This window comes from Lysinibacillus sp. fls2-241-R2A-57 (assembly GCF_030209535.1).
In the GTDB taxonomy this organism is placed as follows: domain Bacteria; phylum Bacillota; class Bacilli; order Bacillales_A; family Planococcaceae; genus Lysinibacillus.
In genome coordinates, this window is record NZ_JARVRU010000038.1 from 1 (window position 1) to 53,160 (window position 53,160).

Genomic DNA, 53,160 nt, shown 5'->3' on the forward strand with positions numbered 1-53,160 from the left:
AAAGTGATCGGGTCAGCCGAAGAACCGCTCGGGTCCAAGAGAAAAGTGATCGGGTAAGCCGAAGAACTGCTCGGGTTCAAGAGAAAAGTGATCGGGTCAGCGGAAGAACCGCTCGGGTCCAAGAGAAAAGTGATCGGGTAAGCCGAAGAACTGCTCCTGTCCCCAAAGAACTGCTCATAAGAACAAGCGATTTCCTAAAAAAGGAAAAACCACTCCGCTGAAATTGCCCCTTTATAACCAATGTAGTTATGGCTTAAAATTGCGTTATCCAAGTCTTTTTCAAGAGTTGGACACCGAGGATGATTTCCTCCATTGTTAACTTACTAAAGCCTAATTGTATAATTGGCACAGAGCTTGGCTGTTGTATAAAATATGGGCTTGTAGGGTAGACCTTGATTCCGTGTTGTTCTGCATTTTGAATAAGCTGCTCTTCTGAAAGTTGTGTATGCACCTTCACCAATATATATAACCCAGATTGCTCTCCTAATATCGTAATTTTTTCTCCGAATTGCTTGTTAAGCTCCTCTACAAGACCGTTTATTTTATGTTTATAGGTGATACGCATTTTTTTAATATGCCGTGTCCATTCACCTTGTTCCATAAATTTCGCCATTGTTAATTGATGTATAGCCGAAGCGTTATGTTCAAAATGAGCAAAGCGTTTTTTATATGAATGAACAAGTGTTTTCGGTAGCACCATATAGCTTAAACGAATGGCTGGTAAAAACGATTTTGAAAATGTTCCCATATAAATAACACGTGATTTATCAATAGAGGCGAGAGCAGGAAATGGTTGCTGTGTATATCGAAATTCACCATCATAATCATCCTCGAGTATATAACCATCAACTTTTTTTGCCCACTGAATTAAAGCTTGCCGCTGCTGAATACTCATGGAAACTCCATATGGGAAATGATGAGAAGGTGTGACATATAGTAAGCGCGAAGGTAAGTGGGCTAAATGCTCAAGCTGCGCACCATTTTCCAACACAGGTAATGTCTCTATTTGAAAGCCATGCATTTTGAATGCTTCCCTTGCACCGTCGTAGCCAGGATCTTCTAAAATAACACTTGGGAAATCCCGCTTTAATAGAAAGCCTAGATAAATTAACATTTGCTGTGTGCTACTACCGATTATAATGTCCTCTGGATTTACATGAACTCCACGAGCTTGGAGCAAATAATGCACAAGCTGTTCCTTTAAAAGTGGCTCACCGAAAGGATCTCCATATGCATAGCAATTTTTTAAAGCTAATACTTGATTAGCCATTTGACGCCATGTTTTTAAAGGAAAATGTTGTTGATCGACAGCACCTGCACGAAAGTCAATGATGATATCTCCAGATTTAGTAGTCGTTTTTTGTGGAAGGCTTGGTCGTTCCTCCTCCAGTAGAAAAACTTGCTCAAATTCATTAACGAAATAACCTTTTCGTCCCTCGCCACGTATGTATCCTTCCGCTACAAGCTGCTCATAGGCAGTTAAAGTTGTATTCCGACTGACATGTAAAGTATCGGCTAGCTTTCGAATAGAGGGAAGAGAATCATTCGTTTTCAATCGCCCTTTTTCAATTAACCATTTGATTTGCTGATAAATTTGTTTATATTTTGCCTCTCCTTCTGTGAATAAAAAAATAAAATCATCCATGTAAACCCTCCTTGACATGTTGAAATGTCTTGAACTGTTTCTTTTTAAATGTCAGTTTGTTTTTTATCATAATACTAGAATTACATATGAAAAGAAAAGGGGAGAAAGTTAATGGAGATTTGTACAGTCACTTTAGCAACAGTTGGAGAAGTGGTGCCATTATTTAATGCATATCGAGAATTTTATGGACAACAAGCAAGCTTAGAGCAAGCTGAGCAGTTTCTAACGGAACGTTTAAATAAGGGAGAGTCGGTTATTTTTCTAGCATATTTGGATGCACAGCCAGTTGGCTTTGTTCAGCTATATCCTGTTTTTTCATCTGTGGCGATGAAAAAAGCTTTTATTTTAAACGATTTATTTGTGGCAGAGCATGCCAGAAAACGAGGTGTCGCACAGGGCTTAATTGAACAGTGTTATTCATACTGTTTACAGAAGGATGCAAGGTATATAGCCTTAGAAACAGCGACAGATAACGTTCGTGCTCAAAAACTATATGAGAAGCTTGGAATGAAGATAGATGATGGAGTATTTCGTTTTATTAAATATTGGTAACGGAGAGGAGTCTTGGAAAAAATGACAGCAACAATCAAACAATTAACAACTCAGCAAGAATGGATTGAAGCGTATGCTGTTTTGGTGCAACTTCGTACGGAATTAACAATAGAAAAGTACCTACTATTATTAAAGGAAATGATGCAAGATGGCTATATGTTGTTTGCCTTATTTGAAAACAAACAAATGGTTGCAGTAGCCGGATTAAGTTGGAGAGTCAACTTCTACAGTGAACGTCATATTTTTGTCTATGATTTAGTAACGCATGAGGCCTATCGTTCAAGAGGCTATGGTGAGAAATTATTGCACTATATTCATCAATGGGGCAAAGAAAAGGGTGCACACTATATAGCTTTAGAATCTGGAGTACTAAGAAAAAATGCACATCGCTTTTATGAAGATCGATTAGGATATGAAAAATGGTGCTATTCTTTTCGAAAAGCATTGTGATCGATTATTTTTAATTGAACGAAATCAGCATTAAGAATGAAAGCAGCGACTAGTATATTGCTAGTCGTATTTTTTTTGGAGGAGATTACTGATTAACATTTATTATTTAATTATAAAAAATAAATATTTAATGATTATCATTAAATTAATCTTGATTTTATATCTGCTATTTAATATGCTTAACATGAAGAATGAAAGAAATATTGACTACCCGCGATTTTCGAACATAAATCGGCGGGAAAACATGAGTTAGCGGCGGAATCGGAATGTTTACCGGCGGAAAAGCGTGAATTAGCGGCGGAATTGGAATGTTTACCGGCGGAAAAGCGTGAATTAGCGGCGGAATCGGAGAGATTACCGGCGGAAAAGCGTGAATTAGCGGCGGAATTGGAAAGTTTACCGGCGGAAAGCGTGAGTTAGCGGCGGAACCGGAAAGTTTACCAGCGAAAAAGCGTAAGTTAGCGGCGCAACCGGAACGTCACCCGTCGAAAAGCCGGAGTCACCGTAGCAACTGTAACATCAACTGGCACAAAAGCATCTACTACTAGCTCTAGACATTCTTCATGGAAAACTTCATAAACAGGAGGCAAAATCATGGTTATGGAAAGTGCAATAAGTGCAATTATTCAGGTCATTTTATTTTCAGTTATACCGTTTATTTGGTGGTTTTTCTCAGGGAAAAAGGAACAATCATTTTTAGCATGGCTCGGCATCAAGAAGCCTGTCATTGAAAGTAAGGGTAATTATTTTGTATGGTTTTTAGTCATTATTGTTTTATTAGTCGTTCCACTTGCTACAATTACCTATTTCTACCTAGATAGTTCAATCTTAGCGTCAAATCGTTTTATAGGACTTGGCTTTTCAGCGCTCGTACCAGCACTGTTCTATGCAATTGTCCAAACAGGGTTATCTGAGGAGCTGTTTTTCCGAGGTTTTTTAATGAAGAGATTCATGCATAGGTTTGGTTTTCAAATCGGGAATATCATGCAAAGTTTACTATTTGGCACTATACATGGGTGGATGCTGTTTTCTTTTATTCCTTTTGGAGGTGTTGTGTTAGTTGTTATGGCAACTGGATTTGCAGGTTATTTAATGGGCTGGATCAATGAACGAAAATCCAATGGCTCTATTTTAACAAGCTGGAGCGTACATGGCATTGCTAATCTATTTGCCTCTGTTATGGCAATGTTTAATATGCTCTAAAGACTGACTAATTTGCATTAAATTGTTTTCGATTGCATAATAGCTTAGAGGTGTTTGAATGAAATTGATGGAGCACATTGTAAAAGGATGCTTATTTGTTGGTTTTATTTTGCTGGGAGGGCGTATTCTTACCGCAATATGCAGTTATTATAATATAGCATTTACAACTTTTTTCGTTGATTATCATGTCGCCTCACTAATTATACTATTAATAGGTATTATAGGAACAGAGATCCTAAATAGACGAAAAAAGAAGGGACGAGCATAAATGACGGAATGGCCAAAGGGTGTAGCGAAGCCTGCTATACGTGCATTAAATGCGGCGGGGTATACACAATTAGAGCAATTGGAAAAGGTTGATCTTTCAACATTAAAAAATTTACATGGTATGGGACCGAAAGCGCTGGCGGCCATTGAAACAGCACTGAATGAAAGTAGGAAGCACAGTGAATAAGCTGACATTATTTTTGCTGGTAATGGTCGTCTATTATATTTTTGTTGTGTTCCTTATTAGCAAGCTATTTATTATTCCTATCATGAAGTTTATGGCACTTGTATTCTTCCTAGGAGCAGGCTTTATTTTTTCTCGAAAGATGCGAAGGAAACTACAGTAGGAGGAATTATGAAAATTACAAAACTAACCCTATTTTATTTGGTCGTTATTTTGGTTGCAATGGCGCTATCACTAGCTGGGGTTCGTCTATTCATTTCGCTCGGCATTATTGCCTTTATTCTGATCGCAATGATTTATAGACATATACATATTTTATTTCGAACAAATGATATGAAGTTGGTAGATAAGCTAGTAAAAGATCGTAAAAATGATCCTTTTTTTGCCTATCTTTTCGCTGCTGCTTATGGTACAAGGGAAGATCAGCTGCACTCATTAGAAACAGCCATTGAAAAATATAAGCAGCCAGCCATGAAGTATAACTGTAAATTTTTAAAGGCGATCATGGAAGAGAATTTAGAGGAAGCAAAAGATGCAGCTGATAAAATAAATAAAGAGCCTTTAACAAGCTATGCAAAATGTTATATCGCTGCGCTTGAAGGACGAACAGCAGATATGCGAAGCGATCAGCTTACACAGCAATGGATGCAGCCAGCGATTGAAGCGGTTTATGCATACAAGGTGAAGAATGAAGCCGCGTTTGAGCAGAATCAGAAAGAAAGCATTGCCTTTGCACGCGGCGTACAAAAATATGTGTTAATACATACCTTTGAACAGATGAAAATGGATCTATAATAAATGTAGGCTACTTGATGCTAATTGGTGTCAAGTAGCTTATTTTTTAGCATAGAAAATTTACATTAATCATACAAATCTTGTTTACTCATTCGTCTAATAAAGTAAGAGAGGTGAGAAGATGGAGTTTGATGAGCTTTATGAACAATATTTTCAGCGCATTTATCAATTTATTTATTATATGGTCTCGGATCCAAGTTTAGCGGAGGATTTAACGCAGGAAACATTTATTCGGGTTTATAAAGGACATTTTAGAAACGAGGCTGCTATAGGCACTTACATAAGGAAAATTGCAAGAAACCTAGTCTATGACACCTATAGAAAAAAAGCACTTATTAAATGGTTGCCATTTCAAAAAGAACATGAAAAACGGGAGACGCAATATGTCCCACATGATTGGATTATGCAGTCTGAGGATCGACGACTCTTATATGAAGCAATTCAATTATTAAAGCCTGAATATCGAGAGGTTCTTATATATAGAAAAATTGAGGAGTTAAGTTTAGCCGAGACTAGTGAAATTTTAGGATGGTCTACAGTGAAAATAGCGAATACTCAGCGAAATGCTATGAAGGCATTGGAAAAAGTACTTGGAGGTGATGAATTTGGATTTAAACAATCGACTGAAGAAACTCAATAAATTACCGGAGGACCTAGATATAAAATCTCGTATTTATGAACGAATTCAGCACAAAGAAAAAAAAGGCTTAACGATTTGGAAGGAAGGCGTTTTACTTTTAACGATTGCCATGATTTCTTTATTTTTTATTATGATACCACAAAGTTCCTCACCACCTCAGACAGCTAGTCACCCCATCCAAGCGATTTATAAACATTTTGGAGGAAAAGAAGGTAAATTCTTTGCACGAAGTTCTAGTTTGTATATATCTGTTAAGAAGGTTGATGATAGAATCGTTTATAGCTTTTTTGAAGACTTAACACAGTATGTCGAAGAGGCAGATGGAAAGTTAGGTAACCATATAACTGATGTAGTTGTTGTTAGAGATGGTCAAGAGGAGCACTATCAAATTTCAGATAAGGGCATGTTAAACGTTGATTCTGGCCAGTTTTTTGTTGGGAATACTGAAATGTATGATGATGTATTTGAAACGCTATATTCTGCAGATACAATAGCTTGGATATTTTTCCTTCCACTTATCGTAGTAGTGGTAAATAATTTCTCTATGAACTATTATAAACGTCATAATCTAGAAGAATCTAATCCATTTAAGCATAATTGGTGGCTGTTTGTATTTGTACTTACAATGTTATCTGGCGTTTTTGCTTGGGCAACTTGGGTCGGTCCATTATATAAACCATTAATGATTATGTTGGCGCTTTTATATGGTGTAATTATTTGGCATTATATAAAACGAGATGTACAGACATATTCCATATATAAAGTAGAAACAATCAAAATAAGTATTATTAGTGCAACAATTGTTGTTATTATTATGCTTTATTAACAGATTTATCATCAAATCCAAGAAAAAACACCTTTACTTTTTTGCATAGACAATCGCAAATGTAAAGGTGTTTTTAATGATATATCATGGCAGCGCGTTAGGGAGGGGTGTACCTTTAGTTACTGATTAATTATTCCTTTTTGCTCAACAAAATTCCTCGAATGATGCCAGAGATAAAAATTAAAAATATCAATGCCAAAAATAAATAAGCATGCCACTGCTGTAAAATACGATCATTACCTAAAGCAACTGTTAAGTCATTGAAAAGTGAATATGTAAAGTACAGTAGAATACTATTTTTGATCAGACAAAAGGTAATGATCCCATTTTGTCGCTGTACATGTGATAGAGTGGGCTTATTTTTACGTAGAATAGGATAAGCGGCTTTAATTTCTAAGTAGTGTAAAAGTAAAAATAGCATTAAGGCAATAAACGGTAAGTAAAAAATAGCGATTTTCGGTCCGAATTGCGCATGTTCACTCGAAAAGCTTTGTAAAACTGGTATAGATTTTGGGAGCTTATTGTATTGAATAAGCGTTGCCGTAATGGCAGCTAAATAAATGGTTGCGACAATCAACGTCAGCTGCTTACAAAAACGCGGTGTAGTTGTTTTTTGTTGTTCTAGCATTCATTCACCTCATTTTTCATCTTTAAAATACTATTCTGTTATACTGTATCATATGAATTGCATCATGTGTGTTATAGAAAGAAGGGTTGTATGGAATACTTATTGTTTTTACTTATAGGAATCATGGGTAACGTTATTGGAACGTTAGTGGGTGGTGGCGGATTAATTACATTACCGACGATGATGTTAATGGGGGTACCAGTCCATTCAGCGATTGGTGCAAATAAGGTTTCTAATATGGTAAGTGCCTTTTCAAGTTTCTATACGATTTTTAAAAGAAAAGAATTGTTATGGTCAGAAATGCGTTCAGTATTACTTGTTTCCCTAATAGGTGGTACACTTGGTGGTCTGTTTGCATCGTTCATGAGCAGTCAAACATTGACACTCATCGCTATTGTGTTATTAGGCTTTGCTTTTATTATGTCCTTTATCGGTGGGGCTGATTTTGGAGAAAAGGAAAGCTTTACAATGAATCGCAAAAACGGTCCAATACTTCTTGCTGTAGGGTTTTATGATGGGTTGTTCGGTCCTGGTAGCAGTACGTTGGCACTTTATACATATGCACATGAAAAAGTCTCCTATATGAAAGCTGTAGGTCTGTCACGTGTTGGTGTTTTTGCGATGTGCTCAGGTGCCGCGATTACGTATATTGCAACAGGTAAAATTGAATGGTCAATGACAATCGTTTTAATGATTGGTTCAGTAATTGGTGCGCAAATAGGGATTATTCTAGCAAGGAAGGTTAAGGCAAATCAAGTAAAGCTATTGCTACGAATTGTTACGATTGTGTTGATACTACAGCTTGTATACGACTTTATCAAACAAATATAGGGAGGCGATATCCATGTTTGAAATCACACCGTATCCATCTTTTTCGTGGTCACTGTCACGTCATAAAACGTTAACAAGCTGTGCGCGAAAATATGGCTATGAATATTATTTTTCTCATAACGGCTGGCTTAGTTACAATGTGGAGCCATATCATCAACATGTCTATCGCTTAAAAAAGCTTCAATCTATGCCGATTTTGTTTGGGCAAATCGTCCACCATTTAATAGAGCAATCGATCAACGATTATTTACAAACCCGCAAAACGCCGACATTGGAAGAGCTAGTAAATCGTGCACGTGGCCAGCTTAATGCAGCTTTTATTGATTCTACACGACATGTAGATTTATGGAGGCATAAACCTAATAAATTTTATATGATGCAGGAAATTTATTACGAAGGGAAGCTAAATCCTGAACTTGTACAGGACTATAAGGAGCGAATGACGGCTGTGTTTGACAACTTTCTGAACAGTGAAACGTTCCAGCAAATTACTGCACAAAAAGGCTCCTTACGAATCGGCGAGCCTGAACAATTTCGCTCCATGAAAATTGAGGGTGTCCAGGTTTTCGTCGTGATGGATTTTCATTATTATGATGAGATGACAGACAAGTGGATTATTATCGACTGGAAAACAGGCGGGGAGTCCGATGATGATCGCCAACAATTAGCGCTCTATGCTTATTATGTTCAACAGAAATATCGTGTAACTCTTGACCAGATTGATGTCTATAATGAATATTTACTGACTGGTAAACGAAAAAAATACGCCTTTACAACATTTGATATGGATAATATTTTACATACGTTTCAGCGGAGTGTGCTGGAAATGAAAAAATACCAAGCAGATATTTTCGCCAATGAACCAGTAGACGTTGAGGAGTTTGAGCAAACCCATGAAAAATGGCACTGTAAAGGGTGTAATTTTAAAGAATTGTGTGCTCAAAATTAATTGAAAAATGAAGTAGGAGACCAAAAATAAATTGTCAAACTTGCTTCATTATTAATGATTATAAGTACTTATGTGATCTTTATATTATAGTGACCTAATTGCCCTTGGATTGGTTTGAAATTGGATCATTACCATAACATGTGGTTGATTTCCGTTCCGACTAGGCGCTTTGTCGGGGTGTCCAATGAGCCGCTTGGGCCAAAGATGTTCGTTACAAAGACGTTATCACAGGACCTGATGCCATTCCTTTATTTGCTTGCTTCTTGGTCTCATCTGTGACGCTGTGAAGCCAAGGAGCCGCCCAGCCCACACTATTGACTTGAAAAAACGTGATATCTATTCGGAATATGTAATATACCAAACGGAAAGTACAAATGAAAATCTAAATACATAATAATGAAATTCATCCTAAAGTTGTAAACATTTTTTCGGATCGCGTTGGTAAAATAAGGTGTGTAATGAATTGAAGTCATGGATTTTAAAGGGGGAGTAATTTTGAATTACTATATTTGTGAAACATGTGGGGCGCAGTATGAAATTTCAATGGAAGAGCCAAAGCAATGTACTATTTGTTCAGAAGAAAGACAATATGTTAGTGTAAATGGTCAAACTTGGACAACTTTGGACAAAATGATTTCTTCTGAGATTTATAAAAATACCGTTATTCTTGAAGAAAATGGGTTGTTTAGCATTACAACTAGTCCAACATTTGGAATTGGACAAACAGCTTATTTAATTCAAGAACAGGGTTTTAATTTGTTATGGGATTGTATTTCATATATTGATCAAGAAACGATTGATAAAATAGAGGAGTTAGGGGGAATTGATGCCATCGCATTATCTCATCCTCATTATTATTCAAGTCAAGTTGAGTGGGCAGAAACTTTTAACGCACCAATTTATATTCATGAGGATGATAAAGAATGGGTTACACGAACTAGTGACAAGATTATTTTTTGGTCTGGTGAATCTCTTACTTTACAGAATGGGTTAACTCTTTATCGTATGGGTGGTCATTTTAAAGGAGCCACTATACTAGAATGGAAAAATGGTTATCAACAAAAAGGTATATTACTAGTAGGAGATATCATTCGTGTAGTAGCTGACCAAAATTGGGTAACATTTATGTATAGTTTCCCTAATTTTATTCCTCTTCCTGTTCAAACAGTGGAAAGAATCTTAAGCCAAGTAGAGGATCTACATTTTGAACGAATATATGATGCTTTTCTCCGGATTGTGAAAAAAGATGCAAAACAAGCTGTTCATAACTCAGGTGTAAGGATATAAATGCTTTAGAGGGTAAGCTGTTCGCTACTTAAGTTAATTCTACAGGGCGGATTAGATAAATAAAAGGTAAAAAGATCACTCTGTATGAAATGCACTGGAATTAGAGGTGCATTTTTTTCTATCTAAATTGATAATTGGGAACTTTGGGGTTTAGTTCTCAGTTTCTACATTGGTACGTTTAGTTTGAGCAAATCCTTGATAAATAAAAATGGTAGAAGATGCAATTTTAAAAAATTGTGTGCGCAGTGATGACGAAGACACTCGAATGGTATTGCAACAGGGAATTTTGCCCAAATGAAAAATATAATGTATTATTACTTAAGATTACTATAAAAGAAATACTGACTATCTACGCAGCTCCTATTATTCTGCAAGTGAAGTAATTAAAGAATAACGATTGACAGAAGGAAGATAATAGTTAATGACAAATCTAATGTATGCATTTTGTTTAATAGTATGGGGTCTTAATTTTATTGCAGTGAAAATTCAAGGAACACCAGTAAGCTTAGAATTATCGTTGACCTATAGGCTAGTTATGACTGCAATTTTATTTACTGTACTAGTTTTATTTCTTAAACCAAAAGGGAAACCGAAAAGTAAAGATATACCATTTATCGTTGTGTTTGGTGTTTGTAACTTTGCTTTAAGCTATTTATGCTTATATTACGCAACAATTTTAAGCTCAGCTGCAATTGTAACATTAATCTTTTCATTGAAAGTGATATTGACTCCACTAGCTCTTCGAATTTTTTTGAAAGAGGAACTACATCCACGTGTTATATTTGGTGGAGTTCTAGGGGTATTTGGTGTATGTGTTTTAATTTATCCGACTTTAAGTAGTTTTTCTGGTTTAGAGGATTTAAAAGGCATTATGATTGCTCTTTTAGGTACGATACTTACAGCTATTGGAGATGCAAGTTCAGCAAGGAATGCCAAAGTAAAGATTGATCCAATCTATGCAAATGCAATTGGCTTTACTGTAGGAAGTATTTTAATGTTAATAATTGTATTGCTGCAAGGACAAAAGATTATGATTCCTACATCAATAACTTATATTTCTGCTTTATTGTACTTAACATTGATAGCATCTTTCCTAGCATGGCTATTTTATTTAAAGCTTGTTGAACGAATTGGCGGCGCAAAAAGTGGGTACATGGTGGCATTATTTCCGGTAATTGGAGGCATTGCTTCAGTTCTAATTGGTGAATCTCCGCTTTCAATATATTTGATAATAGGATGTCTATCTAGTTGTATAGGTGCTGCTATAGCTTTAGGATTTAGAATTCCAAGGAGAATTAATATGCCTGCTGATTAGGAGGTACATGATTAGGCTAGCAAAAATGTTCATTGTTATTTTGACATTTACACTCAGAATTGAGTTAGAAAATGAAGCGGAAGACCAAAAAGAGAAAACCTATATAAAATGTCATACCAAAACTAGGTGTGGCTTTTTATTTTTCTTCATATTTTTTGTAATTGTAATCCATGATAAAGGTAGATGGGAGGTGTTTACTTATGGAGTATGAATATAAAGTGAAGTTTTACTTTAACGAAGGTCATGAAGAAGAATATAAAATCAAGAATAATATTGAACAGGAAACATTTACAAAAGAAATTGCTAATGATTTCAATGAGAAGTCTTGGTACTCATTTACTGAAACGGAAAATTATAAATCGATTTTAATTAGTGTTGAAAATGTTTACAAAGTAGTAGTAGAACAAAATATTTTAGAATTTGATTAATCTAATGTATGAAGTCACATCTTTTTAACAAGGTGTGACTTTTTGCTTTGATAAAGACAGGATTAATTTTTGAAAACGACTATAAGATTGTGTATGAAGAAGTACAACGTCAAAGTTATTCAAAAGTATCGAGCTCAAAAAAACATTTGTGATGATTGATAAAGCGAAATTCAGGAAAATAGGGAGTGAGTTATAAGGCACCAATCTACGCAATGGAGAAGGAGACCAAAAAGAAACCTTAATATAAATCGTCAAATTGATCACTTGTAAATAACAAACTGGTTTTTAAGATAAATGGAAATATTTATCCAAATGAATCGAATTTGAGGTATTATTAAATTAACAGTGAAGATTAAAGATTTCTTTTTGAGGAACATAAATGCTGGTACAGGAGGGGTTTTATTGAATAATAAAATAGTTGGAATAGTATTCTCGTTAATATTCGGTAGTTTAGCCATTTTGCTAGTATTGATTCTTTTGTCTATTTCATTTTTTGGCCGAGAAATACTAGAAGCGTTTTTTGGGAATCCCTAGTCAATATTTATAATGTTCCATTCCATTTCGGTATCTATTATGAAAATTAAAAAAAGAAAGAGACTAAAATATGACAGAGAAAAAAATAGTTCAAAAAGTTAAAGAAACTATTGATGGAATTGAAATTGGATATTTTGACACAGCTAAAAGTTATAGTTTTGATGAATACTATATGTATTTTAATGATGAAGATAAAGAGACTAGAAAATACTCATTATTAATTTTTATTTCAATGTTGGGGAATTGGTATAGTAAGTCTACTTTCGTATTTAAACCAGAAAAAGAACGGTTAAAATATAAAGATAAAATAACTAATTATTATAATTTTGAGGATTATTTACGTTCATTTATAGACCACTTTCAAAATATTGAAAAGGAATTTCCCTATATGTTTGAATATATAGTAAGTTTTTTAATTTTAATTGAAGAAGATAGAGGATTAAGCTATGAAGAATGGTTTCCTGAAATCAATTTAGAAATATTTAAAGAACTAAGAGAAAAAATTTTAATTCCTAACAGTAATGTGGTTCAGGACCGCCATCCAATAAAGTACTTATTTAGAGAAGTTGGAATTGAACCATTCTTTTTAACGGATTTTTTTGAAGAATAAATTAAAGTGACAAGTTAAAATTAGAGTTCAAATACTATGAAAACAGGAACTGAAACGGACATGCTGTAAAGGATAGTATTATTCGAGCTTCATATTTGTAGTTGGGGTGTATATTACGATCCAACAATATAGAACAAACTAAAGCTCTGATATACTCAATTATTTTATAGTGGAAAGGAGATTTATTTATGGCTATATTAAAAGATTGTTCTAGTAAACCTGATTGTGAAGTTGAACTAAATATCAAATTAGTTAATGATCAGAGTGTAAAATTTCACGTTGATTTTCGCTATGGTCCTGCTTTTCCTGAGGTGAATACGGAAATCCTTTGTTTAAAAAGAGACTTCCTAAAGATGTTAGATGATTTACAGCATATTGATAATATCCATCTAAGTATGCTAGATTTTCATGACCCAGGATTGTGTATTTATAATATTCCTGAATATGGTACCTATCATGTTCCTGGATATGGGCTTTTTCAAATTCCTGAGCAGGAAAGACAAGAAAATGAGCCTCGTTATAGATTAATTTTTGTATTAGATGCTGGCGAGAAAAATCATTTTAGTGCAACGGAATGTGGACCTGCACTATGTATAATAGTGAAAATGGAACAAATTAAGGAATTTGTAGAAAGTTTGAAAATGGAGGTTTCTCATATTCGCGGAAAAAATTAAAAGGTGCTGCTCTATAGTCAAAAAAGCTACAGCAACAGCACCTAGTTGTTTGTTAGTGGAAATATTTGTCGACACGTTGGAGTACTTCGTCAGCAGAAAGACCATTCGCATCAATAACAGGCCCTGCCAGAACAGGATCGCTAATACCCATAATATCTCTGTCCTGCCCGGTAATTACACAGGCATCACATTTTTTTGCATCTTCTTCAGTACGAAGCTGAATAACTTCATAACCTTGTGCTTTTAAAGCATCTTCAACGTTTGTTAATGATTGTTCCACACCAATTATTCTAGACATTATTCTTCCACCTCCTATATGTAATGTGTCATATAGGATTGCTATTTATTCACTTAAATCGCTTTTTTGTTGGGATTAATAAATATCCAAAGCAGTGACATATAATATTAATAACATGAATTTGAATTTTAAATATGCTCATCGTCAAAAGTAGGGGAGATGACATTTGTAAAGCGTATGCCTTTGGAAAGGAAATCAACTACACGTAATGTTGATGATCCAAAATATAGTGTAATGTAAAATGCTTTTCCATGACAGCGAAATTGTATTAGCAATATTATGAATGCTTGGTTAGGGGGGATTCAATTTGGGAAGTCTAGGATGAAAATAATAAGTATTTTATTTATTATCGCATTTATATGGATTATTATGCTACTTAATGCGGGGCCACCAAAGCCTAAGGTATTGTCAGAAGGTAAAGCGATACCAACAGTACAAGGTTCATATTGTTGGAAAAAATTTGTAGGTACTGAATGTGTTGATAAAATCTCACCACCAGAAATTATTGCTCATAATAAAATTGCTCCGTTTTCTGTTTCACCTCAAAGTGAAATCAAAATCAATTTTAAGAAAAAAAAGGGGATAATCCCAAAAATCATTTAATGACTTTTGAGACACCCCTGAATTTTTTACTTATTGAGGAAGATATTCTTGGCCGTTTATTGTTAATTTAGAAGCAGAGATTAGAGTTTCTTTATTTGCTATAAAATATGGGTCTAAAATTTTGAAAAATTCGTCCCATTTTTCTTGAGCTTTTTCAGTTTCCTCTTTTTTATCAAGAGCTACGGCTTCTTCATAAAGCGGTTTTAATTGCTTTTTATCCTCTTCACTGATTTTAAACTCGTAGTCAGAAATGTATTCTTCAAACGTTACTGGCTTGATGAACTCGCTAATAATTTTATGGAATTCCTGCCATAGCTTATCAGACAACTCCACATCTTCCTCTTTATCTGCTTTTAGAGCATTTTCATAAATAGGCTTTAGTTTGGCTAAAGTTTCAGCAGGGATATCTAATTCCAATTCTTTTATTAACTCTTCAAAAGTTAGTGGTGGATATAGTTCATCTAAATATGGTTGAAGGGTTTTATAGAATTCTTCCAATTTATCGCTAGCTTTTTCTTCATCTCCACTTTTTTCAAGCTTCACCCATTCTGTATAAATAGCTTTAAGCTGTGTATTATCGTTTTCTTTAATAACGATATTTTTCTCTTTAAATCCGAAGTCTTGCATATATTCTTCATAAGTTTGAGGTTGCCAAATAGCTAAATAATATGGCTTCGTAATTTTATGCATTTCTTCGTAAACTTTATTCATTTCCTCATATTTTTTATCGATCACTTCATCTGTTGCGTTTTTATCTAACTCAGCTGACACTTCTTTTTCTAGCTTCTTGATTTCATTAAACATTTTTTCTAATTTTGTTAAATCTTCTTTTGTTACCTCTTTAGGCAAATCTCTTTTATAAACTTCGAATGTGTAGAAATCTGAATAACTTTCTACAACGCTACCTTCTACAGAAATTTCCTGTCCTTCTACTAAGTTCATTTTTTCGATTTGTTCTGGAGAAAATTTATAGAAATTAACATAGTAATTTTTTCCATCGATTCCTTTTAGGTTCATTCCATCGCCATTGAGGTATTGAATAGTTCCTGTAATTTTTTGTTCAAGTTTAACAGTAATACTACTATCTGTTGTTTTTACTTCTTCAGCTCCTGCTTGAAGTGGTGTCAAAACAGCCATTCCTATTGTTAATGCAGATGCAAGCATCCAAGTTTTTTTAATCGGTTTTCTCATATTTATTTCTCCTTTTGGTTTCAAAATTAGTTGTTACCAATAATTAGACGATTTACCATTTGAAAAAGTTCATTATTTTAGAAAAAAAGTTAAAAAGAAAAAAAGATGAGTTGATGAAAAGACATATTGCATGATTGGTGCTTTAATAGTTGTATAACAAAAAAGTTTAAGCATTCTAATTTAAGTACAGACTTCACCATAAAGTCTGGGGCATGATGAATGTCAGGCATGCATTGTAGAGACTTTATAATTGACAGGTGGTGTGAACATGGGAGTCGCTGAAGTATTAACAATTGTCTTGGTAGTGTTAAAGCTTACAGGTGTTATTGCATGGTCTTGGTGGTTAGTGCTATTACCAGCAATCATATCCTTTAGTATTTACCTATTAATTTTTGTGGTAAAGATAATAACGGTCATAATTACTGCAATAGCAGTGAAAAAACGTAAAGAAGTGTAGGGAAAGGAGATAAATAACTTTGATTAAAGCGGTAATATTTGATTTAGATGGAACATTATTAGATCGTGATCAATCTGTTCGTGTATTCATTAACCAGCAGTATGAGCGATTAATGCCACATCTGTCACATATTTTAAAAGAGAACTTTGTTCAACGCTTTATTGAGCTGGACGATCATGGGTATGTTTGGAAAGATAAAGTCTACCAGCAATTAATCGAAGAATTTACTATTGAGCTTTCTCAGGAAGCGTTGTTAGAGGATTATTTACAACAATTTAAACATCATTGTGTTCCATTTAAAAACTTGCATAGCATGTTACACAATTTGAAAAAGCAAGGCTTAAAACAGGGTATGATAACGAATGGATATGGACAATTTCAACTAGATAATATACGAGCTTTAGGCATTGAAGATGATTTTGACGTGATTCTTATTTCTGAATGGGAAGGCATCAAAAAGCCAAATGCTGAAATATTTCATCGAGCACTATCCAAATTAGAGGTATCAGCTAACGAAAGTATGTACATAGGGGATCATCCTTTCAATGATGTGGAAGCTGCTAAAAAAGTAGGGATGGTGGCTATTTGGAAAAGAAATGATGGATGGCAAAGTGTTGAAGCGGATTACATCATGGATAATTTAATTGAAATTCAAGATATTTTAGTAGTTTTGCAAAAGACCAGGCATGATGATTAGGAAAAAAACGGGTTTATTATTGAGCGATAGAAGGATTTTTCGTTGCTGTAATGCCAATGGATTTCCATTTTTACTGATTGTAGCGTAGGGCTACTCGACTCCTGCGGGAAAGCGAGTAGCCCGTAGCGGAAATCAGAGACTTCTAATTAGAGTGGATAAAAATGGTTAATCAAAAACCTAGCAAAAGACATGAAAAGACTAAAATTCATATTCCTTCTGATTTAGGAGATATTAAAAAGAAAACGAAATCAGGAGGCAATAAAATTTATTGAAGAAAATTAGCGTAAGTCTTTTATTAATTCTATGTATTCAAATCCATCATGTAGAGGCAATTACTACTGATTTAGGAAAGATCTATTTAGAGGGTGGAGAATATACAGAGGTTAATGAGGCGATTCAAGAATGTGAAGCGTTTCTTAAGCGTGACATAGCTTTACCAACACGACTTCCACCAATTGCTTTTACTCATGTTTTTGGGTCATTTGATCCTAAACATGTTCCACAATTATCAATCTATTATTTAGTGGAGAATGCTGGCCGTACACATTATACGCTAAATATAGTCGACAATGTGTATGAACGTTCATTTCCTAAAGACGCGAAGACAGTGAAATTACCAGATGGAAATGAAATGGTCTATTATAAACGCTCAGATTTTGTGCATTTTAATATCGTTAAAAATGATTTTCAGTACACTTTTACTGTAGATAAAGTCAGTGCTGACACTATTACTGTTGATGGCATGGTAAAAATAATTAATTCCATGAGATAATAGGGAAGGCCAGTTATTCCATATGTTGAATACTGGCCTTTTTGTAATACCTTATTTAGTTGTTTGATATGTTTTAACTGCAGGAGGAACATACGCTGCACATTTATCCAAAAGCGCTGCAACGTCTTTATCTACAAGTAGTGCTTCTCGATATTGGGCTTGTAAAAATTGTTCGTTTTGCATATGGTCAAATAATCCAATAAGTAAATCGTAATAATGATTGATATTTAAAATACCACAAGGTTTTTGCAGAAGGCCGATTTGATTCCATGTGAATACTTCGAAAAATTCTTCTAACGTACCAGGTCCACCCGGTAAAGCGATAAAGCCGTCAGCTAGTTCCATCATTTTGCTTTTACGTTCATGCATTGAATTAACGACAATTAGCTCTGTTAAATGCTTATGAGAAATTTCTCGTTCCTCTAACAAAGTAGGGATAACTCCAATCACTTTGCCACCTTCACGAAGAACTGTGTCTGCAACTGTTCCCATTACACCGACACTAGCTCCTCCATAAATTAAGGTAATATTACGTTTTGCTAATTCTTTTCCTAGAAGAATAGCTCCTTCTTTATATGCCTCAGAAGCACCGATGCTTGATCCGCAAAATACTGCAATACTATTCATAATCGTTCCTCCATATCTGATAAGTTTTTTCCTCAATTACGGTTAGTGAACAATAAGCGGGATTAAAAAAACTTACCGATTCACTTTTCACTTTTATAGTATAATTTAATTTTAAGAGGAAAGAAATGGAGGAAATAGAAATGGAATTAAATGAGTTTCAAAAATTCGTGAAAGATTACTACGATACACGTGGATGGTCTGATTTAAGTATATTTACGCGCATAGGCTTTCTTGCTGAAGAAACAGGGGAAGTAGCAAGAGCTATACGAGCATTGGAAATTGGTAGGGATCGACCAGATGAAAAGATTCAATCCTATGAAGAAAATAAGCAAGAATTAGTAGAGGAGCTTGGAGATGTTTTAGGGAATATTATTGTGATAGCTAATAAATATGATATTTCACTCGAAGAAATTTTCACAGCTCATCAGGAAAAGCTAATGGAGCGTTATAAAGCATAGAGATACATATGGAAAGGGGAAACATATGGATTATCAAGTAGAGATTTTGTTAGAAAATCACGATGACTTTACTACGTTTTTAAATACAAAGATTAGAGAGTACAACGATGAACATTCAGCGTATCATAAAGAAAGTAGACAAAAGGGTACTATTCTTCCGTTGAATTTAATCGTAACCGATCTTCAACAGCAATGGATTGGCGGTATTACTGCTGAGGTTTATTGGGGATGGGTGGAAATCAATAAGTTTTGGTTTTGTAAAGAATATCGTGGAAAAGGCATTGGTGGACAGCTACTAGCGAAGGCTGAAGAAACAGCTAAGCAAATGGGGGCAACAAAGGCACTATTAACTACATATGACTTTCAAGCACGCACGTTTTATGAAGCTCGAGGTTATCAGGTTGTTGGAGAAATAAAAGATTATCCTCCGGGAAGTAGCTATTTCACAATGGTAAAACATCTAGTTTAAGTTTTGAAAGGCTGTCCAATATTTTACCGCGACAGCCTTTTGCCACATATTAATTTATATCTCCTAAATAGATGGGAGTTACTTGACTGTTATTATACTGCTGAATATACTTTATTAATTCTTTCGGGTAAAGTTGATAGCTTGATAAGTCTTCAATCGATACCCATTCTAATCCGATTTGATGACTATCAGGATTTGTTGGCTGAAAGTTCGTTTCTTTCCCTTGTGCTAGCCGACAAACAAAATAAAATTCTACTTGATGAGCATTAAAATCGAAAGAAGCATGCTCATGGTTTTTTCCAATATATTCACGAATAAAAAGTAGCTCTCCGATATCAACCGAACAGCCAATCTCTTCGATACATTCTCTTATCAAAGCAGCGTGAAAAGTTTCTCCATGCTCTTGCCCACCTCCAGGACAAAGATAAAAGTAGTCTTCGGTGTATTCATTTTTTGTCAGTAAAATTTTATCTTCTTCTATTATTAAAGCCTTAATGGAATTTCTAATATGCATGTATATCGCTCCTAAATTAGATTGGGTAATGAAAATATATGGCTTAAAGATGACTAAAAAAACTCCCGAATGTCAAACTTATAGAAAAGGGGAGATTTAATGTGTACTCGATGTCAAATTTTAAATTACTCGTTGAAAAGCAGGCAGAAATTGATACTATTTATCAAAACTGCGATACATTAATACAAAATACGGTAACGCCAAAATTAGATGCTGAAGTCAATACATTTCTTGATAGCATAAATAAAAAATTAACAGAACAAGGTTTTACAATAACAGTGACATCTACAGGACTGATTGCCAATTATAATGAAGCTGTTATTAATGTTGATAAGTCTTCGAAAAATCTAGAGGAGTGCTTTTTCATTAATTTAAATAATTATGCGGAGGATCAAGTTTCCATTGTGTTAGACATTTCGGATTCGAATATGACAAAAATATCTAATAATCTTGATGGCTATTCTGAGATAATCGAGCAAATGACCGATACGCTGAAACAAGCAAAAAGTCTTGAAGAAGCCTGTACTTCACCAAAGTTTATTTATAAAACTAAAAATAATGTCGTTTTAACTTCGGCGGACGAGGCAGTCAATTACTATTTTCAGTAAGAAGAAGCCACCCGAATAGATATAAAGGGTGGCATGAAAAAGAAGAGTTATTGAATATGTTTATTCCCGCTACAATAAGTTAAACAATAAACTTTCTTCCGAATATCAACATAATAATCGTTAAGATGAAGAAATATAGTGGCATAGTTATCAACGAACCATTATGCAGGAAACTCATCCCAGACGTTATAAGGCTAACGAGTAAATAATAGCCTAAGCTGAAAATCGCGCCAGCTGTTCCTATAACATCTTGAAAATTGACAAGTGCAAGGCTTAAACAGTTTGGTAGTGCAATTCCTGATCCTAATAACGTAATAAACATAGTCACTAAAATGCCTATTATTGAGACGATATTAGGGAGTGGTAAAGTACTAACGATTAGTAGTAATAGAGCACCGACCGTCATGATAAAAATGCCGAGATGAATTACTTTTTCTGGCTGATAATTGTTTACTAATCTTTTGGAAATCATAGCACCGATAATAGATGCAAGTGCTACAATGATGCCGAGAAATCCATAAAGTCCTGGCGATAATTTGAAGTGGTCAATAAAGATAAAAGGTGCTTCAGCATAGTAACTGAATAATACACCATTTATCCCTCCAATGAGCAATCCAAAAACAAGAACTCTTGGAGATGAAATAATGCGTTTCACTACTGGGAAAATAGCGATTCTTCTTCTCGTTGATTTATCTGTTGTTTCAGGAAGTCTGAAATAAGTATAAATAAACAACAAAATACTCATCGCAACGAGCACAAAGAAAACAGCTCTAAAACCAAGTGCTTGATCGACCCAGCCACCAATAAGCGGTCCCACTGCAGGAGTAAAGGCAATGACTGCAGAAATTTGAGCAAACATCGCATTTCTTTTACTGCTAGATACACTTTCTCGCAAAATGGTTTGTGTGATAATAGAGCCTGTCGCAGCTCCAAAAGCTTGTATAAATCTACTAACTAATAGAAATGTTATCGTTTCCGCGTAAAAACACATGAAACTACCAATACCATAAAAAATTAAACCGGCCAACATTGCTGGTCTTCGTCCGCTTAAATCAGAAATCCATCCCCAACAAAAGACACCAATAGCAAACCCTATAAAATAAATACTTAAGGTTAACTGTACAGAGCTATTTGAAGCATTCAAGGCATCTGAAATATCAGGTAGAGATGGTGAATAGATTGTCTCGCTAATCTGTGGAAAAGCTACAAGAACAATCATTAAAAGTAAAGATGGTGCTGTATATTTTTTCAACTTATTGCCCTCCTACAAGCAAAATCTACTTCTTCAAAAAAGAGTAGACGTAGCTAGGGAAACGGCGGGACCATTATAAGTATTCGTTCATAAGATGTCATTTTCAATCACCTAAATATGCTTAAAGTAGGAGTGCATAGTCTAGCTACTAGTATATAGCATTTTTGCTTAGGATAGAAATAATTCCAATCATTAATAATATATTCCTTGGTTTCCAATTACGTTAGTTACTATCATAACGTGTGGTTGATTCACATTTCGATGAGCCGCTTCACTCGCAATGCTCGCTTCAGGATCCCATCTGTGACACTAATCCCCCAAGGAGTCGCCCAGTCTCCACTTCAATCAAATGACATATGTTATAACAAAATGCATCCTCAATTTTCGGTAATGAGTCAAAATTTTTGAAAAATTAGACTTGTGCATAATAGTGAATACATATAGAATGGAAACAAATGTTCTTAATTGTGGGGGGGAAGAATGACTACATATAAGCAATTAAAGTTAGTGTTATTCGATGCAAAAGATATTCCAGGGTTAATTGCTCTATCTGACTCTGTCGGGTGGGATTACGATGAACTAGAAATTAGAACGGTTATGTTGTCGGGTAAAATATTTGGTCACAGAAATGCTGAGGGGAAAATCGTTTCAAGTGCTGCTATTATTGCTTATGATAGTAATTTAGTTTCAATTGGTATGGTCATTGTGCATGAAAATTATAGAGGTTTCGGTCTAGGGAAATTAGCTACTCAAAAATGTATTGACAGTGTTTCAGAGCATACAGCAATTATGCTCGTTGCAACGAAAGAGGGCGAACCGTTGTATAAGAAAATGGGCTTTACCACTGTAGATTATGTTCATAAATATATTGCAGATAATTATAGCGGGGAAAAAAACTTTGTTTCTCACGAGTGGTCAGTAGAAGATTTTCAAGAGGTGGACTTTGCTGCCATTGTTCGTCTGGATGAAGTAGCCTTTGGTGAAAAAAGAAGCAATTTTCTAAGGAACAGGATAAAACAATCTAAGCGTTGTATTGTTGTGAAAGATCATCAGGCAAATATTATAGGCTTTGGCATGTCTATTGCAGGGCCTATCAATCTAATTTTAGGTCCAATTGTAGCGCCAGATTCAGAAACGGCTACCGATATATTTGATACTTTAACAAAAGTCCATCATGGAAAATTAAGAATTGATGTACCATCTGGTCATGCTGAATTTACAAAATTTTTAGAGCAAAGTGGCTTTACAGAGGCAAATACACCTCCAGTTATGATCCTTCGTGCTGAAAAAATGCCAGCAAGAAATAATACACTATTCGCCATTGCCGCTCAAATTTTTGGATAAAACTAATAAGGGCATCATTCAATTGGATGTGCTCTTTTCTTATTTTTTAAAGGATTTTAAAGGAAATAAAGAGAAATAGAAAGAAAGGGGGAGATCTGAATGTTTCCTAATTTAGAGACAGAAAGACTTATTTTAAGAGAGCTAACACAGGATGATGCAGAGAGCGTTTTTAAGTGTTTTTCTAATGAAGAAGTCACTCGCTATTATGGACAAGAGCCATTCGTAGAACTACAGCAAGCAGAAAAACTAGTGAAATACTTTTCAAAGAGCTTTGCTGAAAAAAGAGGAATAAGATGGGGAATTGAAAGAAAAGAAACGAAGGATATTATCGGGACAATTGGTTTTAACGTTTGGTCACCGATCCATAAACGAGCAGAAATCGGTTATGAAATACATCCTGATTATTGGAGAAAAGGATATACTTTTGAAGCGGTTACCGAAATAGTATCTTATGGCTTTGAACAAATGGGGCTGACTCGTATAGGGGCTGTTGTCTTTATAGAAAATGAAGCCTCAAATAAATTACTAACTAAAATTGGATTTCAACAGGAAGGGATTTTGAGAGATTATATGTATCAAAATGGCCAAGCGCACGATACTTTTGTCTATTCAATTTTACAAAGAGATCAGAAAGAGACTTTCCGCGATAAAAAGCCTATTAATCTATGAAAATATCATCTGTAAACACCGTTAATTGGAAAATAAACAGTAAATTAGATACAGTTTTGCCCTTACTTTTTTCGGTTAAAGTACTAGTAAGAATATAAAAATCTTATTAGTGATGAAAAAGTAATATGTAAGGGGTTTTGTAAGTATGGAAATACAATATAGCACAGCTTATTTTGAAAAGTTGGATTTACTAGAAATTCTATATGCAGGGCAGGCAGCGTTAAAAGAAGCAATGCCAACGCATAACGTCAGCAGGCGTCAATTGGAGCGTTTTGAACAAATAGAAGCTGCAATTGCTAAGTTAAATAAGGAAATTCGAATACTTGAGCTAAACATTATCCAGTCCGTAGATTCTGCTGTAAATATGAAAGAATAATAAAATAAATAAGATGAACTCATGCAAAAAACAATTAATTGCATGAGTTTTTTGTTGAGAATATTAGCTTTTTGTAAAGTAGCTAATATTGAATACCAGGTACTCGATTTTATTTGAGTATTTGGTATTTTTTTGTTTCTGTACTTATTCTAATTTTTATTCGAAATGATAAAAAACTCAGCATTATTTTCTCCTTTTGACGTCCGGTGATAAACATGTTACATAGTAAAATTAGTAAATTCATTAGTAATTTAAATAAAATATTCATTATTTGGCAAATATTTAACTTGACTGCGTTTTGAGAAGTATGTAATATGAAATAAACTTCACATGAAGTAAACTTCATATTTCGGAAGGGAGTATTGTATTGAAACGAAAGTTATTTCAAAGATTATTAACATCTTTCCTTGCGATAATGTTAGGTGTTATTAGTCTTTTGATGGATCCGGCAGACAAAATGACAGCAATCTATCTTTTCATTACGGGAATTATTATTTTGATTGTATCGATTACAATCTATTCAAGAAAATCAGAAAATGAGGACGATTTATCGAAAGAGTATGATGAAAGAGATGCTCTTATTGATGGTCATGCTTCAAATATAACTATGCAGTGTATAACGTCATTAATAATAGTGTTGCTATTTTTGAGTAATTTTATTGTATTATCTGTAAAAGCGGTTCTTTTACTATTAATAATCGCTCTTTTCATCTTCAATACTGTAACGAAATTTTTCTATGAACGAGTCCTTTAAAGGAGGGCGAACATGGAGAATAGAGTACGTGATTTAAGAAAACAGCATAATTTAACTCAACAAGAATTGGCTGATCGTGTAAGCGTATCTTCAAGGACGATTATTTCACTTGAGAATCAGAAGTATAATCCTTCTGTATTACTTGCCTATAAAATTGCATCGATTTTTAATCAATCGATAGAAGAAGTGTTTATTTTTGATGAAAATGACAAATAAGGAGATTATTTAATATGTTAGGTTTAGTAAGTATTTTTATTGTTTTTGGGATTGTTTTAACTGCTTGGGGATTTTATAGAATGAAAACAGATGATGCTTTGTTTGGAAAGTCTCAAAAAAGCAAAAATATTTTTAATCTGTTTTTAATGGGACAGGCATCCGGAATTGGACAATTTTTAAGTGGAATTGTTTGTGTAATTATAGGGGTAGCTATTTTATTGTTCGGGTAATCCAAAAAGCTACCAACCGTTCAATTTAATACATTAAAGCAAAAACCAGGACTCACTTTATTAATGAGTACCTGGTTATTTTGTGTTTTTTAAATCGCCTTTTCTTTTTGGTTGAATAGGGAAACAGCTGCTAAAAATACCATAGCTACGTTAATGACAAGTGCAACAATATTTAAAAAGTCATTTGTCGGCATAAATACAATAATCAATGATGTTACTGCGACAAATAATGGAATTACTTTATTGATGTTTGAGACTAATTGTAGCTTTTGATAATGACTTAGGATGAAATAAATACCTATTAACATTGGCGCTGTAAGGAATACTCCTAAATATCCCCATGCATCTTCAATAAACCAAGGGGAAAAGCGCATAGTTGATGTAAAGATAAAAAGATTTAATATGATAGTTCCAACTAATACGCTGTTTAATATAGTGACTTTCTTGTTTTTCTCCATTTTAAAAACTCCTTTTAAGTAACTTATAGTGTAATTTTACACCATAAGTTACTCTTGTGTAAAGGGTGATTTTAGTGGTAAATATTCACATTTAATACGGTTGTTTATGTCTCGGAAGGGGAAATGTTTTGGAAAACACCTAATTGCAGCTTTTTATGCATACGAAAACTAAAATTAATAGAGAAGATTTTATATCCATAAGAATAACTTATGGAAAACTATAATTAACATTAATTTTACTTATGTTCTGTGATAGATGTAAAATAAAGATAACAAAAATATCCATAAAGAAAAGAGTGATGAAGATGGGCATTGATTTTCATAACAAGGGTAATCAAACTTCTTACACAACTCGACATGCTGACCGCTCATGGGTGGAATTAATGAAAGAACTTGTCCCGGTCATGAATATTTCTAAGGCCGCTGATATTGGCTGTGGTGGGGGGATTTATTCAAAAGCATTAGCCGATATGGGGGTCCCTTCTGTGATCGGCGTGGATTTTTCGGAGGCTATGCTTGTAGGGGCAAAAGAAAATTGTAAAGACTATCATAACGTAACGTTTAAGCAAGGGAATGCATTGGATACAGGCTTGGACGATGACAGCTTTCAATTAGTACTGGAACGAGCTTTAATACACCATATCCAAGATTTAAAAACTTGTTTTCAAGAGGCATATAGAATATTGGAGGATAAAGGGGTTTACATTATACAAGACCGAACACCAGAAGACTGTCTTTTAAAAGGTGATGATTCCCACATTAGAGGCTTTTTCTTTGAACAATTTCCTAAATTAATGGAACAAGAAATTAATCGCAGATATAATAGTGAGTTAGTGGTTGCAATGCTAAAGGAAATTGGATTTAGCGAGATTAAAGAGGTAAAGTTATGGGAAATAAGAAATGTCTATGAACAGAAGGAGCAATTATTCCAAGATTTACGAGAAAGAACAGGAAGAAGCATTTTACATGAAATAAACGATGAAGAATTACATGCATTGGTGAATTATTTAGATAAATCAATTTCAAAAGAAAGCAATATTGTTGAAAAAGACAGATGGACAATTTGGAAAGCAGTGAAAATTAGATAGATTATTATTATGAGCAGTAATTAACGTTGAAGATGCGTATTCGGGAGAGAATACTATCGGAAACAACAAATTGTACTGGAAAACTAAACAGCTAATGAGGAAGACCTAGACATGTCAAAAGATGTGATGATTGCAGCATTGCAAAATAGAATGAGTAACGCTATCCTTTTTGTGTATTTCTGCAAAAAGAATAGCGTTTTTTTCGTTTTACGGATACAAATTTTTTTCTTTGCTTGATTGCAATGTGGCTGTACCCCTTTATTAAAAGGCAGTTAGTGGAATTACATAATCATAATAGTGTTTTTTACCAACTTGATAATTGGTCAATTTGACAGCATTGTGCGCAACGGTTTGATTAAGTAGATAGTAAATTTCTTGTGAGACGTAGGATAATTCCTCAATTTAGCCTTTAGAGATACTGGTGATCAAGTCGAGCTGTTTACTTTGTTAACATTTGTGTAATGTTTTGTCTAGTTATCCATAGAGCAGGCGTAAATACAGATAATAGACCGAGCAGTGGGCTAGCTACTATTAGACTTATAATTAACTTAATCGGAATACTAGTAACTGGAGATCCTAAAGCTAATATAAACATACAACCTATAAGCGTGGCGGTAAGGGTAGAAATAATGCCAACAAGACTAGTAATGAAAGAACCTTCTAATAATAAGATCCGCATCAATTGGCCTTTAGAGCTTCCTAGTGCGCGAAGCATTGCCAATTCTGATATTCTTTCTCGGATACTACTAGCAGTATTATTCATTAATCCTATACCTGCCATTATAATAATCAAGAAAACTGTAACAGATAAAATCAATAAGCGTTGTTTGGATTGTTTTTCGATTTTATCTAATTCTTGTTTTTGATCGTATAAGATAGTAGTAGAATAGGCAGAATCATTTAGAAGTTTATTTATGTTAGCTTTAATTTCTGAACTTTTCTCCGGATTATTTATATTAATTTGAATTTTATAGAGAGAGTTTATACCGAATTGTTGTGACATAATATCGGCAGTTGTCAGTAGTGTATAATCAAGTTTTTCATCTTTGATAATACCTTTTAAAATAAAAGTCTTTGCTTCATATTTTTTACCACTTATTACATCATCAAATTGACCTATCTCTATTTCATCGCCAATCTGATATCCTAATTGTTTACTAGTTTTTTCATTTAAAATAACTCCGTTTTGTCCTAAATCTTCTTCATTAATAGTTCCATCAACAACTTTTACTGTCCCTTGCTCATTTATTATTGGAAAACTAATTCCTTGAATGCCCAGCATAGCTTGTTTTTCTTCATTAACAAGTAATTCAGGATTACCTCCTGACGCATGGATAGGTAAATTCAGTGTGGATAATAGCACTAAATTAGTAAAGTATATATTCTCTAATTCTTTTATCTGCTGTAATTGTGAAAAAAGTTTTGGTGAAAAACCATTTTCTTCAGTTGGATTAAGAGAAATAATACTTAAATCAAATGGATATTGTTCTTTTAGAAAGGTTTCTTCTCCTTCCTTTAATGAATTAAGTATAATATTTCCAATGATTAATACGTGTATGCCCACTATTAAAATACTAGCAATTTGACTATTTCTTCTCATTTGACGCAGTGTATTACGAGAAGCAAGCATCCATTCTGGCGAATATAATTGTTTAGGTAAACAATTATAGAAAGAAGTTGAAATAATAAAGATGAGAGGAATGCTGATAAACAAACTACAGAATAATAATAGTGCGATCATTACATAGAGTATTTTTTCTTCAAAGTATAAGTAATTGGCCAAGAATAAACTAATAGTACTCAAGCTTAAGATGGATGAAATTATAGCTCGTTTCTTTGTTGGAGCTTGATGGACAGACGTTGATTGATGATAGGCAACTAATGGAGATAACTTAGTAGCTTGATATGCAGGTACGCAAGAAGAAATAATTAGAATAAGGAAAGCAGCTGTAATCCCTAAAATAATATTTATCCAAGGTAACGATAGTGTTACGTCTGTAGCAGCTAATCCCATTAGATGACCAACTAATTCAAGTAATAGCATGGAGGATATAATCCCCGCCATCAATCCTAATAGAAGTGAAAATACTCCAATTATACATCCTTCTATTAATATAAGTAGAAAGATTTGTTTACGATCAATAGCTACTAGACGTAGCGTTGCTAGCTCGTGTTGTTTTTCTTGAATAGACATTTGAAGAGTGCTAATGACAATTAGTCCACTTGCAATGAATACAGCGATACTAAGCCCTTGAATAATCGGTTTTAATCCTCCGATATTTTCACGTTCTTTATCAAGTTCTTTGCGTTTATCGATAAAAGTATCTGGAAATTTTTCTTTTATCGCCTTTACTACATCATCTTTGTTAGTAGGACTGTCTAATTTAATTAGTAAAGCGGTAGTATTATTATTGTTATTTGTAATACCTTGTAACCAATTATACTGAAAGACGGCGACATGGTTTAGACGCTGATCTGTATCTAGAATTCCTGAAATCTTAATTTTCTGAGTTCTGTTTGGTGGGAACGGCCATTCGATATATGACCCCACTTCTAACTGCTTACTTTTTGCGAAAGATGCTGGAATTAGCACTTCTTTTTCTTTCGGAAAGTTCCCTTCGGCTATTTTAATGAGGGGATATTCGTAAGCTAACTTTTCATCTTTAAATCCTACATAACTTGGATAATCAGATAGTTGCATCTCTACTTCTTTACTTAAGTAGGGATACAGAAATGGGGAGGTGTCCATAATATGGTTAATGTTCTTTATCTGTTCAATATCTTGAGTTGACAGGAACTGGTTAGAATTTTGATAACCTACAACTAAGTCATAATCACCGTACTGTTCACGTATAGAATCGCTATGAGATTCCTCAACGCTAGTAATTAAAATTTGAGAAGAGACTAACAGAACTATGCCCATAGAGATACCAATAATTGCAAAGATAGTCCGGTTTTTACGTACCGCTAAAGAGTTAAGAGCTATTTTAAATAGTACCTTCATTGTTTTAAGCCCTCTATTCGCGAAATAATATCAAAAATATTTTTTTGCCTGTCATGTTCACAAGTACTTAAAGATAGTTCATCTACAATTTTACCATCATGCATAAATAGTACACGATGTGCATAAGAAGCAACATGTGCATCATGTGTAACCATAATTAATGTATGGTTCATATGCTCACAAAAATTTTTCAAGATACAAAGAATCTCTTTCGATGTTTTCGAATCAAGGCTTCCGGTTGGTTCGTCAGCTAAAATAAATTCTGGTTCATTCAATAATGCCCTCGCAATAGATACACGTTGTTGTTGCCCTCCAGACATTTCACTTGGTTTTGAATGAGATAGATGACCGATACCAACAAGCTTCAATAAATCTTGGGCTTTTTTTTCTACAATCTCAGGGTTTTTCCCTGCTAAAATTGCTGGCAATGTTACATTTTCTAAAGTCGATAAAACAGGAATTAAATTAAAAAATTGAAAAATAAATCCAATATGATGTCTTCTGAAATTTGTCAGTTCTTTATCCGATAAAGAACTAAGCTGTTTTCCTTTTATATAAACTTCGCCACTAGAAGGAACATCTAGCCCTGAAATTACATTCAATAAGGTTGACTTACCAGATCCACTCGTTCCCATTATAGAAATAAACTCGCCTTTCTGTACTGTTAAATTGATATTGTTTAATGCAAACGTTTTATTTTGTTCCTGACCATATACCTTAGTTATATTTTTTACATTTAATATTTCCATTATTAACCCCTCCTATATTTCTAGTTTAGCTATTAGTTATCAATACAATCTCAAGGAAGTATAAAAATAGTATCAAAATATGTCGGGTGTGTTGAGTAATCATTTTTATCACCCTAAACTAATTAGAAGGCGTGGCTCATCGGACGCTCCAGGAAAGAGCCCCGTCGGAACGGAAATCAGCCACATGCTATGGTGATGATCCTTAAAGCTGGTATAATTGATAAAAATTAGTATCAGGAGTGATAAAATGGAACGATTTGAAACAATTATGATTGTAGATGACGAGGAAGAAATTATAGAGTTAATGACAGATTTCTTATCTTTAGAAGGTTATCAAGTGTTACAAGCAACGGATGTAAAATGTGCAACAGAGTTATTTGCTAACAATAGAGTGGACTGCATATTATTAGATGTAATGATGCAAGGGGAGGATGGTTTTTCTTTTTGTAAAAAATTACGCATGCATTCTGATGTGCCAATCCTTTTTTTAAGTGCAAAAGAGACAGATACGGATAAAATAAGAGGATTTACATTGGGTGGGGATGATTATATTGTTAAATCAGCAACTCCTAGTGAAATTGTTGCGAGGGTGAAAGCGGTAGAGCGAAGATGTATGAAGCCCTATTCTTTTAGTCAACAAAGAAGTTTAATATTTGGAGATTTTCAAATTGACGTGGAAGCACAGAGTATATCTTATAGAAATCAGCAACTTATTTTCACGACAACTGAGTATAAAATTTTGAAATACTTAGCTGAAAATGCTAATAAAGTACGTACATATGAGCAGATTTTAGAACAAGTATGGGGAATGGAGCATTATGACTTTCATACTGTCCGGGTATATATTGCAAAAATTAGAGAGAAGCTAGATGCATTTAATTGCGGTGTAACGATTGAAACCGTGTGGGCTACAGGATACAAATTTAAGCAAGGTAGAGCGGCATGAAAAGAAAACAATGGAAATTAAAATATTTCATTTGTATTTTTTTACTAGCTATTTTTGTTATTCCAATTGGCGTTACGAAAATAATTATAACGAATTATGAATCTAATCAAATGGAGAAAAAGGTTAGAGATGATTTAAATGGAATTACATGGATAGAAGATGTCATTGTAGCTGGATATGATAAGTGGGAAGAGGAATCATGGCAGCAACATGTTCTCCAGTTGGCAAAAGAGAAAAATATGCAAATTTCTCTTTCTTCATCTCAAGGAAATACTCTTTTTTCGAACATAGAGTTAGTAGGAGAGTATCCTATTAATCGAATAGATGGAGAGTTATCTTATCAATATTCCAATTATGAGGTTCAACAAGTTGAAATGTATAATAAAGAAGAGCCTATTGGTACTTTAAAAGTAAGGGATATGACCAATCCATCATTGTCAGAAACTAGTTGGTTTGATGAATGGGGGGACATGCTATGTATTAGTATAATTGTCTCTATCATTATCATTATAATGTCTCTTTTTATTCAACATAATATTTTAAAACCGCTATCGAATTTAGATAAAGCAACACGTTTAATAGCGCAAGAAGAATTTCGAGTCTCGATCGAACAGTCTTCCATTCAAGAAATGAACAGTGTTTTAACAAGCTTTAAAGGAATGGCAGAAGAGTTAGCACGGTTAAGGAAACAACGGACAAGTATCGAGAAAGAACGGCAATTTTTCGTCTCAGCCATTGTGCATGATTTACGAACACCTATTTTTTCGTTACGAGGATATTTAGAGGGCATTTACAATGGAGTAGCAAATACACCTGAAAAGTTACAGCGTTATTTACATATTTGCATCAATAAATCAGAGTTACTAGAAAAGCTAGTGACGAATTTAAGCCAATATACGAACATATTAGAGTCTATTTCCGTTCGTAAGATAGAGGAGATAAACTTAACAGAGTTATTTACTAGTATTTTAGAAGATAGGTATTTAGATATACAGAATAAGGGTATTACAGTAAATCATACGTTCAATGGACAAGTGATCGTATATGGAGATTCCCTTTTATTACATCGATCATTTGAAAATATAATCAGCAATGCCATTCGGTATACACCAATAGGCGGCATAATAGAGCTCCAAGTAGTTCGTGAAATAGATATGGTGAAAGTTTGTATTACTGATAGTGGTGATGGCATCGCTGAGGAAGATTTACCTTATATTTTTGAGCCGTTGTACCGCGCAGAGAAATCGAGGAATAAAAATACAGCAGGATTAGGATTAGGGCTAGCCATCGTAGAGAAAATTATGACAGAGCATAAAGGCACAGTAAGAGCGTATAACCATCTTGAGAAAGGCGCAGTGTTTGAGGTAGTGCTTCCACTTTTATTATGTAAGCAAGATATTAAACGATAAAAAAATGGCTCATCACCAAAAGTTGTGGATGACATTTTTAAAAATATATGCACTGTATATTGGTTGATTGGAGTGGAGGCTGGGCGACTCCTAGGGGATTAGCGTCACAGATGAGACCCTGGAGCGAGCAACGCGAGTGAAGCGGCTCATCGGACGCCCCCTGGAAAGCGCCCAGTCGGAACGGAAATCAACCACACGTTATGGTGATGAACCAAAAAAATAGATTCTTAATTCTTTCAAAAATGGTTCGGCAGGAATGTTGTGTGCATTCACCTCCAATCTAAAGAAGCTCTCGTTTTAATTTTAAACGAGAGCTTCATCTTTTATTTGCCTATTAGTGCTAGAAGGTATTTGTCTCGATCTGCTTCCTCTTGCATTTTATTATCGACCAGCATGGCACCGTATCTCACTTTTGTCATGTCACGGTCAACTAAAAATTGAACATTCACTTTTGCAGTTTTATTATTGACTGGACAATCTCCTTTAAATTCTACAACGTCCTGTCCTTTTTGTGTTTCAAAATACACCCAATGTGGATTTTCACAAGCATTTGTAAAGCCCGATTCTATAGTTTTACTACTATTTTCAAATGAATAGTTTTTAACGTATGTAATATATTCATTATCTGTAATTTCTTTTTGCGGACCATAAAAATACCAAAATACCCCTAAAATACCGATTGGTACAATCCACAGTATGTTTCTTTTGCTTAATTTCCCCATATTTGTAGCCCCCTTTATTAGAATATTTTATCACCTTTATACTAATTTTTGCTAGCTTACAATAATATTTTCTGTTTAATGATTTTATTTTGTAGTGAAAGAAATTAAGGGAACTAAGAGGCGAATGATGACGTCAATTATGAATGCAATAAGGTATTCAATTTGTATCTTTTAAATTATGTTAGATGATTTTCAGAATGACTTGGAGGCCAAATGCGACATCCAAATATAAAGCAAGGAGATAAACATTAATGAATTATGAAGTATTTCAATGGATTAATGATATAGCAGGTCGTTATCCTTTTCTAGATAAAGGGATGATTTTCATCACTAATAGCGTTCCTTATGTCGTAATCGTATTCATGTTATTTTTGTGGTTTACTGGAAACAAGGACAAAAGAGTAGAAAAACAATATACAGCTATATACATTGTCTTTACCTGTTTACTAGGATTGGCCCTAAACGCAATCCTTCACTCTGTCTATTATCATTCACGCCCATTCGTGACGCATCATGTTCATCAACTAGTACCTCATAATACTGACTCGTCATTTGTAAGTGATCATGCGGTATTAGTCTTTTCGGTAGCTTGTACGTTGTTGCTACGAAAAGACTCGTGGAAGTATCCTGTATTAGTATGGGCTATCATTGTCGGTATTTCGCGTATTTTCGTTGGAGTCCATTATCCAGCAGACGTGATTGGCGGCGCTCTTCTTTCTTTAGGAGCAAGTATGATTGTTATGCAGCTCTCAAAAAAATTGGAGCCTATAGTACAAGTAGTTTTCAATATATATAAGAAACTAACAAAACATATCCCAGTCCTAGCGAAATTTAGCCATTAAGACGTAAGCCAGAAAAGATAAGGAATATAAATTCAAAGATTGAAAGAGTCGTATTTTTATACGGCTCTTTTTGTAAGCAATAATAAAGATTGACGTTTTATCATACACTCGCTAATATGTTAGATATCTAACGCATCAGGAGTGATTTTTTGTCTTTATATGAACAAGTTAAGCGTATTAATGAGGCTGAATATTCAATAAACCGTCTGATCTTTAAACATTATAAGCAATATTTAAATAGTGGCATTACAACACAACAAGCGGTTGTATTAGATATTGTGTACTTAGCAGAACGCATTACGGTCGGTGAAGTTGCGAATGAAATGAATATTAGTTCTAGTGCAGTTAGCCAATTGATTGCGAAATTAGAAAAGAATCAATATATTAAGCGAGAGATTAATCCACAAAATCGACGCGAAGTATTTATAACGTTAGATGAAAAGGGAATGGAGTATTTTTCAAAGCAAGATTTTGTAGAACAACAAATTGCAGATAAAATTTACAGCAAACTTTCATCAAAAGAGGTTGATGAATTAGAACGCATTGTTAATAAATTAAAGCAGATTGCGATGAAGGAATTATAATAATTTCTTCATGCTTAATGTGTTAGGTATCTAAAATATTTAGGGGGGGTTAATAAATGAAGGATTTACTTAAAAATATTGAGTTTAATGGCGCTGTGTATCATGAAACAAATGGGCAAATAAAGGAGTATTATCATGGTTTTCAAGAAATCACAAAGCAGCATCTTATTACAGAAAATACACAATTTAATCTCGCATCATTAAGTAAAATGATTACAGCCGTAATGACGTTCCAGCTAATTGAAAAAGGACAATTGCAATTAGAAGATAAAATTACAAATTGTTTTAACGTACCGCATTTTCCAGAGGTGACAGTTGCACAGTTACTTACACACACATCTGGCATCCCGGAATATATTACAGAAGATTTAACAATAAGTATTGAAACATTTAACGAAGTGATGCTGCCACAATTCGAGCCAAATGAGCATTGGTGTTATAGTAATACAAATTATGTTTTGCTTGCGAAAATTATTGAGGAAGTGAGCGGTGTATCGTATGAAACCTGTTTACAACAAAATATTGCAGAACCATTAAATCTTACCTACATGACAACACAACCTTCAAAGCAATACGAAGCGCAAGGTCAAACGTATAATTATGAGAAGCAGCAATATATAAAGGTCGTTGATGACCCGTATTTGTGCAAAACTGAAAAGTATAATGATGTGTTTGGTGATGGTGGTATTTATGCAACAGTGACAGAAGTAGCGAAGTTTTTAAAAGGGCTATGGCAAGGTCAGTACATTAGCAAAGAGGTTGTGCAATTTATGCTAACACCAACAGAAGTTGCTAAGCATTATAGTTATGGGTTTATCATTCAAGATGAGTGGGTTGGACATACAGGTGGATGGAGTGGTTGCTCAGCACAAGCCTTTATTAATATATTAACGGAAGAAGTAATTGTGTTAGCGACGAATCAAGAAGTTTTTCCGCAATATGAACAAGAAATTATGGATTGCTTAATGGGTAAACATCATGCAGTTGAAGCACTAAAACATGTAGTAATTTTGCCGCTCACAAATAAAGATGATATTACGGGGCGATATGAATTAGCAGATGGATTTGGAACAAGATTTACGATTGAAAAGGATATACAATTGATCATTTCATTTGAGCATCAGTTGTCAGTGCCACTATTTAAAATAGATGAGTCGTATTATTGGGTACGCAATACGATGAGTTATGTAGATGTTGCAAATCAATTATTTATCGACGAAGGTGTTGAAGTAACTTATAAAAAATTTGATTGAGTTAGTTCGAATTGAATAATATCAACTTTTCTCAGACATCACTTAAAGAAATATATACCTTTTGAAATGTAAATGAAATGTTTAAAAAGTTAAGTGTTAATAGGAGAACTTCCATTTGCTTAGTAACTTAATTACAATATAACTAAGGATCAATACTGAAGTCTGTTTCTGAAAAGTAGGTTGGTATAAAAGTTATATTTTAGTAATTGTTCTTGAAGGTTAAAATATATTTGTGGAATACAAAGAGGTGTTATGATGAAATCTTATACACAATTTGAGCGAAGAAAATACATACTCGATGAGCTAGATCAATACAATCGTGTGATGGTCAATGATTTAGCAAAAGTGTTAAATGTTACGACAGAAACCATCCGAAGAGATTTAGATTTGTTGCATAAAGAAGGCAAGTTAACGAAAATACATGGTGGAGCTCTTAAGAAAAATGATCATACCGTGGAATTATTTTTTAATAAACGTCGCAATGAAAACATTGATAAAAAACGTAGTATAGCCATGGCAGCAAGTAAATTGGTAGAGGATAATGATATTATTGCCATTGAAGTTGGAACAACTACGCTGCAAATATTGGACTATCTTTATGACAAAAAAAACCTCACCATTTTGACAAACTCCATACCTGCTGCTAATAAAATTATTGAACTAAAAGAGCAGTATGAGTCATTTGATTGCAAACTTATAGTAGCTGGTGGAATGTTAAATACAAATTCATTAGCGTTGTCTGGTGATATGACGTTAAACTTACTTGATCATTTTACGGTTAATAAATTATTTGCTTCTTGTGATGGAATCTCATTAGAAAAGGAATTAACATGCACTTATATTGAGGATGCTCAAATATTTAACCGCTTAAAGAAAAATGCAAGACAAGTTGTCATGCTGGTAGATGAATCTAAATTCAACTTAATGAAGTTTTATAAAAGTGGGAGTTTTGATGATATCGATCTATTATTTACGAATGCTAAACTCGATGCAGAATGGCAAAGTGCTTTAACAGCAAAAGGTGTTGAAATAATAACCGTACGATAAGTAAATGAGGTTAGTTCAAGTTGTAATGGAATGTCGTACATGGCCGAGACTAGTAAAAAGTAGGTACAAGAAAAAAACTTGCACCTACTTTTTTTATGTTGTCGCAATTTCCGCAACTTCTGCACTCACATGAACGGGTGGTTTACGATCTTTCCACGGAGCAGATTCTTCTAATTGTTTTCCGAGCTGTAGAAGGGTTAGCTCATCTGCGAAGCGACCTGTAAATTGCAGCCCGATTGGTAAGCCTGATGCACTCATCGCAAGTGGCAATGATAACGACGGTTGACCTGTTGCGTTAAACAAATTGGTAAACGGCGCGTATGTGAAAATTTGCTCTGTCCATTCAGTCGCCGAGATATTTGGATTATCCGCATTTAGCTCACCAATTTTCGCTGGTAATGTACCGATTGTTGGGCTTAAAAGCACATCATAATCTTCAAAGAATGTCGCTACTTGACGTGATACAAGTGCATTCGTATTAATGGCATCTAAAAGTGCGCTAGCTTTTAAGTTTTTGCCATATTCATAGCATTGCCAAATGGCAGCTTCAATATTATCACGTGAAGGTGTTTTACCTGTTAATTCCGCTGCACCCATAATCATTTTATAAATATTCGCTGTCCAAATATTTACTGTTGCGCGTGAAAATGGTGCTTGGTCGTAAACTGGTCGAGCTTCGACTACTTCATGCCCTAACTCTTCTAATAATTTCACGGCCTTATGTACGGCCTCGATACATTTCGGATCTACGAATGCACCAGAATTTGTTTCTGTTGTCCAGGCAATCTTCAGTGGACGTACCTTGTGCTGAATTGCTTTACTGTAAGGCATTTCTGGGCTTTGAATAATCGAATAACATCCTAAGTCTGGCCCAGCTACTTGGTCCAATAATGTAGCAGTATCACGAATGGTTTTTGTCAGCGCAAATTCAATTGCTAGCCCATTTAATGCCTCACTATTATAAGGTCCCATTGGCACGCGGCCACGTGAAGGCTTTAAGCCAACGACACCACTGCATGATGCAGGAATACGAATGGATCCGCCCCCATCATTACCATGCGCGATTGGGACGATACCACTTGCGACAGAAGCGGCTGCACCGCCACTTGAACCACCAGGGCTATGGTCTAGATTCCAAGGGTTACGTGTTGGCCCATAAATGACAGCTTCCGTTGCGGCATTATAGCCGAACTCGGGTGTTGTGGTTGTACCGCTTAACACAAAACCAGCGTTTTTAAAACGTTTCATTAATTCACTATCGACAGAAATCACAGCATTTTCTGCAATACGACTGCCCATACTATGTGGCACACCTTCCGCATGGAGTACAACTTCTTTAATTAAAAATGGGACACCTGCAAATGGTTGATTATCATTTAAATTTAAAGTAGAAATCGCGTTGTCAGCCTGTTCCTCTAACACGCTGACAACGGCATTAATCGAAGGGTTAATTTTTTCAATACCTTGTAGCGCTAATTTTGTAAGTTCTTGTGGTGTCACTTGCTTTGTTTTTACTAACTCTGCTAATCCAATACCGTCATATGATGCATATTCTTGTAAATTCATCTGATCACCTCAATATAGTTTTGACTTACAAATTCATCTTAGATTGAAATGAAAAAAATTGATATTACCCAAAAGGATAATTCTTCTTTAGCGAGAATATATGAGTTTAATGGAGAAAAGGATGGATTGATATTGTATGAGCAAAAAGAGGTGGGAAATTTATTAGAAGCAACGATTAGGATCTCGAATATGAATATGCAGCAAACAAGTAGAGACTTTAAATTGAATATGTTGCAAGTATTGAGTGAATGTTTTCAATTTGAGCATACGCTATTTTGGGAAGTGGCAGATGGGGAGTTAAATGAACAGCCTGTCTGTTTCAATGTTGAGACATATACGATACAAAACTATTTGCATGAATATAAATATTATGATCCTTTACACCCAGTGAACATGCAAAACCAACCCGATATTCAATTAATGCAACGAAATGAAGCAATATCGAAGAAGAAAAAGCGGTATTATGTTGAGCGCTTTTTGCAATTAAATGATTTTATAGATGAAATGGTTATGTATCTGTACAATCAGCAAAAGCCAACAGCAGCTATTGGCTTTTTGCGAAAAGAAGGGGAAATACCATTTACAGAGCAGGATAGTCAAAAGCTATCTTATATAAAGCGGATGATTGAAAATGCTTATTTATTACATCAATATGTTCAGCCAAGCGAGTCATGGCAAATTACACAACGTGAAAAAGAGCTGTTAATATATTTATGTAAGGGATTTAAAAATGGGGAAATTGCCAGTTGTTTATATGTCAGTGAAAATACAGTAAAGAAGCATCTGCAAAATTTGTATCGGAAATTTAAAGTAACTTCACGAACACAGCTTGCATTAAAATATGCAGAAAGCTTACGAGCATAAAAATATGATGTAGGCAATCGATAAAAACCGAGAATGAGATTTTAGGAACATGAGAATTCCATCGTGTTATTAATAGTAATTATCTAGGTAAAATAGAAAAGGCTGAACTATATACAGTTCAGCCTTTAATTGAATTTTAATTGCCTTTCTTTGAAGAACGATCGAAAAAACAAAGGGCATCTAATGAACTTAATATATCTAAGCATTATATAGCTACTAGATAAAAATCAATATGTTTCTTTGGGTGTGAAATGTCCTTTGTCTTTTAACTCATAGTCAAAAAATTGAAGAATGAGTTCATTTGTCTTTTCAATACAGTAATATTGATCAATGTCTGCCTTCCCACCTTGCAGAATATTTGCAAGTATAGGAGAGAAAAGTGGTAAATCGGTCAAGCTTAAATGTTTTGCCCCTTTAAAATGAGTAGTATATGCATCTTTGAAGTGTTCATTGTTGAGCTTGTTCGCTAAGTAAGTAGAGTTGCTTTCGAGTTGTTCCCAAACATCGTCAGAATAGATGTTAAGAAGTGGGATCGTATAGTCTTCATCACGCGCTACAAAATCATTCATTTCTCTATTGTAAACAAGCTCACTAAAGAACGGTGCGTCAATATTTACAACTGCATCTACATCATCACGTTCTTTACCTACCCAAACACTTGCTGCACCGCCCATTGAATGCCCGAATACACCAATTTTCTCTATATCGATATGTTGATAAATAGGGTCATTGTCACTTTTAGCTTTTGAAAGTATTGTATCAATGACAAAATTCATATCGTCTGTTCGAAGTTTCATCCATTTTTGAATGAGTCCATATACTTCTTCCTTCGTGTAAATGCTTTCTTTATTAACATTGCTGATTTCACGGTTATAATCTTTATTGATTAAAGCCTTCGTTCCATCATTTGAAACGGTATAAAAAGAGTGATAAGGATGATCGATTGAAGCGACTACATAACCGTGACTTGCAAGTTCCGTATAGGTAGACGTATTACTTGTCTTAATACCGTTTGCTCCATGTGAAAACACTAATAGAGGGTATGTTTCATCTGCGTTTTTGGGATACCAAAATTTCACATTAACAAATCTATTGTCTCCCTTATCAGAAAATTGCTCAATACGATTCTTGTCAATATATGTGTAAGTAGCGGTTGCGACTTGATATTGACCAGTCACTTTTGGTGATTTATGCTGCGGAAAAACAATTGCAGGTGTAAATGCAAATACCAATGCCAATATCGTAATCATGGCTTTCCACATAATAGATGAAGTTTTGTATTTTTGGTTATTTGTTTTGTTATGGATAAGAGAAATCGTTCCCTTTACTGCCAAGATGAAAAGTACGATTGTAGGCATTATCCATCGGAAATTCCACGCAATTACCGATGAAAGTGTGAGTATTATAAAGGCAATAAATACAGCAATCCTCATCCAACTCTTCATTTTTTTGTGGTTTTGCTTCGTGACAATACAGTAAAATGCAAAAGTAATCTCGAAAATCAAAATGATCAATAATAATAAAGTTCCCATAATCGTTACTCCTTTCTTTCGATTAATTTTTATGAACTCATCATAAGAAATCGCCGAAAGGAAGTATATAGAAAAACGGTAAGTTGTATCCACAAGCCATTAAGATGCAAAAAAGGGGCGGGGACATAAGAATATTTCAAGGCAAAACTAAAAAATTACACATCAGAAAAGCGCAAGAAATCAACTTTTCTAAAATTGATATCTCGCGCTTTTTAAAGTTTTGACCAGTTATGTCCCAGCCTCATAATAATCTGCTTGCAGACAACAGCTGCTTTATGATTTTATTGACTACTCAAATGCATCTTTCTTAAATGCTTTTAGTTTTTCGTTGATTTTTTGGGCTTCTTTTTTATCCTTTTGCCATGACAGCAAACGAACTAGAAGATAGATTACGGCAATTTGTAGTGCCAAAATGATGCAATCTAATACACTATTCACAATACCAAAAATGCTACTAAGGGTAATCAATAGAATCTCTAAAGTGAAAAAGTGAATGGCCATTCTTATCCGCATTTGCTTCTCGCTTATATCATTAGGAGAATACAAAATAAGTCCGATTAAGGCACTTAAAAATGAAAATGCCATAATGATATAAATCGAATTCAAATCAAAGGCCATATTGGGATAATAGATTTGTCGCAAAATAGTAATAATAATGATGATGGATGCGAAGATAATCAAGAAATCTTTAACAATCTTTTGTACAAATGCGCTAGTCCTCATTTTTTATCCCTCCTTCTATATTCCAAGCATATTTTTAAGGACAGGCACATACTGCCTTGATACAACAGCACGTTCCCCATTATCAAGTATCGCTTCAAATCGGCCACTTATGGACGGATTAATAGAAGAAATTTTGGCTATGTTCAAAATTGTTGATTTGGATGCACGAAAACAGTTCTTTCGCTGCAATAACTCCTCAAGCTCATAAAGCTTTTGTTTTACCTCAAAAACGTTTTCTTTGCAGTACAGAAAAACCTTTCCGTCAACTGCCTCGAAATAATAGATATCACTAAGTTTAATACGATGAACCCTATCATCTTGATATCCTAGCACAATGAGGTTTTCCGTTTTTAACTTATTTACGATTTCGTATATTTCATCATCCACTTCATGACACCTGATGAGGATTTCTTCTTTCATTTCTTTGCTTATTTCTTCTATTCTAATTTTCATATTATCACCCGCGAAAATTCAAATTATTTCAGGTCGATTAAGGATTTTTGTTGTTCGTGCTTATATAGTACAAATAGGATCTGGATAATACTTGCATCTTTTAGGTTACTTTATTATAACACCCCATATACGTTCTACATTATTAGATTATTGGAATTTATACTATGATATTAGCCAAAGTCTATTCATTTCGTAAAATCAATTTTAGGAGAAAAGGCAGCGGTCCAGGGAAATGTAGTGCAGCACAAAACAATGTTAAAGGCAAAAGGTTAGAGAACTTGTTGGTCAAAAAGGAATCATAGTTGTGTTTAATAGATTCTCATAATAATTTCTGAGCTTACTAGACTAACTTACAAGGTAGGATACTGAAAAGGGGGGAGTACTTGCTGAAGTCCAAAATTTAAAATCAAAGCTTTAAATTTCAGAGAACCAAATTTGTGTTTGTTGAGCATAGATGATTAAACGGAAGAATAAAGATGGAAACAATTTTTTGGGATACTCCCTCACTTTTGGGGGCAGGGAATGGACCATATCACAAGTAAGAGTGGTTTTTAAAGAGGCAGCGACAAAAATCTTTAATGGGCTGCAGTTTTGGGATTTGTCGAGAACTTTTGATTGTTTATCGACCAACTTTATCGATTTATCACCCAACTTTATCGATTTATCACCCAACTTTTGAAAAATATCGACATCTACCTTCATGCAACACTTTCTGACCGTACTGTTATGACATAAGCATATTTTTTTACGCGAAATTTAAAAACTTAACATCAAAAAACGCGATAAATCAACGTTTCTAAATTGATTTATCGTGCTTTTTAAGGTTTTGACCAATTTTGTCCCAGCCATTTGAATTGTATTTCTACTTATAAATAATGTCTATTAATCCTGTAACAACTAGGTACAGCGCACATGACATAAAAAACCACATACGCTTTATGTGTTCGTTTTTTCATAAGGAAGTGTGTCAGTATACTGAGTAAAATAATTAGACCCAGCCCAGCAATAATCGTTGTAGCGTAAAGTTCACTCATGAATAATTATTTCATTTTTTATGCTGATTTCTTTTGTTTTTGGTCTAAAAGATGACAAAAGAAAGTTAGTAGACTTGCACAGACTGCAACTATTCCACCGACCCATGTTACATTCATTAAATTTCCTTGATGGTATACAATTCCTCCTAATGCAGAACCAAAAGCGATGCCTACGTTGCTTGCCACTGGCATAAGTGAAGCAGCGAGTCCTGTAGCATTTGGCTGATAAATTCCGGCGAGGTCTATTAAATATAGCTGAGTAGATGTTGTTAAGAGGATGGACATTAACGACATTAGGCCAATGTTTACCAGTCCTAAAATAAAATGATTTGTAGTCCAAAATAAACTTGTTAGAACAACTGCCTGCACGAGAAAAACAAACCGAAGGCGACCGATTGGATTGTGGCTGGCAATTTTACCGGCGAGGATATTGCTGAAAATCGAGATAAATCCGTAACCAAATAAGATTAAACTAATTGAATTATTTGGTGCGCCCATTCCCTTTAAGATAGGAACCAGGTACGTAAAGACAGCATAAGTTGCGCCAAATCCGAGCGCTGGAATGAAAAAAGCCATCAAAATTCTAGGCTTGGTCAGTAAAGAAAACTGATCCCGTATCGAACTGCGTACTTGGCTGAGATTATTAGGTAAGACAAAGAAGGACGCCAAAAACGCCAATACTCCTAAGGAAGTAGTTAACATGAATGTGGCATTCCAGCCGTACCATTCGGCGATTACAATACCAATTGGCACTCCAACGACATTTGCAAGTGTGAAACCACCGAAAACGAATGATATCGCAAGTCCGCGTTTTTTAATCGGCATGGTTTCACTTGCAACAATCATAGCTAGGGAGATTAATACTCCTGTTACAATCGCTGTCAAAATTCGAAGGGCAAGGAGCATGATGTAGCTCGTCGAAATAACACACAAAGCATTTAGGATGATGAAAGATCCTATCAAAAACAACATCCATTTACGCTTTGGAAAATGACTTGTTGCTGACATCACTAGTGGTGTGGCGATGGCAAACGTAATGGCAAACGCAGAAACGAGTGTGCCTGCTTTCGCATTTGTCATATGTAGGCTTGAAGAAATATCAGTTAAAATTCCAACAATCACAAATTCACTTGTCCCGAGAACAAATGTTAATAAAGAAAGTGTTAAAATGAGCAACCAATGTCTCTTGGATAATTTTGTGGGGTGCATAAATACCTCTTTTCTAAGATGAATGTAAATGTGTCAAATAGTAGATACACAACCTGAACATCATACCATAAAATTTTTAGCGAGAAAAACCCTTTCAAAATAGAGGTTAATGGATTGCCAGAATCGACAAGGCTGCATGGTTAGAAGAAGACTATTTAAGAAAGAACACTTCTGTTGATAATGCTATTGATTGCAGTAGGTTTTAAAAAATATGTATGTAAATTATTAAGAAACGGACTAAGTACATTGAATTTATATATAGCAATTTAAAACATTAAAAGCTTTACATTGCCGTTGCGTAAAGAATTAAGCTATTCGATATGGAGGAGATAAAATGGAAAAAGTAAAAATCAACTTAATCAATAGCTTAGATTTCTATAATAAGTGTTTAATAGGAAATGATAATGAGAATTCATTCCGATATGAATTGATGCAACCAATGAAAATAATGTGGGATTATTTAAATGTACCGTTAAAAGCAACCCAACCTAATGGATATGATGTTGTTATGGCATCTGAGATGTTAGGGATTTGGACTCCTAGAAAATCTATTCAACAAGTTGAGGATAATCTACCAGAGCTAATAGAATCTAGAATTTTTGATGAATATCAGGAAGTGATCTCAAAAGGAATTGATAAATTTGAAAAGATAGATTATTTTATTCCACTAGAAGAAATCACTGTAAATATTCTTTTAGGGGATGAAGATAGTCAAGAAATGAAAGTAAATAAAGGATATTCAGGTTTTGGTGGAATACCGGGATATATTTTGCTAATGGTTGTTCCTAATGATTTTAATAAGAAAAGATTAAAATCCGCTTTAGCTCACGAGTTTAATCATAATGTTCGTTTTACATTTGAACCATTTAATCATGGCGACGTGACTGTAGAAGAATATTTAGTATTGGAAGGTTTAGCTGAATGTTTTGCTGAAGAAATGTATGGGAAAGAATTGATAGGACCTTGGATTGAAGATTTTGATAAAGGAGAGATGGAGTACTCAATCGAAGTGATAAAAGAAGGACGGAAGACTAAAGGTTTTGGAGAAGTAGCAGCTTATATGTTTGGTGATGAGGTTGCGAAGAAACAAGGATACAGTCCAGTTGGTTTATCACAGAATGCAGGATATACTATTGGTTACCACCTGATTAAGCAATACTTAGCCAACAGTAACAAAAGTATTGCCGAAGCGACACTGACACCTACTGAAGAAATAATTAGAGTCTCTAGATTTTTCGATTAACCTCATATACAGCTGATGCGGTGAATAAATTAAACGAACTTTAATGCAACAAGGGTTTTAAAAATAATCAAACTTTTGATAAAGAATTTAGAATTTAATTTGCAGCATTAAATAAGAGCATATCAATATCGCTAATTGAATCAAACTATTTCTCAATGACAACGAGAAATAGTTTTTTTATGATAATGTATTGGTTTTTGTGTTGTTTTACTTTGTTTATATGTTTATTTTTACAACTTGTTAATAAAAATACAACATCTGATTAATAATTTGGCTTTACAATGTGAAACAGGAGGTGACACTGAATGCAAATAAAATTTTCAAAGGCTGCGTTCTTTTTATTACCGGTTGGAATACCTCTTACACTCTTTTGGATTATTCCGAATTTGTTTAGTTTAGGTATTAGTTTTACAGACTGGGATTTCATGACAAATGATTTTAATTTTGTTGGTTTAGATAACTATTTCAATTTATTTACCCAGTCAGCTTTTAAGCAGGCATTGCTAAACACGCTGTATTTTGGATTTGGGACAGTTATTCCAACGATTGTATTAGGATTAATTTTTGCTTTGTTCTTTAGAAAAAATTTCAGAGGCTCTGCCATTTACAAATTGATGATTTTTTCGCCATGGGTAACACCAACAGTAGCCGTATCGATTGTATGGTCACTTCTATATGAACCGGAATTAGGTGTTATCAATAAGGTGCTAGGTTTGGTAGGCATACCTGGTTTGGATTGGCTGAAGAGCAGTGAAACCGCAATGCTAGCAGTCATTATTGTAACGGTTTGGAAACTAGTTGGATGGACAATGATTTTCTATATTGGAGCGCTCGAGAAGGTACCTGATAGCTTATATGAAGCGGCAAGTATTGATGGAGCTAATGCATGGCAGAAGTTTCGACATGTCACACTTCCGATGGTTTCACCAACAACTTTTTTCTTAATTGTTGTAAATACGATTGTATCGCTGCAAGCATATGATCAAATCAAAATCTTAACACAAGGTGGACCGAGTGGTTCGACAAGAACATTACTCTATTTATTCTTCCAACAAGCGTTTGAACAATTTGATATGGGATCCGCGACAGCCATCGCGTTTATCATATTAATTATTACAATCCTATTATCGTTTATAAACAAGATAATAGGTGACAAGTGGGTGAATTATTAAGACATGAGTAATCATAAAAAGACACCGAAAATTTTAAAGCATCTCTTTTTAGCTTTATCGAGCATCTTGTTTGTCTTTCCTTTTATTTGGATGATCCTTAGTTCGTTTAAAACATCCAGTGAAGTACTACAAGGTGGTTTTTGGCCAAAAGAATTTCATTGGGAAAATTATCAAGAAGTATTAGGAGTCATTCCTTTTCACACGTATATATTTAATAGTTTCTATACTTCATTGATTATTACGATCTATGTTCTTATTTCGTCGGCACTCTTTGCTTATATGTTGGCATTTTATAAATTTAAAGGGAAAGAATTAACGTTTGGCGTTGTCATGGCAACATATATGATTCCAGGCGCTGTATCGTATGTTCCTGTGTATGTGATGTTAGCGAAAATGGGAATGTTAAATACTCATTTTGGATACATTATTTCTTTATCAGTTAGTGTATTTGGGATTTTTTATTTTAGACAAGCGTTCCTTAAAGTTGGTCATGAAATCGTAGAAGCAGCCAAGATAGATGGAGCAAGTGATTGGAAGATTCTTTGGAAGATTGTCTTCCCGATGACACGTTCATCATTTGTGACACTAGGTTTAGTGACATTTATCGAAAACTATAATAACTATATTTGGCCAGCGTTAGTATTAAAAGATAACGATAAAAAATTAATTACTAATGGGATTGCTGATTTTTTCATTAATAGCTCATTAGGCAGGGATTGGTCACACATTATGGTTGCAAGTACAATCGCTACAGTCCCACTCTTACTTGTATTTTTAGTATTACAAAAATGGTTCCTCTCAGGTGTTTCTGATTCTGGAATAAAGGGTTAACTAATTTTAAAGGAGGCAGTTCATGTTGAAGAAATTATTAGCGCTTTTAATGGTTGTATCATTATTTGTTGGTATACTTGCAGGTTGTTCTGGAGGAGAAGGAAATACAGTTAAGGTAACGAAAGAAGGGGATAAAATCGTTGTCCCATTCATAAACGGAGTTGGGGGATCACTTGCTGATCGTTTAGATAAAATTGTGATGGATTTCAATCAAAGTCAGGACAAGTACGTTGTAAAAACGACAAAAGCAGGTAACTATGATGAGTCTTATCAAAAGCTTCAAAGTGGATTTGCGGCAAACAATCAAGAAGCCATTGCTTTACTAGGTTCAGACGTTATTCAAAACTATATTAACAAAGAGCTAGTTGTCCCAATCGATCAATTTATAAATGATGATAAAGAATTAAAAATAGAAGATTACGGTAAAGGTTTTGTTAGTCAAGCAACAGTTGATGGGAAATTATATGGAATTCCTCTATATGGCACAACACAGATTCTTTATTATAATAAAAAAGTATTAGAGGAAAATGGTTTTACTACAGATGACTTAAAGACATGGGAAGGAGTAGAAAAGGTAGCCAAAAAAGTATCAAAGCGTGATGCAAATGGAGACGTTCAATACGCAGGGTGGATGCCAATTTGGGGTACGACGAACTTAATTGATTCTGTTCGAAGTGCTGGAGGAAATGTATTAAGTGAAGATGGAAAGAAAGTTTTAATTAACGATGAAACATGGGTAAAGGTATGGGACAAATACCGTACGTGGCTTCATGAAGATAAAATCATGAACATTCATACAGGTGGTACTGGATGGGAATATTGGGATAACACAATTATTGATTTTGTTGAAGGTAGAACATTAGGATATACAGGTTCATCTGGTGACCAAGGATTTGTCTATAAATCGTTAGGTGAGGGAATGGATGAGGCCGAAAGACTGGCTACATTTGGAGCAGTTCCACAACCAGGCTGGGGTGACCATAAGCCAGCACCTAAATTAGAAGCTTATTTTTTAACTTTAACTAGAAATACCGATCCAGAAGTAGCTAAAGGTGCATATGAGTTTATGAAATTTGCAACAAGTACCGAGAAAACTGCAGAATGGTCAATGGAAACAGGCTACATCCCTGTTCAAAACAATGTTACTGATTATAAGCCTTATGCTGATTTCGTGAAAAAACAACCACAGGCGTTAGTTCCGTTAGAGCAAGCAAATAAAAATGGAGTTTCGCCATTTATCGATCCAACAGGCGGAAAAATCTATGATGCATTAGATATAGCGAAAGATAAAGTAGAAATCGAAGGAATCTCTGCTAAGGAAGCATTAGATGAAGCGGCGAAAATTGCTCAGGAAGAATTAGATAAAGTGAAGAAGTAAATTTTTTAAAAGAGGGGTGGAGGTGCTTCTCTCTTGAATGAAAGAAGTACCTTCATTATTTCATGAATGGGTCTTATATAATAGGTTTTATGTTTAGGGAGGCGAAGAAGATGAAGAAAGGAATCATTTTCGATAAGGATGGAACATTAATACAGCTCGATACTGTTTGGTACAAAATTGTTGATTGTGTGCTTAATGATGTATTTCAAAAGTTTCCGAATGAAAAGAATAAACGAGATGAGTATATGCAGATTATTGGAATGGACAATAATGATTTTGAGAGTACGAGTTTACTTGCTAGTCAAACGAATTCTTTTATTGCCGCTGCATGGTATTCAATTTTGGGAGAAAAAAATATTAAAAAAGGGGAATTTATACACGATGTTTGTGCTTCATTCAAAAAGCATTCTACATCAGATGACCTTGTATTTACAGAAGTAAAAGGTGCACAGGAAACATTAAAGTATTTAAAAGATCATGATTATATTATCGGTATTGTGACAGCAGACGATGTTGATGCAGCCATTCATTCGCTTAAAATGACGAAGCTATATGACTATATAGATTTTTTAGGTGCAGATGATGGCATCAATAAACCTAAACCTAATAGTGAATATTATCATATTTTCAAAGATAAATTCCTACTGAATGATGATGAAGTTTTAATGGTAGGTGACACGTTAACTGACATTCGATTTGCACGAAATAGCCGTATTGAAGTAGCCGGGGTACTTTCTGGTGCATGCAATAAGGAAGATTTAGAAGGAAAAGCAGACTATATTATAGATAGTGTTAAAGATATTCAAAAGATTTTATAGCACATTGTAGAGAGGTCTCTGTCGGAAAACAATGACTACTTTAATTGAGAAAAAATGGGTAATATTGTTGTGCTTAGAGATTTTAGCGTGGTTGTCAACATTTTTTATGTTGTATGCAAGATACGGCTTGAAGTCAAAATTATGGTTCCGGATTAGTTCAATCGCATTTGCAATTACCGGAGTGATACCGCAAGTGATTATGGGAATAATTAATTATTGGTTTACAAAGGAATTGGATTTATTTACATTCATTATTGTTTTAATAATTGGATATGGTATGACTTTCGGTAAAAAACAGGTGAAAAAGCTAGACAAATGGGCTGAGGCTAAATTTTCTAGGTAAGTAAGCTTGAAATAGTTTTATAGGAATATATTAGATTTACTCAGGGAAGATTCGAGAAATTTTATTAGAGATGGTGAAACGGATGAAATTAGGATTAGAGACGGAAACCTATCATTTACTTTTTCAAAATGGCCGAATGGATATTTTTGATTTTATTAGAAAAACAGCGGATCACGGTTTGGATGGGGTAATGATTAATGTCATTGCTTATCCAGGCGATAAATATTTACATCCTAAGTGGGGTGCTCTTGGCGGTGCTGAAGCTGATCATTTAGAGAAGGTGCGTAAAGAAATTGAAAAATATGGATTGTACGCAGAGATTGACGCGAGAGGAACAGAACCAGAGCATTTATCAGAGGTTATCGAGGTAGCACATAAAATTGGAGCAGATGTGATTCGGACGTATTGCTGTCCAGGCAAATATGATAAAGAATTACTAGATCAGGCCCCAAACAATATAAAAAAAGTGGTGCCACTTCTAAAAAAATATCGAATTAAATTAGCTGTTGAAAACCATGAGGAAGAAATAGCTGACGAAATTATACAAATTGTCAATGAAGTAAACAGCTATTGGGTAGGAGCTCATTATGATTTTGGAAATTCAATGATGGCATGGGAAGACCCAGTGGAAGCAGCAAGAAAGCTTGCTCCGTATACGTATACAACCCACTTTAAAGATCATATTATCATCGAAGCAAAAGATGGTTATAAAGTGTGCGGAGTTCCGGCAGGACAAGGAAATATCGATTTAGACGAAATCTTTAAAATTATGGTGGAGCATTCCCCATTAACAAGAATTAATATTGAAATGTGCTATCCGTATGTAGCTCAATTTAAAAGGGAAAAAGGTACAGGTGGTGTTTTTGAAGTAGGAGAAGGTGCGTTTAAAGTGGAGAATCCTCCATTTGATCGAAATGTGATCGAACCAGAAAATTATTACTATCCTGCTGATGAACATTTAGAAGTACTGATTGAAAAACAAATTCAAGGTGCTGAACAATCGATTAAACATGCAGTAGAGCTTAGAGATAAGTATTGTAGATAACGTCAATTTTATGAGAATATTGGCCAAGCGTAGGGTTGATTTCGCCTTGACGTAATGACATATGTTTTATTAAATGACATACTCAATTTTCGGCGATGATTCTGAAAAAATTACAATATTAGGAGGCAATGATGGCTCAGCTATTATTCGAACATATTTATAAAAAATATGATAATGATACAACGATCGTAAAAGATTTTAACCTAGAAGTAAATGATGGAGAATTCATCGTTTTTGTAGGACCTTCAGGGTGTGGGAAATCGACAACATTACGTATGATCGCAGGTCTTGAAGAGATTACAGATGGGGACTTTTATATTGATGGAAAGCGTATGAATGATGTTGCACCTAAAGATCGAGATATCGCAATGGTCTTCCAAAATTACGCTCTTTATCCACATATGACGGTTTTCGATAATATGGCATTCGGTTTAAAACTTAGAAAGTATAGCAAAAAAGAGATTGAAGAACGTGTAAAACATGCAGCGGAAATCCTTGGGCTTGAGAATTATTTAGACCGAAAACCTAAAGCACTTTCAGGTGGACAACGTCAGCGTGTGGCATTAGGACGTGCGATCGTTCGGAATGCAAAAGTCTTTTTAATGGATGAACCGTTGTCAAACTTAGATGCCAAGCTACGTGTTCAAATGCGTGCTGAAATTTCGAAATTGCACCACCAATTGCAAACAACAACGATATATGTTACCCATGATCAAATCGAAGCGATGACGATGGCTTCACGTATTGTTGTGTTAAAGGACGGCATCATCCAACAAGTGGGTACACCTAAAGAAGTTTATGATCGACCTGCAAACGTATTTGTAGGAGGTTTTATAGGCTCTCCTGGAATGAATTTCTTTAAAGGAACATTAACAGAAAGTGCTTTTATAGTTGGCGATTGGAAGCTTCAGGTACCAGAAGAGAAGCTAGAGTTCTTTAGAAATAACGGATATATGAATAAAGAAATGATCTTAGGTATACGACCAGAAGACTTCAATAATGGTCAAACATCTTTAGACGTATCCAATCAAACGAAAGTAACGGTCAATATTGAAGTATCAGAATTAATGGGGTCAGAAACGTATCTCTATTCGAAAAATGACGGTCAATCCTTCGTTGCACGTGTTGACTCCTCAACAGACGTGCATAGCCAATCAAAGATAGACCTTATGGTGAATATGCAGAAAGCTCATTATTTTGATGCTCAAACTGAAAAAAGAATAATTTTATAGATTATTCATTATGGAAGTAGATTTCTTTAGAAGAATATAAAAAAGAGGCTAAACAAAACTGGGCAAAACCTAAAAAGCGCGAGAAATCAATTTAGAAACGTTGATTTCTAGCGCTTTTTTGATGTTAAATTCTTTAATTTTGTGTAAAAAAATATGTTTATGTCATAAGCAAAGCAAATGCATGAAGGTAGATGTCGATATTTTTTGAAAGTTGGGTGATAAATCGATAAAGTTGGTCGATAAACGATCAAAAGTTCTCGAT

59 protein-coding genes and 1 pseudogene are annotated in these 53,160 nt (G+C 34.5%); 43 read left to right on the plus strand and 17 right to left on the minus strand.

Annotated features, from left to right (window positions below):
- Positions 1–253 precede the first annotated feature (253 nt).
- Positions 254–1,645: a MocR-like pyridoxine biosynthesis transcription factor PdxR gene (gene pdxR / locus QRN68_RS07765; RefSeq protein ID WP_285396203.1), complete on the minus strand. Its 1,392-nt coding sequence runs from the start codon at positions 1,643–1,645 to the stop codon at positions 254–256.
- 111 nt (positions 1,646–1,756) lie between these two features.
- On the opposite strand from pdxR, the gene QRN68_RS07770 reads away from it, so the two are divergent.
- From QRN68_RS07770 to QRN68_RS07800, 7 genes are all read left to right on the plus strand, one after another.
- On the plus strand, positions 1,757–2,197 hold the full coding sequence (locus QRN68_RS07770) for a GNAT family N-acetyltransferase (RefSeq protein WP_285396204.1): 441 nt from the start codon (positions 1,757–1,759) through the stop codon (positions 2,195–2,197).
- A 21-nt stretch (positions 2,198–2,218) separates the two neighbouring features.
- Positions 2,219–2,647 carry a GNAT family N-acetyltransferase gene (locus QRN68_RS07775; RefSeq protein ID WP_285396272.1) on the plus strand — a complete coding sequence of 143 codons (429 nt, stop codon included), beginning with the start codon at positions 2,219–2,221 and terminating at the stop codon, positions 2,645–2,647.
- 594 nt (positions 2,648–3,241) lie between these two features.
- On the plus strand, positions 3,242–3,850 hold the full coding sequence (locus QRN68_RS07780; RefSeq protein ID WP_285396205.1) for a CPBP family intramembrane glutamic endopeptidase: 609 nt from the start codon (positions 3,242–3,244) through the stop codon (positions 3,848–3,850).
- 268 nt (positions 3,851–4,118) lie between these two features.
- Positions 4,119–4,304 (plus strand): helix-hairpin-helix domain-containing protein, encoded by a 186-nt coding sequence (locus QRN68_RS07785; protein ID WP_285396206.1) that lies wholly within the window; start codon positions 4,119–4,121, stop codon positions 4,302–4,304.
- A 168-nt stretch (positions 4,305–4,472) separates the two neighbouring features.
- Positions 4,473–5,096, plus strand: a complete 624-nt coding sequence (locus QRN68_RS07790; RefSeq protein WP_285396207.1) for a hypothetical protein — start codon at positions 4,473–4,475, stop codon at positions 5,094–5,096.
- Between the two features lie 121 nt (positions 5,097–5,217).
- On the plus strand, positions 5,218–5,736 hold the full coding sequence (locus tag QRN68_RS07795; protein WP_285396208.1) for an RNA polymerase sigma factor: 519 nt from the start codon (positions 5,218–5,220) through the stop codon (positions 5,734–5,736).
- Positions 5,702–6,562 carry a hypothetical protein gene (locus tag QRN68_RS07800; RefSeq protein WP_285396209.1) on the plus strand — a complete coding sequence of 287 codons (861 nt, stop codon included), beginning with the start codon at positions 5,702–5,704 and terminating at the stop codon, positions 6,560–6,562. Before QRN68_RS07795 ends, QRN68_RS07800 begins: the two co-directional genes overlap by 35 nt.
- A 130-nt stretch (positions 6,563–6,692) precedes the next feature.
- Here QRN68_RS07800 and QRN68_RS07805 read toward each other — a convergent pair whose 3' ends face one another.
- Positions 6,693–7,190 (minus strand): DUF1648 domain-containing protein, encoded by a 498-nt coding sequence (locus QRN68_RS07805; protein WP_285396210.1) that lies wholly within the window; start codon positions 7,188–7,190, stop codon positions 6,693–6,695.
- A gap of 90 nt (positions 7,191–7,280) precedes the next feature.
- On the opposite strand from QRN68_RS07805, the gene QRN68_RS07810 reads away from it, so the two are divergent.
- The 7 genes and pseudogenes from QRN68_RS07810 to QRN68_RS07840 all read left to right on the plus strand — a co-directional run bounded on the left by QRN68_RS07810 (position 7,281) and on the right by QRN68_RS07840 (position 13,818).
- Positions 7,281–8,021, plus strand: a complete 741-nt coding sequence (locus QRN68_RS07810) for a sulfite exporter TauE/SafE family protein (RefSeq protein WP_285396211.1) — start codon at positions 7,281–7,283, stop codon at positions 8,019–8,021.
- Between the two features lie 13 nt (positions 8,022–8,034).
- The gene (locus QRN68_RS07815; RefSeq protein WP_285396212.1) at positions 8,035–8,970 is read left to right on the plus strand and encodes a PD-(D/E)XK nuclease family protein; all 936 of its coding nucleotides are present in this window, start codon (positions 8,035–8,037) and stop codon (positions 8,968–8,970) included.
- A gap of 495 nt (positions 8,971–9,465) precedes the next feature.
- Positions 9,466–10,289: pseudogene (locus tag QRN68_RS07820) on the plus strand (MBL fold metallo-hydrolase).
- A 389-nt stretch (positions 10,290–10,678) separates the two neighbouring features.
- Positions 10,679–11,572, plus strand: a complete 894-nt coding sequence (locus QRN68_RS07825) for a DMT family transporter (protein ID WP_285396213.1) — start codon at positions 10,679–10,681, stop codon at positions 11,570–11,572.
- 200 nt (positions 11,573–11,772) lie between these two features.
- Positions 11,773–12,000, plus strand: a complete 228-nt coding sequence (locus QRN68_RS07830; RefSeq protein ID WP_285396214.1) for a hypothetical protein — start codon at positions 11,773–11,775, stop codon at positions 11,998–12,000.
- A gap of 604 nt (positions 12,001–12,604) precedes the next feature.
- On the plus strand, positions 12,605–13,144 hold the full coding sequence (locus QRN68_RS07835; RefSeq protein ID WP_285396215.1) for a hypothetical protein: 540 nt from the start codon (positions 12,605–12,607) through the stop codon (positions 13,142–13,144).
- Between the two features lie 188 nt (positions 13,145–13,332).
- Entirely contained in the window at positions 13,333–13,818 is a 486-nt protein-coding gene (locus tag QRN68_RS07840; RefSeq protein ID WP_285396216.1) for a hypothetical protein, read from the plus strand.
- Between the two features lie 52 nt (positions 13,819–13,870).
- On the opposite strand, the gene QRN68_RS07845 is transcribed toward QRN68_RS07840, so the two are convergent.
- Positions 13,871–14,116, minus strand: coding sequence for a YkuS family protein (locus QRN68_RS07845; protein ID WP_285396217.1), 246 nt, complete (start codon positions 14,114–14,116; stop codon positions 13,871–13,873).
- A 279-nt stretch (positions 14,117–14,395) separates the two neighbouring features.
- Here QRN68_RS07845 and QRN68_RS07850 point away from each other — a divergent pair, with 279 nt between their 5' ends.
- The gene (locus QRN68_RS07850) at positions 14,396–14,719 is read left to right on the plus strand and encodes a hypothetical protein (RefSeq protein WP_285396218.1); all 324 of its coding nucleotides are present in this window, start codon (positions 14,396–14,398) and stop codon (positions 14,717–14,719) included.
- A 30-nt stretch (positions 14,720–14,749) separates the two neighbouring features.
- Here QRN68_RS07850 and QRN68_RS07855 read toward each other — a convergent pair whose 3' ends face one another.
- Positions 14,750–15,934, minus strand: a complete 1,185-nt coding sequence (locus QRN68_RS07855; protein ID WP_285396219.1) for a hypothetical protein — start codon at positions 15,932–15,934, stop codon at positions 14,750–14,752.
- Positions 15,935–16,178: 244 nt separating this feature from the next.
- Between QRN68_RS07855 and QRN68_RS07860 the strand changes: the two genes are divergently transcribed.
- From QRN68_RS07860 to QRN68_RS07870, 3 genes are all read left to right on the plus strand, one after another.
- Complete coding sequence (locus QRN68_RS07860) at positions 16,179–16,367, plus strand: transmembrane Fragile-X-F protein (RefSeq protein WP_285396220.1); 189 nt, start codon at positions 16,179–16,181, stop codon at positions 16,365–16,367.
- Between the two features lie 19 nt (positions 16,368–16,386).
- The gene (locus QRN68_RS07865) at positions 16,387–17,064 is read left to right on the plus strand and encodes an HAD family hydrolase (RefSeq protein WP_285396221.1); all 678 of its coding nucleotides are present in this window, start codon (positions 16,387–16,389) and stop codon (positions 17,062–17,064) included.
- Between the two features lie 268 nt (positions 17,065–17,332).
- Positions 17,333–17,836 (plus strand): hypothetical protein, encoded by a 504-nt coding sequence (locus QRN68_RS07870; RefSeq protein WP_285396222.1) that lies wholly within the window; start codon positions 17,333–17,335, stop codon positions 17,834–17,836.
- A gap of 51 nt (positions 17,837–17,887) precedes the next feature.
- Here QRN68_RS07870 and QRN68_RS07875 read toward each other — a convergent pair whose 3' ends face one another.
- The gene (locus QRN68_RS07875) at positions 17,888–18,463 is read right to left on the minus strand and encodes an LOG family protein (RefSeq protein WP_285396223.1); all 576 of its coding nucleotides are present in this window, start codon (positions 18,461–18,463) and stop codon (positions 17,888–17,890) included.
- 140 nt (positions 18,464–18,603) lie between these two features.
- Here QRN68_RS07875 and QRN68_RS07880 point away from each other — a divergent pair, with 140 nt between their 5' ends.
- Together QRN68_RS07880 and QRN68_RS07885 are read left to right on the plus strand one after the other, a co-directional pair.
- A complete protein-coding gene (locus tag QRN68_RS07880; protein WP_285396224.1) occupies positions 18,604–18,921 on the plus strand; it encodes a MazG nucleotide pyrophosphohydrolase domain-containing protein in 318 nt (105 codons plus the stop codon).
- Positions 18,922–18,946: 25 nt separating this feature from the next.
- Positions 18,947–19,390: a GNAT family N-acetyltransferase gene (locus QRN68_RS07885; RefSeq protein ID WP_285396225.1), complete on the plus strand. Its 444-nt coding sequence runs from the start codon at positions 18,947–18,949 to the stop codon at positions 19,388–19,390.
- 49 nt (positions 19,391–19,439) lie between these two features.
- Here the strand turns inward: QRN68_RS07885 and QRN68_RS07890 are convergent, their stop codons facing one another.
- Entirely contained in the window at positions 19,440–19,904 is a 465-nt protein-coding gene (locus QRN68_RS07890) for an NUDIX domain-containing protein (protein WP_285396226.1), read from the minus strand.
- Positions 19,905–20,014: 110 nt separating this feature from the next.
- Between QRN68_RS07890 and QRN68_RS07895 the strand changes: the two genes are divergently transcribed.
- Positions 20,015–20,512 (plus strand): hypothetical protein, encoded by a 498-nt coding sequence (locus QRN68_RS07895; RefSeq protein ID WP_285396227.1) that lies wholly within the window; start codon positions 20,015–20,017, stop codon positions 20,510–20,512.
- 79 nt (positions 20,513–20,591) lie between these two features.
- Here QRN68_RS07895 and QRN68_RS07900 read toward each other — a convergent pair whose 3' ends face one another.
- The gene (locus QRN68_RS07900) at positions 20,592–21,764 is read right to left on the minus strand and encodes a multidrug effflux MFS transporter (protein ID WP_285396228.1); all 1,173 of its coding nucleotides are present in this window, start codon (positions 21,762–21,764) and stop codon (positions 20,592–20,594) included.
- A 480-nt stretch (positions 21,765–22,244) separates the two neighbouring features.
- Here QRN68_RS07900 and QRN68_RS07905 point away from each other — a divergent pair, with 480 nt between their 5' ends.
- The 6 genes from QRN68_RS07905 (at position 22,245) to QRN68_RS07930 (ending at position 25,353) form a co-directional block, all read left to right on the plus strand.
- Positions 22,245–23,108 (plus strand): GNAT family N-acetyltransferase, encoded by an 864-nt coding sequence (locus tag QRN68_RS07905; RefSeq protein ID WP_285396229.1) that lies wholly within the window; start codon positions 22,245–22,247, stop codon positions 23,106–23,108.
- Between the two features lie 99 nt (positions 23,109–23,207).
- A complete protein-coding gene (locus QRN68_RS07910; protein ID WP_285396230.1) occupies positions 23,208–23,777 on the plus strand; it encodes a GNAT family N-acetyltransferase in 570 nt (189 codons plus the stop codon).
- A gap of 145 nt (positions 23,778–23,922) precedes the next feature.
- Positions 23,923–24,153 carry a hypothetical protein gene (locus QRN68_RS07915; RefSeq protein WP_285396231.1) on the plus strand — a complete coding sequence of 77 codons (231 nt, stop codon included), beginning with the start codon at positions 23,923–23,925 and terminating at the stop codon, positions 24,151–24,153.
- A gap of 367 nt (positions 24,154–24,520) precedes the next feature.
- Positions 24,521–24,907, plus strand: coding sequence for a DUF2178 domain-containing protein (locus QRN68_RS07920; protein ID WP_285396232.1), 387 nt, complete (start codon positions 24,521–24,523; stop codon positions 24,905–24,907).
- 12 nt (positions 24,908–24,919) lie between these two features.
- Complete coding sequence (locus QRN68_RS07925) at positions 24,920–25,123, plus strand: helix-turn-helix transcriptional regulator (RefSeq protein WP_068985171.1); 204 nt, start codon at positions 24,920–24,922, stop codon at positions 25,121–25,123.
- Positions 25,124–25,137: 14 nt separating this feature from the next.
- Positions 25,138–25,353, plus strand: coding sequence for a hypothetical protein (locus QRN68_RS07930; protein ID WP_285396233.1), 216 nt, complete (start codon positions 25,138–25,140; stop codon positions 25,351–25,353).
- An 89-nt stretch (positions 25,354–25,442) separates the two neighbouring features.
- Here QRN68_RS07930 and QRN68_RS07935 read toward each other — a convergent pair whose 3' ends face one another.
- Positions 25,443–25,811 (minus strand): hypothetical protein, encoded by a 369-nt coding sequence (locus QRN68_RS07935; protein WP_285396234.1) that lies wholly within the window; start codon positions 25,809–25,811, stop codon positions 25,443–25,445.
- Between the two features lie 305 nt (positions 25,812–26,116).
- On the opposite strand from QRN68_RS07935, the gene QRN68_RS07940 reads away from it, so the two are divergent.
- Positions 26,117–26,899: a class I SAM-dependent methyltransferase gene (locus tag QRN68_RS07940; protein WP_285396235.1), complete on the plus strand. Its 783-nt coding sequence runs from the start codon at positions 26,117–26,119 to the stop codon at positions 26,897–26,899.
- Between the two features lie 439 nt (positions 26,900–27,338).
- Here the strand turns inward: QRN68_RS07940 and QRN68_RS07945 are convergent, their stop codons facing one another.
- On the minus strand, positions 27,339–29,903 hold the full coding sequence (locus tag QRN68_RS07945) for an FtsX-like permease family protein (RefSeq protein WP_285396236.1): 2,565 nt from the start codon (positions 29,901–29,903) through the stop codon (positions 27,339–27,341).
- Positions 29,900–30,652: an ABC transporter ATP-binding protein gene (locus QRN68_RS07950; protein ID WP_285396237.1), complete on the minus strand. Its 753-nt coding sequence runs from the start codon at positions 30,650–30,652 to the stop codon at positions 29,900–29,902. Before QRN68_RS07950 ends, QRN68_RS07945 begins: the two co-directional genes overlap by 4 nt.
- Positions 30,653–30,899: 247 nt before the next feature.
- On the opposite strand from QRN68_RS07950, the gene QRN68_RS07955 reads away from it, so the two are divergent.
- Together QRN68_RS07955 and QRN68_RS07960 are read left to right on the plus strand one after the other, a co-directional pair.
- Positions 30,900–31,598 carry a response regulator transcription factor gene (locus QRN68_RS07955; protein ID WP_285396238.1) on the plus strand — a complete coding sequence of 233 codons (699 nt, stop codon included), beginning with the start codon at positions 30,900–30,902 and terminating at the stop codon, positions 31,596–31,598.
- A complete protein-coding gene (locus QRN68_RS07960) occupies positions 31,595–33,007 on the plus strand; it encodes a sensor histidine kinase (protein ID WP_285396239.1) in 1,413 nt (470 codons plus the stop codon). Before QRN68_RS07955 ends, QRN68_RS07960 begins: the two co-directional genes overlap by 4 nt.
- Before the next feature lie 323 nt (positions 33,008–33,330).
- Here the strand turns inward: QRN68_RS07960 and QRN68_RS07965 are convergent, their stop codons facing one another.
- The gene (locus QRN68_RS07965; RefSeq protein WP_285396240.1) at positions 33,331–33,729 is read right to left on the minus strand and encodes a glucosamine 6-phosphate synthetase; all 399 of its coding nucleotides are present in this window, start codon (positions 33,727–33,729) and stop codon (positions 33,331–33,333) included.
- 251 nt (positions 33,730–33,980) lie between these two features.
- Here QRN68_RS07965 and QRN68_RS07970 point away from each other — a divergent pair, with 251 nt between their 5' ends.
- The 4 genes from QRN68_RS07970 (at position 33,981) to QRN68_RS07985 (ending at position 37,455) form a co-directional block, all read left to right on the plus strand.
- On the plus strand, positions 33,981–34,571 hold the full coding sequence (locus tag QRN68_RS07970) for an undecaprenyl-diphosphatase (RefSeq protein WP_285396241.1): 591 nt from the start codon (positions 33,981–33,983) through the stop codon (positions 34,569–34,571).
- Positions 34,572–34,720: 149 nt separating this feature from the next.
- Entirely contained in the window at positions 34,721–35,155 is a 435-nt protein-coding gene (locus QRN68_RS07975) for a MarR family winged helix-turn-helix transcriptional regulator (RefSeq protein ID WP_285396242.1), read from the plus strand.
- Between the two features lie 56 nt (positions 35,156–35,211).
- Entirely contained in the window at positions 35,212–36,408 is a 1,197-nt protein-coding gene (locus tag QRN68_RS07980) for a serine hydrolase domain-containing protein (RefSeq protein ID WP_285396243.1), read from the plus strand.
- A 255-nt stretch (positions 36,409–36,663) separates the two neighbouring features.
- The gene (locus QRN68_RS07985) at positions 36,664–37,455 is read left to right on the plus strand and encodes a DeoR/GlpR family DNA-binding transcription regulator (RefSeq protein ID WP_285396244.1); all 792 of its coding nucleotides are present in this window, start codon (positions 36,664–36,666) and stop codon (positions 37,453–37,455) included.
- Between the two features lie 93 nt (positions 37,456–37,548).
- Here QRN68_RS07985 and QRN68_RS07990 read toward each other — a convergent pair whose 3' ends face one another.
- On the minus strand, positions 37,549–39,021 hold the full coding sequence (locus tag QRN68_RS07990; RefSeq protein ID WP_285396245.1) for an amidase: 1,473 nt from the start codon (positions 39,019–39,021) through the stop codon (positions 37,549–37,551).
- Positions 39,022–39,069: 48 nt separating this feature from the next.
- Here QRN68_RS07990 and QRN68_RS07995 point away from each other — a divergent pair, with 48 nt between their 5' ends.
- Positions 39,070–39,885 (plus strand): response regulator transcription factor, encoded by an 816-nt coding sequence (locus tag QRN68_RS07995; RefSeq protein ID WP_285396246.1) that lies wholly within the window; start codon positions 39,070–39,072, stop codon positions 39,883–39,885.
- Positions 39,886–40,112: 227 nt separating this feature from the next.
- Here the strand turns inward: QRN68_RS07995 and QRN68_RS08000 are convergent, their stop codons facing one another.
- From QRN68_RS08000 to QRN68_RS08020, 5 genes are all read right to left on the minus strand, one after another.
- Positions 40,113–41,417, minus strand: coding sequence for an alpha/beta hydrolase family protein (locus QRN68_RS08000; RefSeq protein WP_285396247.1), 1,305 nt, complete (start codon positions 41,415–41,417; stop codon positions 40,113–40,115).
- Positions 41,418–41,705: 288 nt separating this feature from the next.
- Positions 41,706–42,140 carry a DUF3021 family protein gene (locus tag QRN68_RS08005; protein ID WP_285396248.1) on the minus strand — a complete coding sequence of 145 codons (435 nt, stop codon included), beginning with the start codon at positions 42,138–42,140 and terminating at the stop codon, positions 41,706–41,708.
- A 15-nt stretch (positions 42,141–42,155) separates the two neighbouring features.
- Entirely contained in the window at positions 42,156–42,593 is a 438-nt protein-coding gene (locus QRN68_RS08010) for a LytTR family DNA-binding domain-containing protein (protein ID WP_285396250.1), read from the minus strand.
- Between the two features lie 414 nt (positions 42,594–43,007).
- Positions 43,008–43,295, minus strand: coding sequence for a hypothetical protein (locus tag QRN68_RS08015; RefSeq protein WP_285396251.1), 288 nt, complete (start codon positions 43,293–43,295; stop codon positions 43,008–43,010).
- A 350-nt stretch (positions 43,296–43,645) separates the two neighbouring features.
- Positions 43,646–44,836, minus strand: coding sequence for an MFS transporter (locus QRN68_RS08020; RefSeq protein WP_285396254.1), 1,191 nt, complete (start codon positions 44,834–44,836; stop codon positions 43,646–43,648).
- Positions 44,837–45,170: 334 nt separating this feature from the next.
- Here QRN68_RS08020 and QRN68_RS08025 point away from each other — a divergent pair, with 334 nt between their 5' ends.
- From QRN68_RS08025 to QRN68_RS08060, 8 genes are all read left to right on the plus strand, one after another.
- Positions 45,171–46,079: a DUF2268 domain-containing putative Zn-dependent protease gene (locus QRN68_RS08025; RefSeq protein WP_285396256.1), complete on the plus strand. Its 909-nt coding sequence runs from the start codon at positions 45,171–45,173 to the stop codon at positions 46,077–46,079.
- 305 nt (positions 46,080–46,384) lie between these two features.
- Positions 46,385–47,251 (plus strand): carbohydrate ABC transporter permease, encoded by an 867-nt coding sequence (locus tag QRN68_RS08030; RefSeq protein WP_285396258.1) that lies wholly within the window; start codon positions 46,385–46,387, stop codon positions 47,249–47,251.
- Between the two features lie 3 nt (positions 47,252–47,254).
- Positions 47,255–48,082, plus strand: a complete 828-nt coding sequence (locus tag QRN68_RS08035) for a carbohydrate ABC transporter permease (protein ID WP_285396261.1) — start codon at positions 47,255–47,257, stop codon at positions 48,080–48,082.
- A 25-nt stretch (positions 48,083–48,107) separates the two neighbouring features.
- Complete coding sequence (locus QRN68_RS08040) at positions 48,108–49,460, plus strand: extracellular solute-binding protein (RefSeq protein ID WP_285396263.1); 1,353 nt, start codon at positions 48,108–48,110, stop codon at positions 49,458–49,460.
- Between the two features lie 110 nt (positions 49,461–49,570).
- On the plus strand, positions 49,571–50,278 hold the full coding sequence (locus QRN68_RS08045) for an HAD family hydrolase (protein ID WP_285396265.1): 708 nt from the start codon (positions 49,571–49,573) through the stop codon (positions 50,276–50,278).
- Between the two features lie 31 nt (positions 50,279–50,309).
- On the plus strand, positions 50,310–50,621 hold the full coding sequence (locus QRN68_RS08050) for a hypothetical protein (protein WP_285396267.1): 312 nt from the start codon (positions 50,310–50,312) through the stop codon (positions 50,619–50,621).
- Between the two features lie 82 nt (positions 50,622–50,703).
- Positions 50,704–51,666, plus strand: a complete 963-nt coding sequence (locus QRN68_RS08055) for a sugar phosphate isomerase/epimerase family protein (protein ID WP_285396269.1) — start codon at positions 50,704–50,706, stop codon at positions 51,664–51,666.
- Between the two features lie 131 nt (positions 51,667–51,797).
- Entirely contained in the window at positions 51,798–52,898 is a 1,101-nt protein-coding gene (locus tag QRN68_RS08060; RefSeq protein ID WP_285396271.1) for an ABC transporter ATP-binding protein, read from the plus strand.
- Positions 52,899–53,160 lie beyond the last annotated feature (262 nt).

Coding starts and splice junctions, on each gene's coding strand:
- pdxR (WP_285396203.1), bottom strand. CDS start 1,645: ATGGATGATTTTATTTTTTTATTCACAGAAGGAGAGGCAAAATATAAA.
- QRN68_RS07770 (WP_285396204.1), top strand. CDS start 1,757: ATGGAGATTTGTACAGTCACTTTAGCAACAGTTGGAGAAGTGGTGCCA.
- QRN68_RS07775 (WP_285396272.1), top strand. CDS start 2,219: ATGACAGCAACAATCAAACAATTAACAACTCAGCAAGAATGGATTGAA.
- QRN68_RS07780 (WP_285396205.1), top strand. CDS start 3,242: ATGGTTATGGAAAGTGCAATAAGTGCAATTATTCAGGTCATTTTATTT.
- QRN68_RS07785 (WP_285396206.1), top strand. CDS start 4,119: ATGACGGAATGGCCAAAGGGTGTAGCGAAGCCTGCTATACGTGCATTA.
- QRN68_RS07790 (WP_285396207.1), top strand. CDS start 4,473: ATGAAAATTACAAAACTAACCCTATTTTATTTGGTCGTTATTTTGGTT.
- QRN68_RS07795 (WP_285396208.1), top strand. CDS start 5,218: ATGGAGTTTGATGAGCTTTATGAACAATATTTTCAGCGCATTTATCAA.
- QRN68_RS07805 (WP_285396210.1), bottom strand. CDS start 7,190: ATGCTAGAACAACAAAAAACAACTACACCGCGTTTTTGTAAGCAGCTG.
- QRN68_RS07810 (WP_285396211.1), top strand. CDS start 7,281: ATGGAATACTTATTGTTTTTACTTATAGGAATCATGGGTAACGTTATT.
- QRN68_RS07815 (WP_285396212.1), top strand. CDS start 8,035: ATGTTTGAAATCACACCGTATCCATCTTTTTCGTGGTCACTGTCACGT.
- QRN68_RS07825 (WP_285396213.1), top strand. CDS start 10,679: ATGACAAATCTAATGTATGCATTTTGTTTAATAGTATGGGGTCTTAAT.
- QRN68_RS07830 (WP_285396214.1), top strand. CDS start 11,773: ATGGAGTATGAATATAAAGTGAAGTTTTACTTTAACGAAGGTCATGAA.
- QRN68_RS07835 (WP_285396215.1), top strand. CDS start 12,605: ATGACAGAGAAAAAAATAGTTCAAAAAGTTAAAGAAACTATTGATGGA.
- QRN68_RS07840 (WP_285396216.1), top strand. CDS start 13,333: ATGGCTATATTAAAAGATTGTTCTAGTAAACCTGATTGTGAAGTTGAA.
- QRN68_RS07845 (WP_285396217.1), bottom strand. CDS start 14,116: ATGTCTAGAATAATTGGTGTGGAACAATCATTAACAAACGTTGAAGAT.
- QRN68_RS07850 (WP_285396218.1), top strand. CDS start 14,396: ATGAATGCTTGGTTAGGGGGGATTCAATTTGGGAAGTCTAGGATGAAA.
- QRN68_RS07860 (WP_285396220.1), top strand. CDS start 16,179: ATGGGAGTCGCTGAAGTATTAACAATTGTCTTGGTAGTGTTAAAGCTT.
- QRN68_RS07875 (WP_285396223.1), bottom strand. CDS start 18,463: ATGAATAGTATTGCAGTATTTTGCGGATCAAGCATCGGTGCTTCTGAG.
- QRN68_RS07880 (WP_285396224.1), top strand. CDS start 18,604: ATGGAATTAAATGAGTTTCAAAAATTCGTGAAAGATTACTACGATACA.
- QRN68_RS07885 (WP_285396225.1), top strand. CDS start 18,947: ATGGATTATCAAGTAGAGATTTTGTTAGAAAATCACGATGACTTTACT.
- QRN68_RS07890 (WP_285396226.1), bottom strand. CDS start 19,904: ATGCATATTAGAAATTCCATTAAGGCTTTAATAATAGAAGAAGATAAA.
- QRN68_RS07895 (WP_285396227.1), top strand. CDS start 20,015: ATGTCAAATTTTAAATTACTCGTTGAAAAGCAGGCAGAAATTGATACT.
- QRN68_RS07905 (WP_285396229.1), top strand. CDS start 22,245: ATGACTACATATAAGCAATTAAAGTTAGTGTTATTCGATGCAAAAGAT.
- QRN68_RS07910 (WP_285396230.1), top strand. CDS start 23,208: ATGTTTCCTAATTTAGAGACAGAAAGACTTATTTTAAGAGAGCTAACA.
- QRN68_RS07915 (WP_285396231.1), top strand. CDS start 23,923: ATGGAAATACAATATAGCACAGCTTATTTTGAAAAGTTGGATTTACTA.
- QRN68_RS07925 (WP_068985171.1), top strand. CDS start 24,920: ATGGAGAATAGAGTACGTGATTTAAGAAAACAGCATAATTTAACTCAA.
- QRN68_RS07930 (WP_285396233.1), top strand. CDS start 25,138: ATGTTAGGTTTAGTAAGTATTTTTATTGTTTTTGGGATTGTTTTAACT.
- QRN68_RS07935 (WP_285396234.1), bottom strand. CDS start 25,811: ATGGAGAAAAACAAGAAAGTCACTATATTAAACAGCGTATTAGTTGGA.
- QRN68_RS07940 (WP_285396235.1), top strand. CDS start 26,117: ATGGGCATTGATTTTCATAACAAGGGTAATCAAACTTCTTACACAACT.
- QRN68_RS07945 (WP_285396236.1), bottom strand. CDS start 29,903: ATGAAGGTACTATTTAAAATAGCTCTTAACTCTTTAGCGGTACGTAAA.
- QRN68_RS07950 (WP_285396237.1), bottom strand. CDS start 30,652: ATGGAAATATTAAATGTAAAAAATATAACTAAGGTATATGGTCAGGAA.
- QRN68_RS07955 (WP_285396238.1), top strand. CDS start 30,900: ATGGAACGATTTGAAACAATTATGATTGTAGATGACGAGGAAGAAATT.
- QRN68_RS07960 (WP_285396239.1), top strand. CDS start 31,595: ATGAAAAGAAAACAATGGAAATTAAAATATTTCATTTGTATTTTTTTA.
- QRN68_RS07965 (WP_285396240.1), bottom strand. CDS start 33,729: ATGGGGAAATTAAGCAAAAGAAACATACTGTGGATTGTACCAATCGGT.
- QRN68_RS07970 (WP_285396241.1), top strand. CDS start 33,981: ATGAATTATGAAGTATTTCAATGGATTAATGATATAGCAGGTCGTTAT.
- QRN68_RS07980 (WP_285396243.1), top strand. CDS start 35,212: ATGAAGGATTTACTTAAAAATATTGAGTTTAATGGCGCTGTGTATCAT.
- QRN68_RS07985 (WP_285396244.1), top strand. CDS start 36,664: ATGAAATCTTATACACAATTTGAGCGAAGAAAATACATACTCGATGAG.
- QRN68_RS07990 (WP_285396245.1), bottom strand. CDS start 39,021: ATGAATTTACAAGAATATGCATCATATGACGGTATTGGATTAGCAGAG.
- QRN68_RS07995 (WP_285396246.1), top strand. CDS start 39,070: ATGAAAAAAATTGATATTACCCAAAAGGATAATTCTTCTTTAGCGAGA.
- QRN68_RS08000 (WP_285396247.1), bottom strand. CDS start 41,417: ATGGGAACTTTATTATTATTGATCATTTTGATTTTCGAGATTACTTTT.
- QRN68_RS08005 (WP_285396248.1), bottom strand. CDS start 42,140: ATGAGGACTAGCGCATTTGTACAAAAGATTGTTAAAGATTTCTTGATT.
- QRN68_RS08010 (WP_285396250.1), bottom strand. CDS start 42,593: ATGAAAATTAGAATAGAAGAAATAAGCAAAGAAATGAAAGAAGAAATC.
- QRN68_RS08015 (WP_285396251.1), bottom strand. CDS start 43,295: ATGAAGGTAGATGTCGATATTTTTCAAAAGTTGGGTGATAAATCGATA.
- QRN68_RS08020 (WP_285396254.1), bottom strand. CDS start 44,836: ATGCACCCCACAAAATTATCCAAGAGACATTGGTTGCTCATTTTAACA.
- QRN68_RS08025 (WP_285396256.1), top strand. CDS start 45,171: ATGGAAAAAGTAAAAATCAACTTAATCAATAGCTTAGATTTCTATAAT.
- QRN68_RS08030 (WP_285396258.1), top strand. CDS start 46,385: ATGCAAATAAAATTTTCAAAGGCTGCGTTCTTTTTATTACCGGTTGGA.
- QRN68_RS08035 (WP_285396261.1), top strand. CDS start 47,255: ATGAGTAATCATAAAAAGACACCGAAAATTTTAAAGCATCTCTTTTTA.
- QRN68_RS08045 (WP_285396265.1), top strand. CDS start 49,571: ATGAAGAAAGGAATCATTTTCGATAAGGATGGAACATTAATACAGCTC.
- QRN68_RS08050 (WP_285396267.1), top strand. CDS start 50,310: ATGACTACTTTAATTGAGAAAAAATGGGTAATATTGTTGTGCTTAGAG.
- QRN68_RS08055 (WP_285396269.1), top strand. CDS start 50,704: ATGAAATTAGGATTAGAGACGGAAACCTATCATTTACTTTTTCAAAAT.
- QRN68_RS08060 (WP_285396271.1), top strand. CDS start 51,798: ATGGCTCAGCTATTATTCGAACATATTTATAAAAAATATGATAATGAT.